Here is a 54,927-nt window from a genome sequence, read left to right on the forward strand (position 1 = left end):
TTCCGCACCTCGGGCAACAGCGGCTGTATCCGCGACCACAGTGCTGCGCTGACTTCCTTCTTGACTGCCATCTTCCTCAGCGGTTCTTGAACTGAGGCAGATGATAAGTTTCGTTAGCGGCTCTTAGGGTAGTGGGCCCTATGACCCCACAAAGCTGACGCGCAGCCGGCCGTCGACGACCTTGACGTCGTGCACGGCCTGCTTGGTCAGCGCGCCCTTGGCGGTGCTGGTGTTCACCGTGTAGACGGGATGCGACTGCAGGGCCTGGCGGGCGGCGGCGGCGCCGCGCGTCTTCACGAGTTCGGCGTACTCGTCGGGCAGGCCGGCGAGCGTGAGGGTCGTGATCTGCAGGTCATCGAGGAACAGCTGCCCGGCGTCGGGCGCATAGCGTGGCCGGCCGGTGAAGCCGATGCGGCCCGTGCGCTCGCGGGTGCCCAGCGCGACGGTCACGTCGGTCGTGAAGCCGATGCGGTCGTCCCCCTCATGCAGGGCCACCACCGGGTTGCTCAGGTCCAGGCAGGCGATGACGACCTTGCAGTGGTGCACGGGAAAGCGTGACGCGATGCGGGACTGCAGCTCGGCCTGCTCGATGTCGAGGTGGCCGCTGGCAAGGCGGCTGGCCAGGCCGCAGCCGGCCAGCAGGGCCGAGGCGATGAGGGCGGTGGCGAAGGCGATCGGGGCGCGGGTCATGGCCCATTGTGGCGCCGTGCCGCAGCCCTCAGCTGCCGGCAGGCTGGCCGACGATGTGCCGCAGCACGCGCTCCTCCAGCTCGGCGAAGCCCGGCGCGGCCCGCGAGCGCGGGCGGGGCAGCGTGACGGTGGCGTCCAGCGCAATGCCGCTGCGGTCGATGAGCAGCACCCGGTCGGCCAGGGCCACGGCTTCGGCAACGTCGTGGGTCACCAGCAGCGCCGTGAAGCCGTGGCGCTGCCACAGCTGCTCGATGAGGCGGTGCATCTCCAGCCGGGTCAGTGCGTCCAGTGCACCCAGGGGTTCGTCCAGCAGCAGCAGGCGCGGCCGGTGCACCAGCGCGCGCGCCAGGGCCACCCGCTGGCGCTGGCCGCCGGACAGCGTGGCCGGCCAGTCCTGTCCGCGGCCGGCGAGCCCCACCTGCTCCAGCGCTTGCATCGCGCGCGCCTTCGCATCCGGCCCGCTGAGGCCCAGCGCCACGTTGTCGACGACGCGCTTCCAGGGCAGCAGCCGGGCGTCCTGGAACATGAGCCGCCGCTCCTCGCCCCCGCCGGCTTCGACGACGCCGGTCGACGGCTGCTCCAGCCCGGCGATGAGCCGCAGCAGCGTGCTCTTGCCGCAGCCGCTGCGGCCGACGAGCGCGACGAACTCGCCCGGCTCGACGTTCAGGTCCAGCTGCTGCAGCACATGGCGCGTGCCGAAGGATTTGTCGACGCCGCGCAGCCTCAGCGCGAGGCCGTGGGACGTGTCGCGGGCGGGGGGCGCGTCGTGCACGACCGGCTCACGCGGCGTCACGGGGCGGTCGATGTCGGTGAGCCACATGTCATTTCCCCTCGGCGTAGCCGCGATGCCAGGGCAGCCAGGCTTTCTCCAGGCCGCGAGCGACGACGTCGGCCAGCTTGCCCAGCACGGCGTAGAGCAGGATGCCGACCAGCACGACGTCGGTCTGCAGGAACTCGCGGGCGTTCATCGTCAGGTAGCCGATGCCGGCCTGCGCCGACAGCGTCTCGGCCACGATGAGCAGCACCCACATCAGGCCCAGCGAGAAGCGCAGGCCCACGAGGATGGACGGCAGCGCACCGGGCAGGATCACCTGGCGGTACAGCGCCCAGCCGCGCAGCCCGTAGCTGCGCGCCATCTCGATGAGGTCGCGGTCCACGCTGCGGATGCCGTGGAAGGTGTTCAGGTAGACCGGGAAGAACACCCCCACCGAGACGAGCACCAGCTTGGCCGCCTCGTCGATGCCGAACCACAGGATGACCAGCGGAATCAGCGCGAGCGCCGGGATGTTGCGCAGCATCTGCAGCGTGGTGTCGAGCAGGGCCTCGGCGTGCCGCCAGGTGCCCGTCAGCAGGCCCAGCGCCAGCCCGAGCCCGCCGCCGAGGGCCAGCGCGGAGAACGCGCGGATGGTGCTGACGGCGACGTGATGCGCCAGCTCGCCCGAGCGCAGCAGCTGCCAGAACGCGGCCAGCACGGCGGCGGGCTCGGGCAGGATGCGCGCGGATAGCACACCGCTGCGCGATGCGATCTCCCAGGCGACGAGGATGGCCGCGGGCAGCAGCCAGGGGGTGAGGCGGCGAGCAATGGTCATGCTAGGTTTTCGTCGTGAATTTCTTCGGGCCGAGCGACGGGCCGCTCCCTAGCCGGCCCGACCTGGCGATGTGCTCGCGGCTCGATGCCGCGAGCATCGGCGTCCCCTCGGGGGACCGGCCAAGGTACTCCTTGGGCGAGGGGCTCATGTCAGCTCGCCGACACGGCCTTGGGCGCGTAGCTGTTCGCCACCACTTCGCCGAACGGGCCGGTCAGTGCCGGCGCCGTCAGCTGCTCGCGCACGCCCAGCGGCAGCAGCGGGAACACCAGCTCGGCGAAGCGGTGGGCCTCGTCGAGGTGCGGGTAGCCGCTGAGGATGAAGTGGCTCAGGCCGAGGTCGGCGTATTCCTTGATGCGGTCTGCCACCTGCTGCGGGTTGCCGACGAGGGCCGTGCCCGCGCCGCCGCGCACCAGGCCCACGCCGGCCCACAGGTTGGGTGAGATCTCCAGCCCTGCGCGCACGTCGGCCTTGTCGAAGCGGCCGCCGTGCAGCTCGGCCATGCGGCGCTGGCCGACGGAGTCCATCGTTTTGAAGCGGGCCTGCGCGGCGGCGACCGTGGCTTCGTCCAGCTCCGACACCAGCTCGGCGGCGGCGCGCCAGGCCTCGTCTTCGGTCTCGCGCACGATGACGTGCAGCCGGATGCCGTACTGCAGCTGCCGGCCCCTGGCGGCGGCGCGCTCGCGCACGTCGGCCAGCTTCTTGGCCACCTCGGCGGGCGGCTCGCCCCAGGTCAGGTAGGTGTCCACCTGTTCTGCGGCCAGGTCGTGCGCGGGGCCCGACGAGCCGCCGAAGAACACCGGCGGGTAGGGCGCGTTGATGGGCGGGTAGAGCACCTTGCCGCCCTTCACGCTGAGGTGGGCGCCGTCGAAGTCCAGCGCCTCGCCGGCATGCGAGCGGGCCAGCAGCTCGCGCCAGATGCGGATGAACTCGGCCGACTGCTCGTAGCGCTCCGCGTGGTTCAGGAACTGGCCGTCGCCGGCCAGTTCGTCGGGGTCGCCGCCGGTGACGAGGTTGACGAGCAGGCGGCCGCCCGAGAGCCGGTCCAGCGTGGCGGCCATGCGCGCGCTCTGGGCCGGCGCGACCAGGCCCGGCCGCAGCGCGACGAGGAACTTGAGCCGGCGCGTCGCGTCGATGAGGCTGGCCGCGACGATCCACGAGTCCTCGCAGCTGCGGCCCGTGGGCAGCAGCACGCCCTCGTAGCCGAGGCTGTCGGCGGCGATGGCGATCTGCTTGAAGTAGGCGTGGTCGGCCACGCGCGCGCCGCGCGAGCTGCCGAGGTAGCGGCTGTCGCCGTGGGTGGGGATGAACCAGAAGATTTTCATGTAGCTATCCATCGCAGCGCGCGCCACGCGCGGCGCATTAAAGTGTTTTCGGGCCGAGCGCCGGGCCGCCCCAAGTCGGCCCGTTGGGCGATGCTTGCGGCTCAATGCCGCAAGCATCACCGTCCCCCCGGGGGACCGACTGGGCTTGCCGGCGTTCAGCCGGGGCGAGACCGGGCGAGGGGTTCATTTCAGACCTTGCGGATCGGCGTGGCCACCGCGTCGGCGACGCGGATCGATCGGGGGATGAGCCCCAGCTCGGTGAAGGAATCGGCGACGAGCTGCTGCTCCTTGACGAGTTCGGCCGTCAGCGGCCCCACCGGCGCGGCGCCGCGCCGCTCGGCCATGCGCTGCACGATGGCGGGCGGCAGGCCGGCGAATTCGGCGTAGCGCTGCACAGCGTCGCCGCGGTCCGCGCGCACGCGGGCGTCGGTGTCGGTCAGCGCCTGGAACAGCGTCTGCAGCAGCGCCGCGTCACGGCTCAGCGCCTGCGAGGCGAGGTAGAAGGTGTTGTTGTTCGTCAGGCCCCGGCTGGTGGCGAGCACGCGCAGTTCGCCTGACACCTCGGCGGCGGCGTGGGGCCTGCCAACGCTCCGGCAATGGGCCGCGTTGTGACCAGAAAGGCCGCGAGCAAGGCGCGAACCGCAGCCGGGTTGGGTACCCGGCGAGGATTTGCAACGCCGCGCGCGGCCTTTTTGGTCACAACCCTTCGGGAAGGCCCGTCGCCAGGCGCCACTCTGCGTTGCATCGCTTGCCCGCACGCGAGTGCGGGCGGTGCGCTGCGCCTTGATTGGCGCCTGGCGACGAGCCTTCGCGGCCCATTGCCGGGGCGTTGGCAGGCCCTCCGGGTCCCACACGGCCCAGACGTCCACGGCGCCGCGCTCGAAGGCGGCGCGCGCCTCTGCTGGTGCCAGGTAGACCGGCTGGATGTCGGCCCAGCTCAGCCCCGCCTTCTTCACGGCCTGCACGGTCAGGAAGTGCGCGCTGCTGCCTTTTTGCAGCGCGATGCGGCGGCCCTTCAGGCCGGCCAGCGTCGTCAGCGCCGAGTCGGGCCTGACGAGCAGCGCCGAGCTGTCGGGCTTGGGCGGCTCGGCGCCGACGTAGACAACGTCCTTGCCCGCCGCCTGCGCGAACACGGGCGGCGCGTCGCCGGTGGCGCCGAAGGCCACGCTGCCCAGCGCCAAGGCCTCCAGCAGGTGCGGCCCGGCCGGGAATTCGATCCACTGCACGCGCGTGCCCGCCAGGCGCTGCTCCAGCAGCCCGTAGCTCTTCAGCAGCGCGAGGTTGAACGACCCCTTCTGGAAGCCGATGCGCAGCGGCGCGTTGCCCTGCGCGTGTCCCCAGAACGACGCCGTGGTGGCGAGGATGGCGACGGCCGCGCGCCGTGTGGTGCCAGAGCCCGCGCCCCCGCTCATCGCACACCTCCAGCGGTGGTGGCCGTGGCGCCGGCAGGGGCGCCGGTGCCCGGGGCCTGCAGCGCGTCCGCCACGCGGATGGGCGCCGGGATCAGGCCCAGTGCGTGGAAGGTGTCGGCCAGCTGTTGCTGCTCGGCGGCGACGGCGGGCGTCAGCGGCCGCACGCCGAACTGGTAGCGCGACAGGCTCTGCTCGACGATGTCGGGCGCCAGGCCCTGCAGCGGCGCGATGACGGCGGCAGCGGCGCGGCGATCGGCCTTCAGCACGGCGGCCTGGGCCTGGGTGTCGTCGAACAAGGCCTGGATGACGCGGGGCTGCGACTGCGCGTAGGCGCGGTCGGCCAGGTAGTAGGCGTAGTTGTTGACGATGCCCTGGCCGTCCTGCAGCTGCCGGGCGCCGCTCTGCTTCTCGACGGCGGAAAGGAAGGGGTCCCAGATCACCCACGCATCCACGGCGCCGCGCTCGAAGGCGGCGCGCGCATCGGCGGGCGGCAGGTAGACCGGCTGGATGTCGGCCCAGCGCAGGCCGGCCTTTTCCAGCGCCTTCACGAGCAGGTAGTGCACGTTGCTGCCTTTGTTGAGCGCCACCTTGCGGCCCTTCAGCGCCGCCACGGAGGTCAGCGCCGACCCCTTGGGCACGACGATGGCCTCGGCCTGCGGCGCGGCGGGGTCGAAGCCGATGTAGACGAACCGCGCCCCGGCGGCCTGCGCAAAGACGGGCGGCGCCTCGCCGACGTAGCCCACGTCGATGGCGCCGACGTTCAGGCCCTCCAGCAGCTGCGGGCCGGCCGGGAATTCAACCCATTTGACCGACACGCCCAGCGGTGCGAGCCGCTTCTCGAGCGAGCCGTTGGACTTCTGCAGCGTCAGCAGGCTGGCGGATTTCTGGAAGCCGATGCGCAGCGTGGTGGCGGCCGCGGCCGTCTGGGCAGGTGCCTGCAGACTGGCGGCCAGCATGAAAAGCGGCGCGAGCAGGCGAATGAACGAAGGCAGTCGCATGAGAGGGAGTCCCTTGAAAAAGATCCCGGCACTCGGTCGCACCCGATCCGTGACCGAGCGCCGGGATGAAGTCGCCGATCCCGTCCGGGGGGCGAGGAGACAAAAACGGTGGTGTGAGCGTCGTGGCGCGCGGGCTCAGCGTCGACAGCTGAGCTCGGCGCCGCTGCGCGGCCGCGAGGCGGGCAGCAAGGGCTCCAGGGCGCGGTCCAGTCGCACCAGCAGGTCGGGCTCGGGCACGTAGCCACCGGCCTCGTGACGCAGCAACTGGGCGTCGGTGGCGAACACGCCGTCCAGCACATGGCGAGCGCCCAGTGCCGACAGCACGGGCTTCAACGCGTAGTCCAGCGCCAGCAGGTGGGCGGGGCTGCCGCCGGTGGCCAGCGGCAGCACGGTCTTGCCGCGCAGCGCGTCCGGCGGCAGCAGGTCCAGGAACACCTTCAGCAGCCCCGCATACGCGGCCTTGTAGATGGGCGTGCCGACGATGACCAACTGCGCCGCCGAGACGGCGCCCACGGCCTGCGCGATGGCCGGGTCTTGCGCATCGGCCTGCAGCAGCGCGGCCGCCGGCAGTTCGCGCACGGCGATGTGCTCGGTGTGCCGCGCCACGCCTTCGAGCCGCGTCAGCGCGAACTGCGTCAGCCACGCAGAGCGTGAGCGTTCGCTGGGGCTGCCGGAGATGCTGGTGATGTGCATGGTGACCTGCGTGTGTTCAGGCCCTGCACGATAGGGATCAGCGCTTGCTCGCGGAACGAAGGAAAGCGGGGATGCTTATGCAGCCGGTGCGCTTGGCCGGGCGACGCGGTCGGCGGGTCGGCTGAAGTGGGCTGCAGGGCGGTGATGCTGGGGGGCGCTGTGCAGCCAGCAGTGGCGGTTATTCGCCTCGCCAACCGCGAGGCCTGGACACCACCGTCTTCAGGCTCATTGCCCGTGACGTGGACGGCTGCCCCAGGGCGACCGTATTGACGGTGCGACAAGACCGCCCAGAGCCAAGCCGGAGATCAAAAGGCAGGGCCACCACAGCAACATTCCCCACCAGGCGAGCGCATCAAGGGTCGGTCCGATATTGACTTCGCCAAGCATGCAGGGGTGTGGGGCCTTGCTCGCCACGCTGCAGCCCAATTGGCGAGCCATCAATAGGCTCAATTTCCACCCGCCGAATGAAATGCAAAACGGCACCTGATAAGTAAGTTGCCTCAGGTCGCTCATCTGGCGAGCTACCTGGCAGATAGCCTGAGCGGTATCCACTCTGGGAGCCGAGGCCATGACCTTCAACACGATCCAGTTCCAGCGCGGCATGTCGCTGCCGGAATTCATCGAGCGCTTCGGCGCCGAAGAGCAGTGCGCGCAGGCCGTCAAGGCCGCGCGCTGGCCCGACGGCTTTCGCTGCCTGCGCTGCAACGCGGCTGAACATTGGGTGGTCGGCCACGGTGCGCGCAAGCTCTTCGAGTGCCGGGCCTGCCGCTACCAAACCTCGCTCACCGTGGGTAGCTTGTTCGAGCACACCAAGTTGCCGCTGCGCACGTGGTTCCTGGCGATCTACCTGCTCAGCCAGGCCAAGACCGGGCTGTCCTCGCTGGCGCTGAAGCGGCAACTGGGCGTGAGCTATCCCACCGCCTGGGCCCTGCAGCACAAGATCAACCACGCCATGGCGCTGCGCGAGGGGCAACACCAACTCGCCGGCACGGTGCAACTCGATGACGCCTACCTGGGCGGCGAGCACCCGGGCGGCAAGCCCGGGCGCGGCTCGGATAACAAAACGCCGTTTGTGGCGGCCGTGTCGATCAACGACAAGGGACGTCCGCAGTTCCTCAAGCTCAACCGCGTCAGCGGCTTCACGGCCGAGGCGATCAAGGGCTGGGCAAAAGCCAACCTGGCACCCGGTGCGTTGGTCATCAGCGACGGCCTGGGCTGCTTCGCGGCTGTAACGGCGGTGGGCTGCACGCACACACCCGTCGTCGTGGGCGGCCGCAAGCCGCGCGACTTGCCGCAGTTCCAGTGGGTCAACACGATCCTGGGCAATCTCAAGACGACGTTGCACGGTGCCTTCCACTCGCTGGGCTGGGCCAAGCACGCCGACAGCCACCTCGCCGCGTTCGCCTATCGCTTCAATCGCCGCTTCGATCTGCGTGACTTGCTCGCCCGGTTGATCGTCGATGTCGCTCGATGTCCGGCCCGCCAAATCCAGACGATTAGGGGCGGGTCTGAGGCACATTACTAATCAGGATGGGGATTGGATTGACGTCAGGCGGCACATACGCGCCATTGTGGTCGGCCCCGGCGCAGCTGGGATGCGAGCAAGCCCTTGTGCGAGACGCTGCGCGGCGCCCGCCGGCTGCCCGTGCGGGCCTAGCGGACTGGTTGAGTGGCGGCCGGTGCGGTGCTGCCGGCCCAGCGCCAGGCACCGCAGCGTTTGGCTTCGCTTCGTTCAAGGCTTGCGTGCTGGCTGCGGACTGCGTTGGCGACGGTTGGTATCCGCGTGAGTCCCACCCGGGATTTGCCTTCGGCGAAATCTGCGGTTTTCGTCCCGGCGGCCGACCTACTTTCTTGCGTGCGACCAAAAAGAAGGCAAAAAGTCGCCCCTGCTCCGTCGCCCCTCGCTGCGCGAGGGGTGCCCTGCGATGCTCGAACGGCGAGGCCCGCGCGGAACTCCCTCCGCTACGCTCCGGTCAGACAGCCGCGCGGAGTCAGTTCACGAAGCGTGCTGCGCACGCGCCTCGCCGTCCTGCGCTTCTCGGCTCCTCCAAAGGGGGGTGATAGAGCAGCCGAACAGCCAACAGCCAAACCCCGAAGCCGGCTGGCGCCGGCTGTTCGGTATGCCCCCTTTAGCACCGCCGAGCAGCGCAAGGGCTTGAGGGCGCGAGCGCAGCTCGCTTCGACTTCTGACTCCGCGCAACTGTTTGAGCAGAGCGTAGCGGCGCGAGTTTTGCGCGGGCCCTCAAGGCCTGAGCAGCGCAGGGAACCCGCAGCTTTGCTGCGGGCGGTGCGGTCGGGGGCGCTTTCTTTGCCTACTTTCTTGTGCGCACAAGAAAGTAGGTCGCCCGCCGGGGCGAACTCCCGGCGCGATGCAACGGGTCACACCGATCGTCGCCAAGCGTCATGCGCAAGTCAGCTTAGGGGCGCACGCGGTCGATCTGCAGCGTCACGTCGCGGGCGCCGGTGGCGACGATGACGCCTTCGGCCACCAGGTCGCCCGGGGACGGCATGGCATTGCCGCTGCGCGAGATGCGGGCATCCACGCGCACGCGGGTGGCCCCCGACAGCTTGGCCGCGGGGCTCATGGCGAGGCTGTCGTCGAGCGTGAAGTTCAGCGGCAGCGCGCTGGCCTGGGTGCGCAGCACGGCCAGCGGCATGCGGCCGTCCACCGGGCGGGCGTAGACGAACAGCGTGTCTCCGGGCTGCACCTGCGCGGCCAGTGCCGGCGCCAGGCTCACGCGGCCCGTCACGGCCGTGGCGGCCAGTGCGGTGGTAGGGGGCGCCGCAGAGGCGGGGGCCGAGGCGGCGCTGGCGGCGGTGGCGCTGGCGACGGGCGCGGCGGATGCGGGTGCAGCCGGTGTGGCCGGCAGGCCGGCGCTGCGGGCTTCGGCCAGCACCTGGGCCAGCCATTTGGCGTCTTCGGAGCCGGCCGGCGCCAGGGCGAGCGCGCGTTCCCAGGTGCCGATGGCCATCTGCAACTCGTGGCGGCGGTAGGCGGCGGTGGCCTGCAGCGACAGCGCCGGCACGTCGTTGGGGGCGATCTCCAGCGCGCGCTTCACGAGTTGCAGCGGCCGGCCTTCGAGGTTGCCGTCGGCGAGGGCGGCGAGCACGTCGGCGTATTCCACCAGCAGGGCGGGCGAGGCCTCGATGGCCGCACCCATGCGCTCGAAGGCGTGGGCCGATTCAGGCAGCCGGCCGAGCAGGCGGTAGGAGCGCGCCAGCATGGCCCAGTTGCGCGTGTTGGCCGGGTCTTTCTCGGCGCGGGCTGCCAGGTCGGCCAGCATCTGTTCCACCTGGGCCGGGCTGACGTCGGCACTGGCGCCGGGCTGAGGGCGGGCGTCCTGCGGGTTGATGGCGCCGGGGTTGCCGCGCGCGGCATAGAGCGCACCGGCCAGCAGTGGCAAGGCGATGGCGAGCGCCCAGGCGGTGCGGCCCTTGGCGGGCGGTGCGGGGGCACGTTCGGCGGCAGTTGCGGGAACCACGGCGGGCGCGGCGGCGGGCCCGGCGGCAGCAACAACGGCGGGCGGCGTGTCTTCGATCAGCCGGCGCTGCAGCTCGGCACCGGCCTGTGCGTGGTCTTCGGCGCGCAACGTGCCGGCGGCCAGGTCGCGGTCGAGCTCGGCCAGTTGCTCACGGCAGATACGGGCGGCCAGGGCCTGGGCGTTGAGGGCGGTGTCATCGAACACGGTGCGCCGCCGGGGGCGCAGCAGCAACAGCAGGGTCAGCGCGACGAGCAGCGCTGCCGCGAACAGGAAAATCATCATCAATCGGTTCCGTCAAGCAGGGCCGCTGCCCTGCGTTGCTCGTCTTCGGTCAAGGGGACTGGGGCGGCCGACTGGCGGCGCCGCAAGAAGCGCAGCAGCCCGGCCAGGCCCAGCGCCAGCGCGACGAAGGGGCCGGCCCACAGCAGCAGCGTGGTGGCGTTGAAGGGCGGGCGATAACGCACGAAATCACCGTAGCGGCCGACGAGGAAGTCCATGATCTGGGCGTCGGTCTTGCCTTGGCGGATCTGCGCGCGGATCTCGCGGCGCAGGTCGTTGGCGAGGTCGGCCTGTGAGGCCGCCAGCGATTCGTTCTGGCACACCAGGCAGCGCACCTCTTCGGCGATGCGCAGCAGGCGTGCCTCCACCGCCGGGTCTTCCGCCAGCGGGCGGGCCTCGTCGGCGGTGGCGGGAAACCATGGGACGAGTGCCAGCAGCGCGGCCAGCAGCAGCAGGGTCAGCCGGCTCATCGTTGCAACTCCTGGATGAGCGGCAGCAGCCGGGTCTTGAGCACCTCGGGTGTGACGGCGCCGACCTGCTTGAAGCGGATGACGCCGGCCTTGTCGATGACGTAGGTCTCGGGCACGCCGTAGACGCCGTAGTCGATGCCGACACGGCCGTCGGCGTCCAGCGCGGACAGCACATACGGGTTGCCGAGGCGGCCCAACCAGGCCTGGGCCTGCGCGGGCTGGTCTTTGTAGTCCAGCCCGACGATGGGCACGGCGCCGCTCCTGGCCAGCGCCAGCAGCACCGGGTGCTCCTCGCGGCAGCTGGCGCACCAGGACGCCCAGACGTTGAGCAGCCACACGCGGCCGCGCATGGCCTCGGGCCCGAAGGCCGGGCCGTCGCCCTTGCCCGAGCTGCCCAGCGTGGGCAGCGAGAACGCCGGAGCGGGCTTGCCGATCAAGGGCGACGGCAGCTCGCGCGGATCGCGGCTCAGCCCGATGCCCAGGAACACGGCCAGCACCAGGAACAGGCCCAGCGGAATCAGGAAGCGCTTCATGCGGTCACGCCTTGCTCGACAGGGGCGCTGCGCCGCGCCTTGAGCCGGTAGCGCCGGTCGGCCGCCGCAACGCCGCCGCCCAGGGCCATCAGCAGGCACCCGAACCAGATCCAGGTGACAAAGGGCTTGTAGTAGACGCGCACGCTCCAGTCGGGCGTGGGGCTGCGGCCGGCCAGCGGCTCGCCCAGCGACACGTAGAGGTCGCGCGTGAAGCCGGTGTCGATGGCGGCCTCGGTCATCACGGCCTGCGAGGCGGCGTAGTTGCGCTTCTCCGGGCGCAGCTCGCGCAGCCGCTGGCCGTCCTTCCACAGCGCGAAGGCGCCCTGGCGGGCGGTGTAGTTGGGGCCGCCCACCTCGCGCATGCCGAGGAACTCGACCTGGTAGCCGCCGATCTGCACGCTGTCGCCCACGGCCATGCGCACGTCTTTCTCGACCTCGTGGCCCTTGACCATGCCCACGCCGACGACGAAGACGGCCACGCCCAGGTGCGCGAGATGCATGCCCCAGAAGCTGCGCGGCGGCCAGCCGGACCGTAGCCGCTCGCGCACCTGGCAGACGGTGCCGGCCGCAATCCAGACGGCCAGCGCCAGCGCCAGCGCGACACCGGGTGTCCAGCGGCCGGCCAGTAGCGGCAGGCCAATGCCGGCCATCACGGCCAGCACCGCCGCTACACGCAGGCGCCGCGCCATGTCGCGCGCATCGGCCTGCTTCCAGCGGGCCAGCGGCCCCACGGCCAGCAGCACCAGCAGCGGCACCATGACCGGCACGAACACGGCGTTGAAGTAGGGCGGGCCCACCGACAGCTTGCCCAGCTGCAGCGCGTCGATGATCAGCGGGTACAGCGTGCCGAGCAGCACGGTGCCGCAGGCCACGGCCAGCAGCACGTTGTTGACGAGCAGCAGCGTCTCGCGCGAGAGCAGCGCGAACGTGCCGCCCAGCCCCACCTTGGGCGCGCGCCAGGCGAACAGCGCCAGCGAACTGCCCACGACGAGGGTCAGCAGCAGCAGGATGAAGATGCCGCGCCGCGGGTCGCTCGCGAACGCGTGCACCGACGTCAGCACGCCGGAGCGCACGAGGAAGGTGCCCATCAGCGACAGCGAGAACGCGACGATGGCCAGCAGCACGGTCCAGTTCCTGAAGCTGCCGCGCTTCTCGGTGACGGCCAGCGAATGGATCAGCGCGGTGCCGGCCAGCCAGGGCATGAAGGAGGCGTTCTCCACCGGGTCCCAGAACCACCAGCCGCCCCAGCCCAGCTCGTAATAGGCCCAGTACGAGCCCAGCGCGATGCCCAGCGTGAGGAACACCCAGGCGGCGTTGGTCCAGGGGCGCGACCAGCGCGCCCAGGCGGCGTCCAGCCGGCCGGCCAGCAACGCGGCCATCGCGAACGCGAACGCGACCGAGAAGCCGACGTAGCCCATGTAGAGCATGGGCGGGTGGATGACGAGGCCGGGGTCCTGCAGCAGCGGGTTCAGGTCTTGCCCCTGCGGCGCGGCCGGCAGCAGCCGGTCGAAGGGGTTGGACGTGAACAGCAGGAACAGCAGCAGGCCCAGGGCCACGAGGCCCAGCACGCCGAGCACGCGGGCGACCATGGGCTCGGACAACTGGCGCGACAGCAGGCTGACGGCGAAGGCCCAGCCGCTGAGCATCAGCACCCACAGCAGCAGCGAGCCCTCGTGCCCGCCCCACACGGCCGCGGCGCGGTAGACCGCCGGCAACTGCGAGTTCGAGTGCTGGGCGACGTAGAGCACCGAGAAGTCGTTCACCAGGAAGGACTGCATGAGGCAGCCGAAGGCGAACGCGATGAGCGCGAACTGCGTCTGCGCGGCCGGGCGCGCGAGCGCCGTCCAGACCGGCTGGCCGCGGTGGGCGCCGATCAGCGGCAGCGTGCCCTGCACGAGTGCCACCAGACCGGCGAGGATGAGGGCCAGGTGCCCGAGCTCGGGGATCATCGCGCGGCTCCCGTCGGTTGGCCGGCGCGGTCCAGCGCGTGCTGCGCTTCGGGAGGCATGTAGTTCTCGTCGTGCTTGGCCAGCACGCTGGTGGCGACGAAGCGGCCCTGGGCGTCGAAGCGGCCTTGCGCGACGGCGCCTTTGCCCTCCTGGAAGAGGTCCGGCAGGATGCCGGTGTAGGCCACGGGCACCTCGCGCACGGTGTCGGTGATGACGAAGCGCACCGTCAGCTGGTCGCGCTGCAGCGAGCCCTGGCGCACCAGCCCGCCGACGCGGAAGGCGCGGTCCTTCGGAGCCTCGCCGCCGGCGACCTGCGTGGGCGTGTAGAAGAAGGCCGCGTTGCTGTTCAGCGCGTTCAGCACCAGTGCCGTGGCCACGCCCAGCGCCGCCAGGCCGCCGATGACGATCGCGAGCCGCTTCTGATAGGCCTTCATGGGCGCGGCACCTCGTCGGCGGCGGCGTCCAGCGAGGCGCGCAGCGCCCGCTCGATGGCCTGGCGTTGCCGGCGGATCAGCCAGGGCTCGGCCAGCATCGCCAGCGCACACGCGCCGACGCTGCCCCACACGTAGAAGGCATAGCCACCCATCAGGAAGAACTCACGAGCGCTGTTCCACTGCATCGCGCACCCAGTCTGTATGCCGTTCACGTTCAAGGATGATGTTGCGCACCCGCGCCAGCGCCACGGCGATGGCGTAGGCCCAGAAGGCCAGCGCCATCAGCAGCATGCCGCACAGCATGGTGGTCGCCATCGACGGCGAGCGCGTCATCGACACCGACGCGCCCTGGTGCAGCGTGTTCCACCATGTCACCGAGAAATAGATGATGGGCACGTTCACCACGCCCACCAGCGCCAGCACCGCGCCGGCCTTGTCGGCGCGCCGCGGGTCGTCGATGGCGGCCTGCAGCGCGATGAAGCCCAGGTACAGGAAGAACAGGATGAGCTCGGACGTGAGCCGCGCATCCCACACCCACCAGGTGCCCCACATGGGCTTGCCCCACAGCGCGCCGGTCACGAGCGATAGCAGCGCGAACAGCGCGCCCGTGGGCGCCAGCGCCGTGGCCATCATGGCCGACAGCCGGGTGTTGAACACCAGGCCCACGCCGGCCCAGAAGGCCATGGCGCAGTAGACGACCATGGACATCCAGCTCGCCGGCACGTGCACGAAGATGATGCGGTAGCCCTCGCCCTGCTGCGCGTCGGTGGGCGCCACGAAGAAGCCCACCCACAACCCGGCCAGCGCCAGCAGCGCCGCCGCGATGGCGAACACCCGCTGCAGCCGGCCGGCGAGCGGGTAGAACGCGGCTGGCGAGGCAAAGCGCATCCAGCGTGACGAGGCGTTGAAGTCCATGGCGGGGTCGTCAGTCCAGGGCGATGCGCAGCGCGGCCGTGGCCGCCCAGGGCGCGAACAGCAGCGTGACGATGAGCAGCGCCCCCAGCAGCGACAGCTGCGGGCCGGCGCCCAGCCCGGCGGCGCTGGCCTCGACGGCGCCGCTGCCGAACACCAGCGTGGGCACGAAGAGCGGCAGCATCAGCAGCGCCAGCAGCGCGCCGCCGCCGCGCACGCCCAGCGTCAGCGCGGCGCCGATGGCGCCCACCAGGCTGAGCACCGGCGTGCCCAGCAGCAGCGCGAGCACCAGCACGAGCAGCACCTCGCCCGACAGGTTGAACTGCAGGCCCAGCAGCGGCGCCAGCAGCACCAGCGGCAGGCCGCATAGCAGCCAGTGCGCCAGCACCTTGCCCGCCACCAGCAGCAGCTGCGACTGCGGCGACAGCATCAGCTGCTCCAGCGTGCCGTCGGCGTGGTCGGCGGCGAACAGGCGCGGCAGGCCCAGCAGCGTGGCCAGCAGTGCGGCCACCCAGATCACGCCCGGCGCGACGCGCTGCAGCAGCGCCATCTCCGGCCCGATGCCCAGCGGGAACAGGCTCACGACGACCACGAAGAAGACCAGCGACGTGGCCACCTCCGCCGGCCGGCGGGCGGCCAGGCGCAGGTCGCGTCGCAGAGAAACGGCCAGCGCGTTCATAGTGCCACCGTGCCGCCGGGCGGCAGCGGAACGGGTTGGTGGCTGGTGAGCAGTGCCATGCCGCCGTCGGCCAGGTGTTGCGTCAGCCGCTGGCCCAGCCATTCGGCGGCGGGCGCATCGAGGGCGGCGAAGGGCTCGTCCAGCACCCACAGCGTGGCCGGGCGCAGTAGCAGGCGCGACAGCAGCACGCGGCGCTTCTGGCCGGCTGACAGCTGGCGCGTGGGCTGGTGGCCGCAGCGGGCGATGCCCAGCGCCTTGAGCGCGCCCCAGGCCTGCGCGTCGGCCACGGCGTGGCCATCGAGCGCGGCGCTCGTCAGCAGGTTCTCGATGGGCGTGAGTTCGTCCTTCACGGCGGTGTGGTGGCCCAGGTAGCAGAGGGCGCGGCGGTAGTCGTCGTGGCGGCCGCGCACGGGCTGGCCCTGCCAGGTGATGCGGCCTTCGTCGGGCGTGGACAGGCCCACCAGCGTGCGCAGCAGCGTCGTCTTGCCCGCGCCGTTGTCGCCGGTCACGTGCAGCCACTGGCCAGCGGCGAGGCTGAAGCTGAGGCGGCGGAACAACGGGCGTTCACCGCGCGAGCAGGCAAGGTCGGTGACGCAAAGCATGGAGGGCCGGACGGTGCGCCAGTTCGATCGCCAACAAAGGGCGGGCGAGGGGCCGCACACACGCGCAAAGCAGCGAAGTATCGGCGTACGCGCGCCCGCAGGCCACGACCGTAGCAACTGCTCGCCGGTGGCAATCAATCGTTACGGAATCAACTGCGACCGAATGTAAGGTGTTCGCGGTTTGCTCACCATCGATGCCCGTTTTGACCCATTGCCATCGATGATTCCGCCCATTCCTGAGTTTTTGGCGTGGCGGAGACCGCAGATCTCGCAGCGCGTCGGAACCCACCAACGAGTTCCACCGAGCCACTTCGAGACCGCCATGAGCCTCGCTCAAAAGACCGCCAGCAGCCGGCCGGGCTTCATGCCTCGGCCGTGCGACCCCGCGCGTGCGCAGGCCGGGTGGTTCCAGCGCCACGAGGCCATCATGGGCACCGCGATCCAGGTGGAGCTGTGGTGCGAGGACGCCGGGCTGGCCGAGTCGGCCATGGCGGCGGTGATCGCCGAGATGCACCGCATCGACCGCACGATGAGCCCTCACAAGGCGGGCTCGGAGCTGTCGCGCATCAACCGCGAGGCGGCCGACCAGGCCGTGGCCGTCAGCGACGAGATGTTCGAGCTGCTGACGCGCGCCAAGCAGTTCTCGGCGCTGTCGGACGGCGCTTTCGACATCACCTACGCCAGCGCCGGCCATTTGTACGACTACCGCGCCGGCTACCGCCCGAGCGACGCCACGCTGGACGCCGCCTGCGCGCTGATCGGCTGGCGCGGCCTCGAGCTGGAGCCCGTGCGGCGCAGCGTGCGCTTCGCACGCCAGGGCATGCGCATCGACCTGGGCGGCTTCGCCAAGGGCCATGCGGTGGACAACGGGGTGGCCATCCTGCGCCGCCACGGCATTGCGCACGGCATGGTCAGCGCGGGCGGCGACAGCCATGTGCTGGGTGACCGGCGCGGCCGGCCGTGGACGATCGGCGTGCGCGACCCGCGCCGCGCGGGCGAGGTGGTGGCCGTGCTGCCGCTGGAGGACGTGGCGATCTCCACGTCGGGCGACTACGAGCGTTTCTTCGAGCGCGATGGCGTGCGGCATCACCACCTCATCGACCCCAAGACGGGCCGGTCGGCGCGCGGCGTGCGCAGCGTGACCATCCTGGCCGACGACGGGCTGACGAGCGAGGCGCTGTCCAAGTGCGTGTTCGTCATGGGCTGCGAGCAGGGCTTGCGTTTCATCGAGTCGCTGCCCGGCGTGGATGCCGTCGTCGTGGACGCTGAAGGCTGCCTGCACTACTCGTCCGGGTTGCTCAACCACACCAGCGGGGCGGCGCAGTGACGCCCGCGCCGTGCCCGCTGATTTGCATGAAGGAAGCCCGCATGAGGGACGTGACAGGAATGCGACTGCTGGCCGGCGCCGCCGCTTTGCTGAGCCTGGTGCTGACCGGCTGCGACGGTGGTGACAAGAGCGAGGCCAGTGGCGACAAGGACACGCTGACCGTGCAGGGCGACGTGCCCATCGCCTACGTCAAGCGCGCGGTCTCGATCAGCCTCAACCCCACCGACGGCGCCAGCTTCCAGCCCGGGGGCGACCTCATCATTCGCCAGAAGTCGTCGGCGAGCGCGGCGGAGATCAACGTCACGCAGGCCTACACCAAGGGCACGGGCGACGTGTCCGATCCCGAGGCGTCGTACGACGGCAAGAAGATCGTCTTCTCGATGAACTGTCCGGTGGCCAACGACCCGCTGTGCACGGGGCACTGGAACATCTGGGAATACGACATGACCACCGGCGGGCTGTCGGGCGGCACGTTGAAGCGGCTGACCAGCTCGACCACCGGGGACGACGACGTCGACCCGGCCTATCTGCCGGCCGGTGCGGGCTTCGTCTTCGCGTCCAACCGCCAGCGCACGACGGTGGACATGCCCAGCGGCACCGACAGCTACCCCGCGCTCGACGAATACGAGCGCGAGCGCGTGCTCAACCTCTACACGATGGATGCCAAGGGCGGCGCCATCACGCAGATCTCGGTCAATCAGAGCCACGACCGCAACCCGGTGGTGCAGATGGACGGGGACATCATGTTCTCGCGCTGGGATCACGTCGGCAACCGCAATCACTTCAAGATCTTCACGGTGCGCCCCGACGGCACGAACATGTTCGTGCGCTACGGCGCCCACAGCGATGGCAACAGCTTCCTGCATCCGCGCGAGATGGACCCGGCGGGTGCGTACAAGGGCTTCCTGTCGTCGGACCTGATGCCGCTGTCCCGCACGCATGAGGGCGGGGCGCTGGTGTTCGTGGACGCCGCGAACTTCTCCGAGCAGTACACGCCGGCCAATGCCGCCGTGAAGGCCACGTCGGGCCAGAGCTACCCGACCGAGCAGGCGCTGAACTTCGAGCGCGGCGTGTCGCGCTACGGCCGCATCACGACGCCCTACCCGTTGTGGGACGGCAGCAACCGCGTGCTGCTGTCGTTCGCGCCGTGCCAGGTCAACAAGCGCGCCTCGGCAACGGCGGCCTTCGTCGTCACGCCCTGCGCGAACCTGACCGAGGCGGAGCTGGCCACCGTCGGTGACGAGATGAGCCAGACCGCCGAGCAGACGGCGGCGGCGAACATCCGCAACAACGTGCCGCCGGTTTATGCCGTCTACATGTTCGACCCGGCCAAGAAGACGATGCTGATCGTGGCCGCGCCGCCGACGGGCTTCATCTACACCGACCCGATCGCGCTGCAGGCCCGCAAGGAGCCCAACCCCGCCAGCACGGCGAACTCGACGATGCGCGGCGCGCTGGCGACCTCCGGCGCGGGCATCCCGGCGGGCATGGGCTTGCTGTCGGTGCGCAGCGTGTATGACACCGACGGCCTGGGCCGCATGGGCGCTCCGGTGCTGGCCGACGCCGACAAGGCCGACGGCTGCACGACGCCCATCCCGACCATCGCCCCGACCGACCCGGACGACACCCGCGCGCAGGTGGCTGACCTGCAGTCGCTGAAAGACCCGGCCAAGGCGGCCTACTACTGCGGCCCGGCGCGCTTCGTGCGGGTCGTGCGCGCCGTGGCGCCCAAGCAGGCCATGGCCTTGCGCAAGGCCATCGGCGAGACCGACTTCGAGCCGCAGCAGATCCTCGGCTACGCGCCCATCGAGCCCGATGGCTCCTTCCAGGTCTACGTGCCGGCCGACGTGCCGCTGGCCGTGGCCGTGGTGGACGGCGCGGGCCGGGCGTTCCAGACGCACACCAACTGGATCCAGGTCCGCCCCGGCGAGACCCGCACCTGCGACGGCTGCCACAGCCCGCGCCGCGGCGCCGCGTTGAACTCGTCGATCATCAAGGACACGGTGCCGGCCGCGCTGACCACGACGTTCGCACGCAACGCCGGCGAGACCATGGCGCAGACGCGCACCAACAATGTCGCGTCGCTGCTGGTCCCGGCCATGGACATCAGCTACACCGACGTGTGGGCTGACACTGCCAAGACCGGCGGCAAGAAGCGCGCCGACATCTCGCTGAAGTACACCGGCAACACCTTGGCCGACGGCACGGCCGACACGGCCAACGACCTTGGCACGCCGGTGCCGACCAAGGGCGTCATCAACTACCCGGATCACATCCAGCCGCTGTGGTCGCGTGATCGTGGTGCCAACACCTGCACGAAGTGCCACGACGCGTCCGCGAAGCTGGACCTGAGCGGCACGCTCGCCGGCACGGGCCGCATGGTGTCGTACGAAAAGCTGATGCTGGGCGCCCCGAAGATCGATGCGAAGACCGGCCTGCCGGTGACGCGCATCGAAGAGGGCGAGGTGGAGATCGTTCGCCTGGCCGCGCTGGTGGACAACATGGCCAGCGAAGGCGATGCACTGGGCCTGGCGCGCAAGAGCCGGCTGATGGAAATCCTGTCGGGCCAGACGCTGATGGCGGGCGGCGAGGCGCGCACGGTGTACCCGACGCCCACGACGCTGGACCACAGCAAGCTCTTGAACAAGGCCGAGCTGCGCCTGCTGGCGGAGTTCATGGACCTGGGCGGCAAGTACTACAACGACCTCAACGCCGGTGGCGTGAAGGACGTGGCCAAGCTGACGCAGGCCTCGTTCGAGAAGACGGTCTATCCGATCCTGCAGTCCACCTGCGGCGCCAGCTGCCACCAGGCCATCGGCAGCAAGAGCACGCCGGCCGGCACCGCCTTCCGCCAGAACCGCTTCGTGCTGACGGGGTCGCCCGAAGGCGACTTCAACGTCACGCTGTCGATGATCTCCGACGTCTGCACGCCGGGGTCCAGCTATCTGCTGACCCGCCCGTCGACGGTGCCGCACCCGGCCTCGGCGTCGGCCTCCGCGCCGGCCGTGCTGCCGGTGGGCAGCGCCAACTACAACACCATCGCCACCTGGATTTCTGGAGGCTGCTGAAGGTCATGTCGATCGCGCTTCGCATCAGCCCCCGCCGCTTTCGCAGCCTCGCCGGTGTCGGCCTGCTGAGCCTGGCCCTGGCCGGCTGCGGCGGTGGCTCCAACCCGCTGGGCAACCCGTCGGACATCAGCAATCCCGCCGCCGAAGCGGGGCAAAAGCTCTCGTTTGCCTTCTATCAGAAGTGCATCAACCCGATCTTCCTGGAGCAGCTGCCCATCGAAGGCACGTCGGTGACGAACACCTGCGCGGCGGGCGGCTGCCATGACGTGAACACCGGCAGCGGCGGTGCGTTCCGCATCAACCAGTCGGCGACCGGGCTGACGCTGGGCACCTCGCCCGACGCGGCCGCCATCCGCCTGAGCGACATGTACAAGAACTTCAAGTCGACGCAGGGCCAGGTCGTGTTTGCCGACCCGTCGGCCAGCCGGCTCATCAACAAGCCGCTGGTGCGCGGCGTGTTGCATGGCGGCGGCCGCATCTTCCTCGACGAGAACGACCCCAACGCCAAGTTGCTGCTGTACTGGATGTCGCACCCGGCGGCCCAGGGGCAGGACGAGTTCACCGCGCCGGAGCCCGCGTCATGCGCCGTCTGAGCACGTCCCCGGCGGCCCTGGCGAGCGGCATCCGATGAACGCGCCGATGCCTGGGCAGCCGCTGTGCGGCGGTGCGATGGTGTCGCGCCTGCTGCGCGTGGGCCTGACGGCCAGTCTGGCCGGGCTGGCGCTGGTCGTGATGGCGCCCGCCCGCGCGGCCGACGAGCCGGCGGAGCAGGTGCAGGTGGCCGACCCCTACCTGGAGCTGCACACGGCCCCGGGGCGCGGCTACCCGGTCTTCCACGTGGCGGGCCGCGGCGAGGCGGTGGAGATCCTGTTGCGCCACACCGACTGGTTCAAGGTGCGGCTGGCCAACGGGAAAGAGGGCTGGGTCGAGCGCGTGCAGCTCGAGACGACGCTCACGCAGTCGGGCAGCCGCAAGACCTTCCGCGACGTGCTGCTCGACGACTACCTGCACCGTCGCGTCGAGATGGGCATGGCCTGGGGGCGCTTCAAGAACGAACCCATGCTCAAGCTCTGGACGGGCTACCGGCTCAGCGACACCTTGTCGGCCGAGGCGACCGTGGGGCAGGTGCAGGGCGTGTTCGCCGGCACGGACTTCTGGCATGTGGGCATCAACGCCGAGCCCTGGTCCGACAAGCGGCTGTCGCCCTTCTTCGGCGTCGGGCTGGGCAAGTTCAAGAACATCCCGAACACCAGCCTCGTGAGCGCGTTCACGACGAACGCCAACCTGGCCCATGCCATGGCCGGCCTGCGCTGGCACCTGAGCGACCGCTTCGTGCTGCGGGCCGACTACAGCATCTACACCGCCTACGTGGCCGACACGCGCTCCAGCGAGTACCGCGCGCTCACGGCCGGCATCCTGTTCTTCTTCTGAGGCATCACGGCACCATGCAGATCCGTTCTTCCCTTCAAGCCCTGCTGGTGGCCGCGCTGGCGGGAGCCAGCTTCGCGGCCCAGGCCGCCGATGCCGCGCAGGACGCGAAGACCGAGCCGAAGACGGCCGGCGAGCAGGTCATCGTGCCGGAGGTGGAGCGCCGCGACGTGAAGGTGCCGCGCATCCCGTCCAACGACTTCATCGTGGGCGTGTTCGCCGGCACCTATGCCACGCAGAACTTCGGCTCCAGCGCGGTGGGTGGCATCCGCCTGGGCTATCACATCACCGAGGACTTCTTCGTCGAGGGGAACTACGCGCAGACCAAGGTCAGCGACGAGACCTTCCGCCAGATCCTGCCGGGCGGCATCTTCGTCAGCGAGCGCCAGAAGCTGACCTACTACAACGTGCTGGCGGGCTGGAACCTGCTGCCGGGCGAGGTCTTCTTCGGCCGCAACACGGCCAAGGCCTCGGCGCTGTACCTGGTGGCGGGCGTGGGCAGCACGCGCTTCGTCGACCAGAAGCGCCAGACCATCAGCTTCGGGCTGGGTACGCGCGTGTTCCTGGCCGACTGGGCGTCGGTGCAGGTCGACTTGCGTGACCACCGCTATTCGCTGGATCTGCTGGGCAAGCGCCAGAGCACCAACAACCTCGAGTTCACGCTGGGCGGCACCTTCTTCTTCTGAACCCGGCGCCCGGCGCCTGCTCACCTCGCAGACCTGTTCATGACCCCGACCTTTCCTCACTCCGTGCGCCGCCTGCTGACCGGCGTGCTGCTGGCCACGCTGGCCGGCGTGTGCGCCGCCGCGCCCGCCGCCACGGCCCCCGACTTCACGCTGCGCACCACCGACGGCAAGAACCTTCGCCTGGCCGAACAGCGCGGTCGCGTGGTGCTGGTGAACTTCTGGGCCACCTGGTGCGCACCGTGCCGCCAGGAGATGCCGCTGCTGAACCAGCTCTACCAGAAGTACCAGGGCTCGGGCTTCACGCTGCTGGGCGTCAACGTCGACGAAGACAGCCGCAACGCGATCAACGTCGCGACCAAGCTGGGCGTGAGCTTCCCGGTGCTGCTGGACGCCGACAAGGCGGTCAGCAAGCGCTACGACCTGAGCAGCATGCCGTCGACGCTGCTGATCGACCGCGACGGCAAGGTGCGCTACGTGCATCGCGGCTACCAGGCCGGCTTTGAAGCGCTGTACGAACAGCAGATCCGCGAACTGCTGAAGGAGTGAGGACCACCATGCCTACCCGCCCAATCGCTCGCACCGGCGTCCTGCTGGGCATGGCCCTGCTGCTTGGAGGCTGTGCGTCCATCCATTCGCTGGAACCCTGGGTCAAGCCTTACGAGCGTGAGCGGCTGGCCGATCCCATCATGCTGGCCTCGCGCAACCCGCTGTCGGCCAAGCATTTCGAGCATGTGTACGAGGTGCGCGAGGGCGCCCGCAGTGCCAACGGCGTGCAAGGAGGCGGCTGTGGCTGCAACTGAGGTCTGGCGTTCCGCCACCGCGCACGCGCGCCGCGTGCTGGCCCTGCTGCGCCGCCGCCGCCTGGCGCCGCCGGCCCATGTCGTGGCGCTGCTCGGCACGGCGCTCGCGGGCACCGAGGCGCATGCCGTCACGCTGCCCGAGGACCAGGCCGAGGCCATGGTCCACATCTACGACGCCGACGGCCTGCGCGCCACCGGCCCGGCGGTGCTGGTGCGCAAGAAGCTCGGCTCGGCCGTGTCGCTGCACGGCACCTACTACGTCGACCAGGTCAGCAGCGCGTCCATCGACGTCGTCACGACGGCCAGCCCGTTCAAGGAGACGCGCAAGGAGTACACCGTCGGCGGCGACTACCTGGTGCGCGACAGCATCGTCTCGGTGTCGGCGACGCAAAGCAGCGAGTCCGACTACAAGGCCCGGACCGTCAACGCGGACGTGTCGCAGGACATGTTCGGCGGCATGACGACGGTGTCGCTGGGCTACTCGCGCGGCACCGACGACGTGGGCCGCAAGGATGTCGGCTTCTTCGACCATGCCCGCCACTGGCGCTACCGCCTCGGTGTCACGCAGATCCTCTCGCCGACCTGGCTGATGACGCTGAACGGCGAGGTGGTGTCCGACGACGGCTACCTCGGCAACCCCTACCGTTCGGCGCGCGTGGGCGGCGCCTTCGTGCCGGAGAACGACCCGCGCACGCGCTCCAGCCGCGCGCTGCGTGTGGGCACCACCGCAACGCTCGCCCCGGGCAGCGCGGTGCACGGCGCCTACCGCTATTTCTGGGACAACTGGGCCATCCGCGCGCACACGCTGGAGGGCGGCTACAGCCGCTACTTCGGCGACAAGATCCTGGCCGACTGGACGGTGCGGCTGCATTCGCAGAGCAAGGCGCTGTTCTACAGCGACAACGCGCTCGTCGACACGGTCTATCTGTCGCGCAACCGCCAGCTCAGCACGTTCAAGAACCTGGGCCTGGGCGCCAAGCTGACGTACGCGACCGGCAAGGTCGGCGACTACGACGTGAAGCTCAGCGCTGCCTATGAGCTGCTGCATTTCAAGTACAGCGACTTCACCGACATCCGCACGGGCAGGGCGTACGCGCTGAACGCCCACATCCTGCAGCTGTTCGCATCGGCCACATTCTGAGGAGAAGGCGATTGAACGCCCACGCCCTGTTCGCTCCCTGCCTGCGGTTCCTGACCGCCTGCGTCGTCGTGTGCTCGGCCCTGGCGCCGGCCCGGGCGGCTGAAGCCGTGGCGGCGTCTGCCGCCGCCGAGCCGGCCGTCGCGGCTTCCGCCCCCGACACAGCGGCCTCTGCGCCCGCCGAATCCCAGCGGCTCGACGAGCGCATCCAGGCGGTCAAGGGCGATGTGATCCGCCTGAACCGTGACCTGCTGGTGCTGGAGGAGGAGCTGCTGTTCCCGGCCAACACGCAGGTGGCCGTGTTCGTGTCCATGGACGTGGGCAAGCTGTTCGAGCTCGACTCGCTGCAGGTGAAGCTGGATGACAAGCTCGTCGCCAGCTACCTCTACTCGCCACTGGAAGTGCAGGCGCTGCACCGGGGTGGCATGCAGCGCGTGTATCTCGGCAACCTGAAGTCGGGCACGCACGAGGTGGTGGCGTTCTTCACCGGCAAGGGGCCGCATTTCCGCGACTACAAGCGCGGCGCGACGGTGAAGTTCGACAAGGGCACCGAGCCCAAGTACATCGAGCTGCGCATCAAGGACTCCACGGGCAAGTTGCAGCCGGAGTTCGACGTCAAGGTCTGGCAGTAACGGCCCGCGTGCGCATGCTCCCGAGCCGTTCTTCCGATCGCACCGCGCGCCGCTGGCGGCGGGCGGCTGCCGTGGCGATGCTGGCCTGCGCACTGGGCGTGGCGCAGGCGGCCGATGCGCCAGTGTCTGCGGCTTCAGCGGCCAGGCCGGTGCAGGACCCGCACTACGGCGACACGCTGTTCCAGTTCTATCAGGACCACTACTTCACGGCCCTCACCGGCCTGATGGCGTCGCAGCAATTCGAGCGCGTCGGCCACCATGCCGACGACGCCGAGCTGCTGCGCGGCGGGCTGCTGCTGTCCTACGGCCTGCATCGCGAGGCCGGCGGGGTGTTCGAGCGCCTGCTCGACAAGAGCGCCGCGCCGGCCGTGCGTGACCGGGCCTGGTTTTTCCTGGCCAAGATCCGCTATCAGCGCGGCGTGATGCCCGGGGCGCTGGAGGCGCTGGGCCACATCGGCGGCCAGCTGCCGCCGGAGCTGGACGAAGAGCGGCTGCTGCTGCAGGCCAACGTGATGATGGCGAGCCAGGACTACGCCGGGGCGGCGCGGCTGCTCGGCGGCGCGGCCCAGCGCCCCGGCGCGGGGCTGTACGCCCGCTATAACCTGGGCGTGGCGCTGGTCAAGGGCGGTGACGCCACCACCGGCCTCGGCTGGCTCGACGGCGTGGGGCAGGCCGTGTCGCCGCCCATGCCGCCCACCGAGGAGTTCCGCAGCCTGCGTGACCAGGCCAACCTGGCGCTGGGCTTTGCCGCATTGCAGGGCGACAAGCCGGAGGCTGCGGCCACCTATCTGCAGCGCGTGCGGCTCGACGGTCTGCAGGCCGGCAAGGCATTGCTGGGTTATGGCTGGGCGCTGGCCGCCGCCAACAAGCACAGCGAGGCGCTGGTGCCGTGGAACGAGCTGCTGCGCCGCGACGCCCACGACGCAGCCACGCTGGAGGCGCGTCTGGCCGTGCCGTTCTCGTACGCCGAGCTGGGTGCCTTCGGCCAGGCGCTGGCGCGCTACAACGAGGCCATCACGGTCTTCGACCAGGAAGACGCGGCGCTGGACGATTCCATCCGCGCCATCCGCGCGGGCAAGCTCATCGACGGCCTGCTCGCCGCCAACCCCGGCGTCGAGATGGGCTGGTTCTCGGGCATCCGGCAGCTGCCCGACATGCCGCATGCCGGCCACCTGACCGACGTACTGGCCCAGCACGAGTTCCAGGAGGCCTTCAAGAACCTGCGCGACCTGCGCTTCCTGGCCGACAACCTGCAGGGTTGGCAGGACAAGCTCTCGGTCTTCGACGACATGCTGGCCAACCGCCGGCAAGCCTATGCCGCGCGGCTGCCCCAGGTGCTCGCGCAGGCCGGCACCAGCGGGCTGGGCGCGCTGGCGCAGCGGCGTGACGGCGTTGCAGCGGCGCTGCAGCGTGTCGAAGAAGAGGTGGATACCGCCGCGCTCGCCACCAGCGCGCAGCAGGCATTGATCGAGCGCGTGAAACGCGTCAACGACGGCCTCGCGGCGGCGGGCGCCGATCCCGCGCTGGACGGTGCGCGCGAGCGCGCCCGCATGGCCTCGGGTCGCCTGACCTGGGAGCTGGCGCAGGACCACGTGGCACGCCTGTGGGCCGCACAGAAGGACTTGCGTGTCATCGACCGCGAGCTGGGCGAAGCCCGCCAGCACGACGTCGCGTTGACGCGTGCGCAGGTCGAGGAGCCGGCGCGGTTCGACGCCTTCGCCCTGCGCACCGCCGAGCTGGCGGCCCGCATCGCGGCGCTGATGCCGCGCGTGACCGAGCTGGCCCGCCAGCAGCAGCAGGCCGCGCAAGACATCGCGGTGGCGCAACTCGTTCGCCAGAAGGAGCGCCTGGCTCTCTACAGCACGCAGGCGCGCTTTGCCGTGGCGCAACTGCATGACCGGGCCAGCGTGTCCAGGGAGGCCGACCGTGCGCCCAAGCCCTAGTCTCATCCTGATGCTGCTGTGCGGCCTGGCCGGTTGCGCCAGCCGCCGCCCGGCCGTGCCGGAGACGCCCACGCTCAAGACGCTCGCCGGCCGCAGCGTGACGGTCGAGCAGGACCGGGGCGTGCCGCCCAGCGAGGACCAGACCATTGCGGCCTACCGCAAGTTCCTGGAAGTCGCGCCGCGCGCACCGCAGCGCGCGGAGGCCATGCGCCGCCTGGGCGACCTGGAGATGGACAGCGCCGACAACCGCTCGGCGGCCGGCGCGGCCGCCGCCAACCCCGATTACGCAGCCGCCCTGGTGCGCTACCAGGACTACCTGAAGGCCTACCCCAAGGACCCGGGCAACGACCGCGTGCTCTACCAGATGGCCCGCGCCTACGAGCAGGCCGGTCAGCTGGAAGTGGCGATGGCGACGCTGGACCGGCTGGTGGCCGAATTCCCGAAGACGGCCTACCGCGACGAAGCGCAGTTCCGTCGCGGCGAGATGCTGTTCGCGATGCGCGACTACGCCCGCGCCGAGCAGGCCTACGGTACGCTGCTGGCCGGCCGCGGCGCCAACCCCTTCCAGGAGCGCGCCACCTACATGCAGGGCTGGTCGCGCTTCAAGCAGGCCAAGCTGGAGGAGTCGCTGCAATCCTTCTTCGGCGTGCTGGACCTGAAGGCCGACGTGCTCAGCCAGCCCGGTGAGCTGCAAAGCCTGCCCGGCCTGACCCGTGCCGACCGCGAGCTGCTGGAGGACACCTTCCGCGTCACCAGCCTCAGCCTGGCCAACCTGCAGGGCGCTGACGCCATCCAGGGCTACGTCAATTCGCCGCAGCGGCGCAGCTACGAGTTCCGCGTCTACGAGCAGCTCGGCGAGCTCTACCTGAAGCAGGAGCGGCTGAAGGACGCGGCCGACACCTTCGGCGCGTTCGCGCGGCACGACCCGCTGAACGCGCAGGCGCCGCTGCTGCAGGCGCGGGTCATCGACATCTACCAGGGCAACGGCTTCGTCAACCAGGCGCTGGCGGCGAAGAAGGACTATGTCTCGCGCTACGGCGTGGGCAGCGAGTTCCGCCAGGCCAACCCCGAGGGCTGGGAAAAGGCGCAGCCGCTGGTCAAGACCCACCTGACCGAGCTGGCGCGCCATCACCATGCACTGGCGCAGAAGAGCAAGGCCTCGGCCGACTACCAGGAAGCGGTGCGCTGGTATCGCCAGTACCTGACGTCATTCCCGAACGCACCCGAGGCGGCGCAGAACAACTTCTTGCTGGCCGAGCTGCTGTACGAAGACAAGCGCTACGCCGAGGCGCTGCCCGAGTATGAGAAGACGGCCTACCAATACCCGGCGCACGCCAAGAGCGCCGACGCCGGCTACACGGCGCTGCTGAGTTACGCGGCGCTGGAGAAGGGCGCGGCGGCCGCCGATCAGCCGGCGCTGCAGAAGGCCGCGGCCGCCAGTGCGGCACGCTTTGCCGACGCCTTCCCGGGCGACCCGCGCACCGGCGCCGTGCTGACACGTGCGGCCGAGCAGTGGTATGCACTGGGCGACGGCGAGCAGGCCGCAAAGACGGCCGGCCGCGTGCTGGCGCTGCAGCCGCCTGCCGCCGCAGCCCAACGCCGCGTTGCGTGGACCGTGGTCGCGCACACCGCGTTCGAGCGGGGCGAGTTCGCGCAGGCCGAGAAAGCCTATGGCGAGGTGCTGGCGCTGACGCCTGCCAACGAGGCCGGCCGCCGCGAGCTGGCCGAGCGCCTGGCCGCGTCGGTCTACCGCCAGGGCGAGCAGGCGCGTGCGGGTGGCCAGGCGCGTGAAGCCGTGGCGCACTTCATGCGCATCGGCGCCTTGTCGCCAGACTCCGCCGTTCGCGCCACGGCGCAGTACGACGCCGCCGCCGCGCTGATCGGCCTCCAGGACTGGGACGCCGCCGCCAGCACGCTGGAAGATTTCCGCAGCCGCTATCCGCGCCATAACCTTCAGGCTGACGTGACGAGCAAGCTCGCCTTCGTCTACACGGAGAAGGGCAGCTGGGCCCAGGCGGCCGGCGAGTACGAGCGCCTGGCGGCCGCGCAGCCCGACGCCAAGCAGGCACGCGCCGCGCTGTGGCAGGCCGTGCAGCTGCGCGAGAAGGCCGCTGGCAAGACGCCGGACGCCATGGCGCCCGCCGCCCGCACGGCGCTGGCCCAGGCCTACGAGCGCTACGTGAATCAGTTCCCGCAGCCGCTGGAGACGGCGGTGGAGGCACGCTACCGGCTGGCGATGCTGGCCCGCGCCGACGGCAGCGCGGCCCGCGAGCTGGCCCTCATGCGCGACATCTACCAGGCCGACCAGGCCGGTGGCGCCGCACGCACGCCGCGCACACAGTTCCTCGGGGCGACCGCCGCGCTGGCGCTGGCGCAGCCTACCGTCGACGCCTACCGCAAGATCGCGCTCGTCGAGCCGCTGGCCAAGCAGCTCAAGGCCAAGAAGGCCAAGATGGAAGAGGCGCTGAAGGCCTACGCGGTGGCGGCCGACTACGGTGTGGCCGACGTCGTGACGGCCGCGTCCTACCAGACGGCCGCGCTCTACCAGGACTTCGGCAAGGCGCTGCTGGACTCGCAGCGGCCCAAGAAGCTGTCGAGGCTGGAGCTGGAGCAATACAACGTGATGCTGGAGGAGCAGGCCTACCCCTTCGAGGAGCAGGCGACGGAGCTGCACGAGGCCAACGCCCGCCGCACGACGCAGGGCATCTACGACGAGTGGGTCAAGAAGAGCTTTGCCGCGCTGCGCGAACTGCGCCCGGTGCGCTACGGCAAGGTGGAACGCAGCCAAGGAGGGGTCGATGCGATCCGCTGAGCATCGGGCCGGCGCCCATCGTGTGCACCTGCGTGTGGCGGCGCTGTTGGCCGCCCTCGCGCTGGGCGGCTGCGCCAGCCTGCCGAGTTTCTTGAGCGACACCCGCGTTGCCGCTGCACCGGCCGCCGCGGCGGCTGCATCGGCGCCGCAGGCGGCGGGTGCCGGTGAGGCCGAGCCGCAGGTCGTCGTCACGCCGGCAGCGCAGCGCGCCTTCGACGAGGCGCGTCGCCTGATGCGCGCCGGCCGCCTGGACGACGCCGAGCGCGTGCTGCTGGCGTTGACCAAGTCCGACCCCGACCTCGGCGGGCCGCATGCCAATCTCGGCGTCATCTACCGCGATCGCGGCAACCGCCTGGCGCCGGCGATCGCCGAGCTGGAGACGGCGGTCCGGCTCAGCCGCCGCCAACCCCTGTTTCACAACGAGCTGGGCGTGGCCTACCGCCAGGCCGGCCAGTTTGACAAGGCGCGCCAGGCCTACGAGCAAGCCCTGGCACTCGACCCGAACTGCGCGCCGGCCGTGCTGAACCTCGGCATCTTGCAGGACATGTACCTCGGCGACGGCGCGCGCGCGCTGGCGCTGTACGAGCGCTACCTGGCGCTGACGCCGCAAGGTGACGCCGCCGTCACCAAGTGGGTCGCCGACCTGAAGAACCGCAAGCCGGCAGCCGCTGCCGCCGCGAAGAAGGAGACCCCATGAGGTGTTGGCCCCCGCTCGTCATGACGGCCCTGGTGCTGCTCGCCGCCAGCGCCCGTGCGCAAGACCGCGCCGAGATCGACCAGACCAAGATCATCGGCAACCGCGAACTGCCCAAGGTGCTCTACATCGTGCCGTGGAAGAAGCCGCTGCCTGGCCAGCTGTCCGGCCGGCCGGCCGCCAGCGTGCTCGATGAAACGCTGGCACCGGTGGACCGCGACGTTTTCCGCCGCCAGGTGCAGTACCACGCACAGGCCGGCACCGCGCCGGCCGCACCGGCTGCTGCCGCCCCCGCCATCCCGCCAGCCCGCCCCTAACTTTCGTATCCGTCTTTTTCAGGAGAAGCCCATGAGCGTCGTCGATTTCGCCGTCAAATTCTTTCAGGACAGCGGCGTCGCTATCTATTTCAGCATCGCCATCATGGCGGTGGGCCTGGCGATCGCGATCGAGCGCTTCATCTTCCTGCGCCAGGCGCGGGCCGACAACCGCAAGCTGTGGGCCAAGATGCTGCCGGTGCTGCAGAGTGGGCGGTTCAAGGAGGTGCACAACATCGCCACCAGCTCCGAGGCGGCCATCGGCAAGATCGTCGTCAACGGCCTGGAGCGCATGCAGAGCCCGGGCCGCCGCGAAGACTTCGATGCGGCGATGGAGGAGGGCATGATGGAGATCGTGCCGCGCCTGGAGAAGCGCACGCACTACATCGCCACGCTCGCCAACGTGATCACGCTGGTCGGCCTGCTGGGCACCATCATCGGCCTGATCAAGGGCTTCACCGCCGTGGCCGCCGTCAATCCGGCCGAGAAGGCCGAGCTGCTGTCGGCGTCGATCTCCATCGCGATGAACAACACCGCCTTCGCGCTGTCGGTGGCCATTCCGTTCCTGCTCATCCACGCCTTCCTGCAGGCGCGCACCAGCGAGATCGTCGACGGCCTGGAAGCCGCCAAGATCAGCTTCCTGAACGTGACGGGCCGCATCCGCGCCGAGCAGCAAGCCGCGTCGGGCCGCTGAAGTGGCCATGCCGAACCACCCAGTTCAGGAGGCTTGATCATGCCGGTTCGCCGTCCGCGCAAGCACGTGGTCCATCTGGAAGTCACGGCGTTCATCAACGTCATTGTGGTGCTGGTGCCCTTCCTGCTGTCCACGGCGGTGTTCTCGCACCTGGCGGTGCTGGACCTGTCGTTGCCGGCCAAGAGTTCGGGGCCCGAGCAGATCGATGCCGACAACCTGCTCAAGCTCGAGATCGTCATGCGCCCCGACGCGCTGGAGGTGGGCGACCGCATCGGCGGCCTCATCCAGCGCATCCCGTCCACGCCGCAGGGCTATGACCTCGCCACGTTGTCCACGCTGATGCAGACCATCAAGGCCAAGCACCCGGCCACACGGTCGGCCAGCGTGCTGGCCCAGCCCGACACCGCCTACGACAACCTCGTGCAGGTCATGGACGCGGTGCGCCAGGCCCGGCCGCCCGGTGCCACCGGCAAGACGCCCGACATCGAGCTGTTCCCGGACATCTCGATCGGGGACGCGCCCACCAGCGCACGCAAGAACTAGCAAAGGCCGCGCATGAAACTGACGCCTGTCCAGAAGCGTGCCGCCCGCCTCGCGCGCAACAACTCGGGGCTCGACATGAATCTGGTCGCCCTGATCGACATCTTCACCATCCTGATCTTCTTCCTGATGTCCAGCACGGGCATCGAGACGCTGACCAATGCGCGTGCCGTGAAGCTGCCGATGTCGGTGGCCGAGAAGACGCCGCGCCAGACCATCGTCGTCTCGGTCAGCGACACGGAGATCGTCGTCGAGGGCCGCAAGGTCGCCGACGTGGCCGACGCGCTGAAGCTGCAGGACGACCTGATCCCGGCACTGAAGGCCGAGCTGGACCTGTTGGCCGCACGCCCCGTGCTGGGTGCCGACAAGGACGGGACCAGCAAGGCGGTGACCATCCTGGGTGACAAGCACATCCCCTACAGCCTGCTGCGCAAGGTGATGTACACCGGCGCTCGCGCCGGCTTCGTCGAGATCGCCTTCGCCGTGCAAAGGAAGACCTGACCATGTCCGCGCTCGCGATTACGTTCCGCCCGGACGTGCTGGCCTGGGCCGACGTGCCGGAAGACGATGCCCGCTATCGTCGCATCCTGCACACGGTGCTGGCAGCGGTGGCGGTCGTGTGCCTGGTGCTGCTGTTCATGCCCAAGCCCGTCGTCGACCGCGCCAAGCCGCCCGAGCTGCCGGCGCGCCTGGCCAAGCTTATGGTGGAGAAGGTGGAGAAGGAGCAACTGCCGCCGCCCGTCAAGCCCAAGCCGGAGGCGCCGACCCGCGACGAGCCCGAGAAGGCGCAGGAGCCGGCAGCCCGGCCACTGCCCAAGGCGCCGCCGCTGCAGGGCGCACCCGTGCCGGAGGCTCGCAATCCGTTGCCCGACCGCGCGCCGGGCGAGGTCGCGGCCGCGCGCCGCAAGGCGGCCGGCGTGGGTCTGCTGGCGATGAAGGACGAGATCGGTGCGCTGCATGCGGCGCCGGCCGCCGTGCAGCTCCGGCAGGACATCAAGCAGGGGCCTGGCGTGGGCGCCGGTGTCGGCCCCGGCGTGGGTGCCGGCAACGAGGCCGGTCTGCCCGACCGCAACATGATCACCTCCAACGCGGCCGGCGGCAGCGGCGGCATCAACACGGCGGCCTACAGCCGCAACACCGGCGGTGGCGGCCTGGCCGGCCGCTCCACGACGCTGGTGGAAGGCGTGGTGGGCGGTGGCGGCGGCGGGGGTGTCGGCGGCGGCGGCCAGGGTGGCAAGGGCAACACCTTGGGCGGCGGCAATGGTGGGGCCGGCGGCTCGCTGCAGCGCGGCGGCAGCGGCAAGGCCTCGCGGTCGCTGGAGGACGTGCGCCTGGTGTTCGAGCGCAACAAGGGTTCGATCTACGCCATCTACAACCGTGCACTGCGGGAGGACCCCGCGCTGCAGGGCAAGGTCGTCGTGGAACTGAAGATCGCGCCGTCGGGCGAGGTGGTGGATTGCCGCATCGTCTCCAGCGAGCTGAAGACGCCCGAGCTGGAGCGCAAGCTGCTTGCACGCATCAAGCAGTTCGACTTCGGCGCCAAGCAGGTGGACCAGATGGTGGTGACCTACCCGCTGGACTTCCTGCCGTCCTGACGCCTCCTGGCGCGCCCGCGTGGCGTTCTCCAGGTGAGCGCCCAAGGCTGCGGTTAACATCCGCCGCGCCTTGGGTGCGCGCCGTTCTCACGAGCGGCGCGTTAAACGGGAAACCGGTGAAGCGGGCAGGTCCATCGATCTGACCGCCATTCCGGTGCAGCCCCCGCTGCTGTAAGCCTGACGATCCTGCAACCAGCCACTGTGCATCGCACGGGAAGGCGCAGGAGAGGAAGACGGCCAGCCAGAATACCGGCCCGATGGCAGATGTCAGCACCATTCCCCGGGGTGAGGGACGTCGCTGTCGGACCCGCACTGCCTGCACGCAGCACCCGGGCTGCCGATGTCGCCGCCATGTCTCCCCTCGATTGGTGTTCAGTTTGAACCATTCGACGGGAGGTATCGAATGCACATCATGGAGGGCTTTCTGCCTTTCAAGCATGCGCTGGCGTGGACGGTGGCGTCCGCGCCGTTTCTGGCTTGGGGCCTGGCTGCGGCCGGCCGTCGGCTGCGTGAGCAGCCCGATCAGCGCATGCTGCTGGGGGTCAGTGCCGCGTTCGCCTTTTTGCTGTCGGCGCTGAAGCTGCCTTCCGTCACCGGCAGCTGCTCGCACCCGACCGGGGTGGGGCTGGGCGCCTTGCTGTTCGGCCCGGCGGCGATGGTGCCGGTGGGCTTCGTGGTGCTGCTGTTCCAGGCGCTGCTGCTGGCCCATGGCGGCCTCACCACGCTGGGCGCCAATGTGTTTTCGATGGCCATCGTCGGGCCGTTCGTGGCCTACGGGGTGTTCCGGCTCGCCTGCGTGCTGGGCCTGGCGCGCAGCCCGGCGGTGTTTTTGGCCGCCTGTCTGGGCGATCTGGCCACCTATGTCACCACCTCGCTGCAACTGGCGCTGGCCTTTCCTGATCCCGTGGGCGGCGTGCTGCTGTCCTTCGAGAAGTTCGCGGGCATCTTCGCGCTGACGCAGTTGCCGCTGGCCATCACGGAAGGCCTGCTGACGGTGTTGGTGGTCAACGCGATGGCGCAATTCAACGCCCGCGAGCTGCAGCACCTGCCGGTGCTCGCGCTGCCACGCAGGGCCATGCCATGAGCAGACGCAAGGCCTGGTTGATGTGGGCCGCCGTGGTGGCGCTGACCACCGTGCCGCTGCTGTGGGTAGGCCAGGGGCCGCTCGATGAGCAGGGCGCCGCCGGCGAACTCTTCGAAGGGGCAGACGCTCGCGCGCAGCAGGCCATCACCCGCATCGCGCCCGACTACAAGCCCTGGTTCAGGCCGGTGCTCGAGCCGTCCAGCGGCGAAATCGCGTCGCTGCTGTTCGCGTTGCAGGCCGCGCTGGGGGCCGGCGTGATCGGCTATTGGTTGGGGGTCTCCAAGACCCGCGCAGCCGCCGCGCGCGGTGATGGCGAGGCGTCGGCGGCCAACACACCGCCCCCGGCCACGCCGCCGCAGCCCTGATCGCCTGCCGTGACCATTGAACGCCTGGCCTATGCCAGCCCGTGGCGCCACATGGCGCCCTCCGCCAAGGCGCTGTTTTGTGCAGCGGCCATGGCGGCAGCCTGGCTGGCCGCTTCACCGGCGGCGGCGCTGCTGCTCGCGCTGCTGCTGGCGGCCGTGACCGTGGCCGGGGCGCGCACGCCTTGGCGCGCCTACGTGCGCGTGCTGCGGGCGCCGCTGGGCTTTCTGGCGCTGTCCTGCCTCAGCATGCTGGTGACCCTGGCGCCCGGCCGTGACGGCCTGGCCTGGCGCTTTGCGCCGGAGCTGCTGCCGCAGGTGCTCATGACGGCCAGCCGCGCCGCAGCGCTGTGCACCGCCTTGCTGCTGCTGGTGCTCACGACGCCGCTCGGCGACCTGCTGGGCCTGCTGCGCCGGCTGCGTGTGCCGCCGCTGCTGCTGGACCTGATGCTGCTGGCCTACCGCATGCAGGCGGTGCTGGGCGAAGCCTGGGCCGACGGCCTCACCGCGCAACGTGCCCGCCTGGGCCACGGCACGCCGGGCCAGGCCTTGCGCTCGACGGCGCGGCTGATCAGCTGCCTGGCGGTGCAGGTCTGGGCCCGGGCCAGCGCGCTGCAGGCGGCGGCCCAGGCGCGCAACGACACCGGCGAGCTGCGCTTTCTGACGCCGCAGTGGGCCCGCAGCGGGCGCCATCATGCCGTGGCGCTGCTGGGCGGCCTGGCGCTGGTGCTGGCCGTGCTGGCCACGCGGGTTGGAGGTGGGGCATGAGCCCGCTGATCGAGCTGCGCGGCGCCACCTATCGTTACCCGGATGGCAGCCACGGCCTGCGCGACTGCAGCCTGGCGCTGCGCCCCGGCAGCCGCAATGCCTTGCTGGGCGCCAACGGCGCGGGCAAGACCACGCTGATGCTGCATCTCAACGGCTTGCTGCAGCCCGAGTCGGGCACGCTGCAGTGGCAGGGGCAGCCGGTGAGCTACGGCCGCGACGGCTTGCGCGCGTTGCGCCAGCAGGTGGGGCTGGTGTTTCAGAACCCCGACCGGCAGCTGTTCTCGGCCCATGTGGAGGAGGACGTGTCCTTCGGCCCGCTGAACCTGGGCCTGCCGGACGCCGAGGTGCGGCAGCGGGTGGCCGAGTCGCTCGCAGCCGTGGGCATGCAGGCCCATGCGCGCAGCCCGGTGCACCACCTGAGCTTCGGGCAGAAGAAGCGCGTCTGCCTGGCCGGGGTGCTGGCCATGCGGCCGCGCTTGCTGGTGCTGGACGAACCCATGGCGGGCCTGGACTTGCCGATGCAGATCGACCTGCAGCACCTGCTGGATGCGCTGGCGATGCAGGGCGTGACGGTGCTGGTGTCGACCCACGACGCGGCCTTTGCGGCCGCCTGGGCCGACGACATCCATGTGATGGCGAACGGACGTTGCCAGCTCTCGCGCGCGGCCCAGGCGCTGCTGGCGCAACCGCAGGCCTGGGCCGACGTGGGGCAGCGCCCGCCCGAGGTGATGGCCCTGCACGCCGAGCTGGCGCGCCAGGGCCTGCTGCCGGCGGCGCCGGTGCCTCGTTCCATCGAAGGCTTGTTGGCGGCGCTGCGCGCTCGCCCGCAGCCTGTTGCTACAGAAAGTTTGATCCATGAAGGCTGAACTCCCCGGCACGGTCTGGTTCGTCGGCGCGGGCCCGGGCGACCCGGAGCTCATCACCGTCAAAGGCCAGAAGCTGCTGGCCCAGGCGGGTGCGGTGCTGTTTGCCGGCTCGCTGGTGGACCGCGCCGCCACCGCCTATGCACCGCCCGGTTGCGATGTTCGCGACTCCAAGGACATGACGCTGGAGGACATGACCGAATGGCTGGTGAGCCGTGCGAGCCAGCACCAGACGGTGGTGCGCCTGCAGACCGGCGACCCGTCGCTCTACGGCGCGCTGATCGAGATGGCACGCCCGCTGGACGCGGCCGGCGTGCCGTGGCGCGTGGTGCCCGGCGTCTCGTCGGCCATGGCCGCCATGGCGGCAGCGGGTGAGTCGATGACGCTGCCCGAGGTCACGCAGAGCGTGATCCTCACCCGCGTGGCGGGCCGCACGCCCATGCCCGAGGGCGAAGACCTCGCGGCGCTGGCGGCGCACCGCACGACGCTGTGCATCTTTTTGTCCATCACGCTGCTGCACAAGGTGGAGGCCGCGCTGCGCGCAGCCGGCTGGCCCGAAGACGCGCCCATGCTGGTGGTGCACAAGGCCAGCTGGCCTGGCGAAGAACTCATCCTGCGCGGCACGCTGGCCGACATCAAGCAGCGCTGCCGCGAGGCCGGCGTGGTCAGCCAGGCCATGATCGTTGCGAGCCCCACGCTGGGCTCGCGTCATTGGGAGACGCTGGTGCGCTCCAAGCTTTACGACCCTCATTTCACCCATCGATTCCGAAAGGCCACTGCATGATCAGCCCCACCGACACCGTCCTGATCGTGGGGCACGGCTCCCGCGAGGATTCCGGCAACCAGGAGATCCTGGCCTTTGCCGACCAGTGGCGGCAGCGCCAGCCGGCGTGGCGCATCGAGGTCTGCTTCATCGAGTTCGCCGCGCCGTCGCTGAACCAGGGACTGCTCGCTGCTGCCCGCAGCGCCCGGCGCGTGCTGGTGGTGCCGCTCATCCTCAATGCCGCCGGCCACGTGAAGATGGAAGTGCCCGAAGCCATCGAGCAGGCGCGGCTGAGCTGCCCGCAGACCGAGATCCTGCTGGCGCCGCACCTGACCGCCTGCGACCCGGTGCTGGCCGTGCTGCGCCGCCGCCTGCGCAAGGCCATGCAGGCGCTGGACATGCCCGACCCCACCACCACCGGCGTGGTGCTGCTGGGGCGGGGCTCGTCTGACCGCGGCGCCAATGGCGACATGGCCAAGATGGCGCGCTGGCTGCTGGAGTCGGGCGACCACGAACTGGTGGACCTGGCCTTCACCGGCATCACCTGGCCCCGGCTGGAGCGCGTGGTGCAACGGCAGGCGCTGCTGGGCATGACGCAGATCGTCGTGCTGCCTTACTACCTCTACACCGGCACGCTGATGCAGCGCATCCACCGGCAGGTGGCGCACCTGCGCCTGCAATACCCGCAGCTGCGCTTCCACTGCACGGAGCATTTCGGTTTCGAGCCGGAGATCTTCGAGCTGATGACGCAGCGCGTGCTGGACCTGGACGCGCAGGTGCCCGACAGCCGCCTGCCTTGCGACGGCTGTAGCTACCGCGAGCTGGCGCACGACGCGGGCCACGGCCATTCGCATGAGCACACGCACGAGCACGCGCACGAACACGTCGTCCACGTGCATCCGGCGGGCATCGCGGCGGGTGCGCATGACCATGCGCACGGCCATGACCACGACCATGCTCATGCACATGGCCACGACCATGCTCATGCCCATCCGCACGAAAGCCAGCCGGCATGAGCACGGTCAACACCGTTACCGAGCAGCTCACACGCGCCGGCCAGGTGATCGAGCACGACAGCTTTTCCATCATCGATGCCGAGGCCGGGCCGCATGCGTACACGCCGTCGCAATGGGCCATCGTGCGCCGCATGATCCATGCGAATGCCGACTTCGACTTCAACGGCCTGACCGAGTTCCATCCGGCGGCGGTGGAGGCCGGCGTGGCCGCGATGCTGCGCGGCGGCGCGCCCATCGTGGCCGACGTGGAGATGATCTGCTCCGGGCTGTCGCGCCCGCGGCTGCATCACTTCGGCATGAAGCCCTGGCAGTTCATCAGCGACGATGACGTGATCCAGGCCGCGCAGGCCGAAGACACCACGCGTGCGGTGCAGGCCATGCGCAAGGCCCACCGGCAAGGGCTGCTGGACGGCGCCATCGTTGGCATCGGCAACGCGCCCACGGCGCTGATCGAGCTGGTGCGGCTGATCCGCGATGACGGCGCGCGCCCGGCCCTGGTGGTGGGAATGCCGGTGGGGTTCGTCTCGGCGGCCGAATCCAAGGCGCTGATGAGCGAGGTGTCGCAGGTGCCCTGGATCGTCATTCGCGGGCGCAAGGGCGGCTCCACGCTGGTGGTGGCCGCGCTGCACGCGCTGCTGGCCCTGGCCGAGGCCCAGCAGCGCCAGGCCGCTGCGGCGCTGCCGGAGCCGCGTGCATGAAGGCCAAGGAGCCGGCACCCCCGCGCGGCACCCGCACCGGCTTCACGACGGGCGCCTGTGCGGCCGCGGCGGCGCGTGCGGCGGTGCTGGGGCTGGCCGGCGGCGCGGTGCCCGATCGCATCGAGAGCCTGCTGCCCAATGGCGACCGTGTCTGGTTCGACGTGCATGACGGCCGCAGCGCGGGCGAGATGGCTCACGCCATGGTCGTGAAGTTCGCAGGCGACGACCCGGACTGCACCGATGGTGCCCACCTCACCGTCGATCTGCAATTGCTGCCCGGCCGCGCCCAGGAGGTGAGCTTCCATGCCGGCGACGGCGTGGGCCACGTCACCATGCCCGGCCTGGGCCTGGACGTCGGCGGGCCGGCCATCAACCCCGTGCCACGCCGCAACATCGCCGACAACCTGCGCGAAGCCGCACCGCAACTGCTGGCCCAGCATGGCGTGGCCGTGACCATCAGCGTGCCGGGCGGCCAGGAGATGGCCCGCAAGACGACCAATGCGCGATTGGGCATCCTCGGCGGCATCAGCATCCTCGGCACCACCGGCATCGTGCGCCCGTACTCCACGGCGGCCTGGCGGGCCAGCGTGGTGCAGGGCGTGCAGGTGGCGGCCACCGTGGGTCATGGGCTGGTGGCGCTGACCACCGGCGGCCGCACCGAGAGCTTTGCGATTGCTGCGCTGCGCGCGGAACGCCCCGAGCTGCCGCAGGCCTGCTTCGTGCAGATGGGCGACTTCCTGCGCTACGCGCTGGACGAAGTGGTGGCCCAGGGCATTGAGCTGGTGGTGCTAGCGGTGATGGTGGGCAAGCTCACCAAGATCGCGCAGGGCGAAACCATCACGCATGCCAACCGCAACGTCGTGGACACCGATCTGGTGGCCGACATCGCCCGGCGCATCGGTGCGGCCGAGGCCGACTGCCAGGCCATCGCGGCGGCCGAGACGGCCCGCTTCGGCGCGGAGCTGATGGTGGAGCGCGGCCTGGGCGACGCCTTCCACCGCGCGTTGGCGCAAGCCGCCATCGACACCTTGCTGGCGCCAGACCGCTACGACCGCGCGTTTGCGCTGCGGGTGCTGGTGTGCGACTTCAACGGGCAGTGCGTGGCCGATGTCGCTTCGGGCCCGGCCCGCGTGCGCGAGCGCCCCGCCACCGCCGGCCGCACCGGCACCGACCACCTGCCGGACGCTGACGCGCCCGCCGACACCGACCTTTGAGCGCCTCACGACATGTCTGAAAGAGATCCCAACCCCTGCCATGTGATCGGCGTGCTCGACGACGGCATGGCCAGCCTGGGCGCCACGGCCGGCGCGCTGATCCGCTCGGCCGATGTGGTCATCGGCGGCAGCCGCACGCTGGCGCTGTTCGATGACTGGCTCAAGCCCGGCGCCGTGCGCCACGACCTCACCGGCGCGCTCGGCCGTGTGCCCGACTGGGTGCGGGCCGCGCGCGAGCAGTTGCAGTGCTGCGTGGTGCTGGCCACGGGCGACCCGCTGTGCCACGGCATCGCGCCGTATCTGGCCCAGCATCTGTGCATCGATGCGCTGCAGATCCACCCCCATCTCTCGACGCTGCAGCTGGCTTGTGCGCGCATCGGCCTGGCCTGGCACGACGCGCGCATCGTGTCGGCGCACGGCAAGGACGCCGGCGAGTGGGCCCGCGGCAGCACGCCCGCGCACGGCTTGTACCCGTTGGCGCAGGCGCTGCGCGCCCACGACCGGCTGCTGGTGCTGACCAGCCCCGACAACAGCCCCGACCGCATCGCGCGCCTGCTGCTGGCCGAGGGCCTGGGCGATGACTTCCAGATGGCGGTGGCCGAGCGGCTGCAGCAGCCGCAGGAGCGCGTGCTGCCGCAGCTGGCACCCGCCGAGGCCGCCCAGATGCAGTTCGCCGACCTGAACGTCGTGCTGTTGTGGCGCCAGCGGCCGGCGCCGCGGCCGGTGAGCTTCGGGCTGCCCGATGCGGCCTACCACCAGCGGCAGCCGGACAAGGGACTGATCACCAAGCAGGAGGTGCGCGCGGTCAGCCTGGCGCGCCTGCAGCTGCGCGCCGACAGCGTGGTGTGGGACATCGGTGCGGGCTCGGGTTCGGTGGGCCTGGAAGCGGCGCGGCTGTGCCCGCGGGGCCATGTGTATGCCATCGAGAAGAACGAGGCGGATGTGGCGATCGCGCGCCGCAACCACGAGGCCTTCGGCGTCAGCAACTACAGCCTGCAGCACGGCAAGGCGCCGCTCGGGCTGGAGGCCTGGCCGGCGCCCGATGCGGTGTTCGTCGGCGGCTCGGGCGGCGAGCTGGGCGCGTTGATCGGGCTGGTCCTGGAGCGGCTGCGCCCCGAGGGCCGGCTGGTGATGAACTTTGTGACGCTGGAGAACCTCGCTGCGGCCACCGCCGCTCTGCAAGCGCTGCAGGCCCAGATCGATGGGCTGCGCTGGGACGTGGTGCAGCTGCAGGCAGCGCGCAGCAAACCCATTCTTCACATGCACCGCATGGTGGCGGAGAACCCGGTGTGGATCGTGTCGGCCTGGCGCGGCGCGGCCGAGGCGCCGCAGGAGGCCGCTGATGAATGAACCCGTGTCGCCGGTGCGCCCCGGCACCTTGTGGGGCGTGTCCCTGGGCCCGGGCGATCCGGGGCTGATCACGCGCGCCGCGTGGGCGGCCCTGTCGCGCACCGACACCGTCTGGGTCTACCCGGCCCGCAGCGGCAAGACGCCGAGCTACGCCTTCGACATCGTGCAGCGCGCGGGCCTGGCGCCGCCGGCCACGCACACCCAGCTGCTGTTCCCCATGACGCATGACGGCGAGAAGCTCGCGCGCGCCTGGCTCAAGGCGGCCGACACCGTGCTGCCCTGGCTGCAGGCCGGCCAGGACGTGCTGTTCCTGGTGGAGGGCGATGCCAGCACCTACGCCACCTTCGGCCACCTGGCCCGCACCGTGCGGCAGCTGGTGCCCGAGGTGCCGGTGGAGGTCATCGCCGGGGTGAACGCCTTCACCGCGGCCTGCGCCCGCGTCGACACGCCGTTTGCCGAGCAGGACGACACCGTGGCCATCGTGCCGGCGGCTTACGGCGTCAGCGCGGTGGAGCGGCTGCTGCCGGACTTCGACACGCTGGTGCTGATGAAGATCAAGCCGCTGATGACCGAACTCATCGACTGGCTGGAGCGCCGCGAGCTGCTCGCCGGCGCGCATTTCATCGAACGCGTGGGCGCGCCGGACGAGCGACGTGTCTCGGGCGCCGAGCTGCTGGCCCTGCGTGGCGAGAAGGTCAGCTACCTCTCGCTGCTCATCGTCAAGAACCCGCACCGCATCCGCGGTGAACGCATCAAGGGCTGCCTCAAGAAGAGCAGCCCCTCACCTGACCCCGTCTCCGACCCAGTGTCCGCACCATGACCACTGCCTTGCCTTCCTCGACCGGTGCCGATGCATCGGGCCACCCCGCTGCCGTACCGGCTGCCGAACCCCGCATCTGCCTGGTGGCCATCACCAAGCATGGCGCCGCGCAGGCCGCACGCCTGGCCGAGGCGCTGCCGCAGGCGCAGGTCTGCACCTCGGCCAAGTTCGCGCAGGCTTTTGCCGGCTTGCCCAACACCGTGCATGCCTACGACGGCGCGTTGCGCGACCAGATCGCGCCGCTGTTCGCCGAGCAGGATCAGCTGATCTTCTTCGTCTCGCTCGGTGCCGTGGTCCGCCTGATTGCGCCGCATCTGCGCGACAAGGACGTGGACCCTGGTGTCATCGTGGTGGACGACGCGGGCCAGTACGTCATCCCCGTGCTGTCCGGTCACGTGGGTGGCGCCAACGAATGGAGCGAGCGCGTGGCCGACCTGATGGGCGGCACGCCGGTGCTCACCACCGCCTCGGACGTGGGCAAGACCATTCCGGTGGACATCCTGGGCCGGCATCTGGGCTGGCGGGTGGAGGCGCCCAAGATCAACATCACCCGGGTTTCGGCCCATGTGGTGAACGGCGAACCCATCGCCTTCGTGCAGGAAGCCGGCAGCCCGAACTGGTGGACCCGCCCCACGCCTGTGCCGGCCAATGTGCAGCGCTTCGATCGCCTGGACGCGGTGGACCTGTCGCGTTTTGCCGCCGTGTTGTGGGTCACGCAGGCGCCGGTGCCGGCCGCGCTGTGGGAGCAGCTGAACGAGCGCCTGGTGGTGTACCGCCCGCCGCTGGAGGCCGGCGCATGACGCGACCCCGGCTGACGCTGGGCATCGGCTGCGACCGCGGCACCAGCCTGGCCACGCTGACGGAGGCCGTGGATGCGGCGCTGCAGCTGGCGGGGGCGGAGCCCGGTCAGGTGGACGGTGTGGCCAGCATCACGCTCAAGGCCGATGAGCAGGGGCTGCTCGCGCTGGCTGCCGCGCGGCACTGGCCGCTGCAGTTCTTCGCGCCGCAGGCGCTGGCGGCGGTGCCGGTGCCCAACCCCTCTGAGACGGTGCGGCGCCACACGGGCACGCCGTCGGTCAGCGAAGCCGCCGCGTTGCTGGCCGCCGGCCCCGACACCCCGATGACCGCCCTGGTGGTGGAAAAACTGCGTCACCGTGGCCGCGACGAGCGCCACGCGACGGTATCGATAGCAAGGAAGACGCCATGACCGATCTCATTGACACCCCCCCGCCGGCGACCGGCAAGATCATGCTGGTGGGCATAGGCCCCGGCAGCGTCGAGCACATGACGCAGCGCGCCCGCGACGCCATTGCCGAGGCCGATGTGGTGATCGGTTATGTCACCTACATCAAGCTGGTGGCCGATCTGATCGAGGGCAAGGAGATCATCCGCAAGTCCATGACCGAGGAGCTGGACCGCGCGGTGAGTGCGCTGGAGGCGGCCCGGCAGGGCAAGAAGGTGGCGCTGATCTCGTCGGGCGATGCCGGTGTCTACGGCATGGCGGGCCCGACCTACGAGGTGCTGTTCCAGGCAGGCTGGACGCCGGACGACGCGGTGCAGGTGGAGATCATCCCCGGCGCCTCGGCGCTGAACAGCTGCGCTGCGCTGGTGGGCGCGCCGCTGACGCACGACTTCTGCGCCATCTCGCTGTCGGACCTTCTGACGCCGTGGCCCACGATCGCGCGGCGGCTGGATGCGGTGGCCATGGCTGATTTCGTGGTGGCGCTCTACAACCCCAAGAGCGGGCGCCGCACGCGGCAGATCGTGGAGGCGCAGCGGCTCTTCCTGCGCCATCGCCGCGCCGACACGCCGGTGGCCATCGTCAAGAGCGGCTATCGGCGCCGCCAGAACATCGTGTTCACCACGCTGGACCAGATGGCCGAGGCCGACATCGGCATGCTCAGCACGGTGCTGATTGGCAACAGCAACACCTTCATTCGCCATGGCCTGATGGTGACGCCGCGCGGCTACGCCAACAAATACGACATGGCCGACGGCGGCAGCACCCGCGATGGCGAGAAGGCCGGCCGGTCGCTGTCCACCGGCCTGCTGGGCTGGTTGCAGCAGCTGAAGCTGGAGCATTCGCAAGGGGCCGACGTGGCCACGTTGGCGCAGCGCCACCGCCTGCCGCCCGACTACATCCAGGCCGTGCTGGCCGAGCCTGACGAACTGCCGCAAGAGGCCGTGGCAACCGAGGAGGACGTGGCATGACCGAGGCCGTCGTCACCAAGCCCAAGATCGGCGAATACCGCCGCCACATCCTCGTGTGCACCGGCGAACGCTGCACCAGCGACGGCAGCTCGCAGGCGCTGTTCGACAGCCTGGGCGACAAGTTCAAGGCAGCCGGCCTGACGTCGGGCCCCTTGCGCGTCAAGCGCACGCGGGCGAGCTGCTTCGCGGCCTGCAAGGGCGGGCCCATCGTGTGCGTGCAGCCGGACGGCACCTGGTACTACAACGTCACGCCCGACAACATGGACCGCATCATCGAGCAGCACCTGTGCGGCGGCCGGCCGGTGGACGAGTTGGTGTTCCATCAGGCGCAGGCGCCAGGCGATTCCGGGCGCGAGGGTGGCGCCTGACGTCCGGCAGGCCTGCCGGCGGCATGTGTTGATGACCTGTGGTCACCCGCCGCACCTGGCACAGATCACGCACCGCGGCGGATGCTTCCCTGTGGGCGGTGGTCCCTCCGACAGGAATCGAACCTGTATTTGCCGCTTAGGAGGCGGCCGTTCTATCCATTGAACTACGGAGAGCAGGGATCGCACGCCCTGGGGTGGGCGAGGGCGCGCATTCTCGCATGGCTGCGGGCGCGGTGCCGGCGGCTCAGGCGATGCTCAGCGCCCGGGCACTCAGGCGCTGCAGGGTCAGGTCGCAGTGCTCCAGCGTCGAGATGCATTCGATGCCGGAACTCTCCACTTCGCCCATCACGTCCAGCCAGGCGCTAAGCGCCTCCAGCGTGACCTTGGCCCGGGACGTCGTCACCCAGCCACGGCCGCTCAGCTGGCCGAGGTAGATCCAGGTCTGGCGGCGTGACAGCCCCGAGAGTTGCCCGATGCTGGCTTGCGAGATGGGCAGCGACAGCCGGTTGGCCTGCCAGCCGCCGTGGAGCCTGGCCTCGGGCGCCAGCGCGGTGGCGAGCGTCGCCATCACGCTGACCAGCCTTTGCAGCCCGTTGCCGGCCAGTCGCATGGAGATCTGGCCCTGCAGCCGCCGCGCGGTGGCGGTGTAGAGCTCGTCATGGGTGCCGGGCGGCAGTGGCGGTGCGGCGTCGGCCTGGGCCTGCGCGAGCGGGATGTTGATGGTGGTCACGTCCACCAGTGCCGTCACGTCGTAGCGCGCGGCCAGCTTGCCCAGCGGCGATTCCCCGCCGATCACATCGCCCAGCCACAGCGCCGCCACCGCCACCTGCGTACCGGGGGCGACCTGCGACACCAGGCAGGCCGCGCCGCGGCTGATGGCGACCCATTCGTTCTGCGATGTACCGGCCTCGATGATGCGCTGACCGCGCCGGTAGGTCTTGAGCTTGCCTTTGGCCAGCCAGGGGTCCGTGGCGGCTTTCGATCCGGGATTGCGTCGGTTCTTCATCGGTACTGCTGTTGTTCTTGTTCGCGCGCGGTGGCGGACGGCGCGGCCTGCTTTGTAGGCGCCACAGCCGGCTCGCGATCGGTGGAATAGAGGCTAGGGGCGGCGTGTAAAGGGCTTGAATGCATGCTGTTAAGCCCTGACACCTGGCGCTTACCAAATAGACAAGGTCCGGGCCAGCACCCGCTGCAGCCAGCTGCGCGAGCTCGCGTCGGACACATCGCCGCGGGCCACGTTCTCCAGGTTGGCGTTCACCACGTCGCGCGAGGCGACCACGTTGCCGGCGCCGATGTCGCGCGGGTTGACGATGCCGGAGAAGCGCAATGTGGTCACGCCGCCGGCCAGGCCCATGCTGCGTTCGCCGGCCACCAGCAGATGGCCGTTGGGCAGCACGTTGATGACGGTGACCGCCAGCTGGGCGTTGAAGGTGTTGGCCGTCTCGGTGACGCCCGAGCCCTTGAAGGAGTCGCTGCCCGACGCGGTCGCGTCGACGTTGATCAGGGATGCGAGGGCGGTGCCGGCCTTGGCGCCGCCGGGCCCCTTGCTGGCGAGCTTGCTCTCGCGGCTGGTCTCGCCGGTCTGCTTCTGCGTGGCGCGGATGTTCTCGGCGATGTCGACCTTCATCGTGTCGCCGATGGCGCGCGGCCGCCGCTCGCCCGAGAACAGTGTGGAGTTGGCCATGTGGGCCTGGAAGATGGCGCCGTTGGCGGGTTGCTCCAGGAACATCGGCGTGGGCGCCGGGGCCGCCATCACCGGCACGTTGACGAGGCTGGGCGGCGTGGAGGAGCAGGCGGCCAGCGTGGCGCACGTGGCGGCGAGCAAGGCAGTGGCTGGGGCGATGGGACTGGGGCGGTGGGCGTGCATGGCGTGGCCGAAGGGGTGGAGGGGCTCGCGCAGACGTGACGCGCGGCGGGTCAGGTCTCGAAACCAGTGATCAGCGCCTTGACGACGGGCGCGATCTTGTTGCGGGTGCTGGCCCAGCGGGCGCCGCTGGCTTCGCTGACGTAGGCGCTGCTGGACAGCAGTCGGCCGTCGGCGTTGTGCAGGCTCAGGGCGGCAGCGCTGAGGTAGGGGCGCGGGTCCTGGCTGAGCGGCGGCGTGCCCCACTCGATGCTGCCGACATAGCGCAGCCAGTAGGTGCAGGCGCGCGGGCCGGTGCCGGCGTCGTAGACGCGGCTTTCAACGCCCTGGCTCTTGAGCGCGGCCTGCAGCGCCGGCACCAGTTCGTCCAGCGGCATCTCGCGGTTGTATTCGACGCAGACGTCCTTGATGGGCGCGTCGCCGTGGTGCACGGTGTTGACCGGCTTGGCGCTCTGGTGTGCCAGCGCGGTGGAGCCGCTCCACTTGAGCGCCTCCCAGGTGGCCATGGGGCCCAATGCCGTGCAGCCGGTGAGGCCGCATGTGAAGGTCAGTGCGGCGAGCAGCGTGGGGCTGGCGGAGGTTTTCATCGTGCTCCCCTCAAACCAGCGCACCCACCAGCGCGGCGCCCACGACGCCGGCGATGACGCCGTGGTCCAGCACCTCGCCGACGGTCTCGGCCGTGGCCTTGGCAGCGTCCTCGACCATTTGCACGCCTTCGCTGCCGAGCTTGACGGCGGAGTGCGCCAGATCCGTCACCGCCGCCAGTGACTTGGCACTCAGGCTGACCGTCACGCCGACGCTGTTGCCCTTGCCGCCGAGCGTTGCGTGCGCGGTGCACTGGCCGGCGCGGCGGTGGGCCAGGGCGGCCTGGCTCGTGCCGGCGGTGCGGCTGCGCGCGTCGTCAGCCCGGCTGCTGCAGCGCATGCCCACGGCGCTCATGGCATCAGCCCTTCGCGGGCGCGGTGGGCGCGTCGGCCTGCGCGGTCTTGAGCATCTGCGCGAAGTCGCCCCCTTTGTTGGCGGCAGCGGCTGTCCTGGCAGGCTGCGGTGCGGGCGCGGTGTGGGAGGTGGCGGGGGGCTTGATCTGCATGGCTGAATCTCCTGAAGAAGTGGGGAAATTCTTGGCCTGGGGCCTCGCCTGCGTTCGGGCGATGACGGCGCCGAACGCCGCATTGACGGGCTGCTGGGTGAACTGCATCACCCGGCGCTCATTTGTCGCTATCACCGTGATTGGCAGGATTGCTTTGCCGCGCCGAGACCCGACTCCTAGACTGCCCTGGCACCCCGGACAACCCATGGAGACCGCGATGTCCACCGAACCCAAGTGCCCTTTCTCGGGCCATGCCTCAGCCACCAACCCACCCGCGCCGCGAGCGCGCGGCAACCGCGACTGGTGGCCGAATCAGCTCGATCTGAGCGTCCTGCACCAGCAACCGGCGAGTGCCAACCCGATGGGCGCGGACTTCGATTACGCGCGTGCCTTCCAGCAGCTCGACCTGGACGCCGTCGTTCGAGACCTGCGCGCGCTGATGACCGACTCGCAGCCCTGGTGGCCAGCCGACTACGGCCACTACGGCCCGTTCTTCATCCGCATGGCCTGGCACGCCGCGGGCACTTACCGGGTGTTCGATGGCCGCGGCGGTGGCGGCACGGGCAACCAGCGCTTCGCGCCGCTGAACAGCTGGCCCGACAACGGCAACCTCGACAAGGCCCGCCGCCTGCTGTGGCCCATCAAGCAGAAGTACGGCGAGAAGCTGTCCTGGGCCGATCTCTTCATCCTGACCGGCAACGTCGCGCTGGAGTCCATGGGCTTCAAGACCTTCGGCTTCGGCGGCGGCCGGGCCGACATCTACGAGCCCGAGGCCGACATCGACTGGGGCGCCGAGACCGAGTGGCTGGCCCCCAGCACCGCAGCGCACAGCCGCTACAGCGGCGAGCGCGATCTTGCGAACCCGCTGGCCGCCGTGCAGATGGGCCTGATCTACGTGAACCCGGAAGGCCCGGACGGCAACCCCGACCCGGTCGCTTCGGCGCGTGACATCCGCGAGACCTTCGCCCGCATGGCCATGGACGACGAGGAGACCGTGGCCCTCGTCGCCGGTGGCCACACCTTCGGCAAGGCGCATGGCGCCGGCCCGGCCAGCCACGTCGGCAAGGAGCCGGAAGGTGCTGATCTCCTCGACCAGGGCCTGGGCTGGAAGAGCAGCTACGCCAGCGGCATGGCGGGCCACACCATCACCAGCGGCATCGAGGGCGCCTGGAAGCCCAACCCGACGACGTGGGACATGGGCTACTTCGACACGCTGTTCAAGTACGACTGGGAGCTCACGCGCAGCCCGGCGGGCGCGCACCAGTGGCGCCCCAAGGGTGGCGCTGGCGCCGGCACCGTCGTCGATGCGCACGACCCGGGCAAGTTCCACGCGCCCATGATGACCACGGCCGACCTGGCGCTGCGCATGGACCCGGTCTACGAGAAGATCTCGCGCCGCTTCCATGCCGACCCGGCGGCGTTCGCCGACGCCTTTGCCCGTGCCTGGTTCAAGCTGACCCACCGCGACATGGGCCCGGTGTCACGCTACCTCGGCAAGCTGGTGCCGAAGGAAGAGCTGATCTGGCAAGACCCGGTGCCGGCGGTGGCGCACCCGCTCATCGACGACGCCGGTGTGGCAGCGCTCAAGGCCCAGGTGCTGGCGTCGGGCCTGACCACGGCGCAGCTCGTGGCCACGGCCTGGGCCTCGGCCAGCAGCTTCCGCAGCAGCGACAAGCGTGGCGGTGCCAACGGCGCGCGCATCCGCCTCGCGCCGCAGAAGGACTGGGCCGTCAACCAGCCGGCCGAACTGGCGCAGGTGCTGGCGCGGCTGGAGGAGATTCGGCAGGCGAGCGCCCAGCGGATCTCGCTGGCCGACCTCATCGTGCTGGCCGGTGGCGCCGCGATCGAGGCGGCGGCCCGGCAGGCTGGCGTGGCCATCACGGTGCCCTTTAGCGCCGGCCGCACGGATGCCGCGCAGGCGCAGACGGACGTGGCGTCGTTCGCGGTGCTGGAGCCTCGGGCCGACGGCTTTCGCAACTACCTCGCGCCGGGGCTGCCCGAGGCGTCGGCCGCCGAGCGGCTGGTGGACAAGGCCCGGCAGCTGGGCCTGTCGGCCCCGCAGATGGCGGTGCTGGTGGGCGGCCTGCGCGTGCTCGGCGCCAATGCCGGCGGCAGCCAGCACGGCGTGTTCACCACGCGGCCGGGCACCTTGTCCAACGACTTCTTCGTGAACCTGCTGGACATGGGCACGAAGTGGCAACAGGGCGCCAACGGCGTGCTGGAAGGCGTGGACCGCCAGACCGGCCAGCCCAAGTGGACGGCCACCGTCGCCGACCTCGTCTTCGGCTCCAACGCGCAACTGCGCGCGGTGGCTGAGGTCTACGGTGGCAGCGATGCCGGCCCGAAGTTCGTGCAGGACTTCGTCGCTGCGTGGGTCAAGGTGATGGAGGCCGACCGCTTCGACCTGCACGCCTGAGCGTGGTCGTGACGGGCGATCTGCGGCGCATGGCGACGCCCGTCACTTGCCATCTCCGCGCGGCGTCGCCGGGGCATCGAGGGCTTGGTGTCGGTCGCGGACCGGCGCCGGGCCGCGCGATGCAGCCGCCGCAGGCCGGCTGCTCCTCCAGCGGCCGCCGTGGAACCGGCTTTGCCGGGCCACTGGCGGCGCCCCCTTGAGGGGGAGCGCGCCAGCGCTTCGGGGGTGGGCCCTCAATTCCATTTCCACTGCCAGATCACGTCCAGCGCGTTGTCTTCGCCGCTCTGTGCGCGCAGCGTGAAGCGCTGGGCGATGCGGTAGATCAGCTGCCAGCTGCCGGTCGTCGCGTTCAGGCTGCGCTCATAGCCCACATACCAGCGCCGCGAGATCTGCTTGCCCAAGCGCACGATGGTGGCCTTGGTGTCGTCGTCGCTCTGTGACAGCGACAGTTCGTCCAGCCCCAGTTGGCGCAGCGCCTTGCCGGTGGCGCCTTCACCCTCGCCGCTGAGCAGGGCCACGGCGGCGCGCTGCAGCAGCGCAGTGTCGGTGCGGCCCAGCGTGTCCGGCGCGCGGCCCAGCAGCAGCCAGGACAGCTTGTCGGTGTCGCTCATGTCGGGCTCGGAATAGAGGCTCACGCGCGGCGACTGCGCCGTGCCGGTGACGCGCACGCCCACCCGCACGTCGAGGTTGGGCCGCACGGCCAGCAAGTCCAGCGAGGGGTTGTCCAGCGTGCCGGTGAAGTTGATGTCGCCCCGCTCGATCTCCAGCTTCTGGCCGTAGGCCGCGTACTGGCCGCCATCGGCGTCGAGCCGGCCGGTCACGCGCAGCGGGTTGCCGTCCTTCTGCGCGACCTGCAACTGGCCGCGCAGCATGGTGGTCAGGCCGCGGCCACGCACCTTGAAGTTGTCGCCAAAGTCCAGTGCCAGGTCCACGCGGGTGTCGCGGGCCGCGCGCGGTGCGGTGGGCACGGCCGTGTCGATGTTGCGCGAGCCGCGCAGCACGGTGACGTCATCGGCCAGCGTCGGGGCGTCGGCATGCGTGAAGTCGAACAGGCCTTCGTCGGCGCGCAGCTTGCCGGTCAGCTGCAGGCCTTTGGCGTCGATGTCCAGCGTCGCGTTGCCGCTGGCGACGATGCGCCGGTCCACGCGCGACAGCACGCGCAGCTTGTCGGCCTTGAGCTCCACATGGGCCGCCGGCCGCGCGCCCAGCTCGGCGCGGCCGGTGGCGTGCAGCCAGCCGTCGCCCGCGCGGGCTTCCAGCTGGGTGAGCTCGGCATGCTGGCCTTGCAGCGCGAGCTGGAAGCGGCCTTCGGTCACGTCCACGCCGTACAGCAGGTGTCGCAGCGCGAGGTTCTCGCCCTGCGCGTGGCCGGTCAGGTCCGGCCCGCCCAGCTGGCCGCCGATCTGCACGGTGGCGGCGGCATGGCCGCCCAGGCGCCAGCCGGTCGGCACCCAGCGCCCCCAGGTGGCGAGGTCGGCCACGTTGGCCTGCAGCACGCCCTGGATCGGTGTGTTCGCCTCCGGCCAGCGCTTGGCCGGCCGCATCGTCACCGCACCGCTGAGCGAGCCCAACTCCTTGCCGGCCACGCCTTCGGCCAGTTGCCACACGCCGTCGCGCACGGTCAGCGCGAGCCGCAGGTCGGTCAGGCCCAGCGGGCGCGAGCCGAACTCGTCGGTGACGTGCAAGTCGCCGCCCTGGCGATCCAGCAGCAGCTCGGCGGTCAGCGTGTCGTTGAGCAGCAGCGACGCGTGGCCGGTAATGCGCAGGTCGCCGCCCCAGCCGAAGTCGGGCTGCCAGCGCGAGAGCAGCGGCGCCACGGCCAGGTCTTCGAGTTGCAGGTCGGCGCGGGTCTCGGGTTGGTCGCCGCCGCGCCAGGCCAGCGCCTGCCAGCGGACGAAGGCACCGCCCACCTCCGCGCGGCCCGGCTCCACGCTGATCTGCGGGCCGGGGCCGATCTTCAGCGCAACGCCGCTCGCCGCCAGCAGCGGCGGGGTGTTGGGCCGCAACGGCGCGATGTCCAGCTTGGCGATCTGGCCGGCCCAGGCCTGACCGTCCCAGCGCCCCTGGGCCTGCAGGGTGGCGCCGAGGTTGTAGTCCTGCTCGCCGCCCGGCTGGCGGCCGGCGATCTGCAGCTTCAGGTCGTGGGCACTGCGGCGCCCCTGCAGATCGACCTTGATCAGCTTGAGCTGCGTCTGGCCGTTGCGCACGCCGCCTGCCTCCACCTGCAAGGCCAGCGGCGCGTCACCGTCGGTGCCGGGTGCGGGCAGCGCCCAGCGCGCCTTGGCGCTTTCCACCGCCACGCCGTTGGCGACGAGCGCCTTCAGCGCAGCTTGGCCGTTGCCGCCGAACTGCCAGACGGCGGCGGGCATGGTCTTGGGCGTGGCCTTGCCCAGCGCCATCGGTTTCACCCGTTGCAGCTGCAGGTCGCCGTCGGCGTCGACCTCACCGGCGATGGCGCCCTGGTCGAACAAGGCCAGCAAGGGGTTCAGCTCGGCCAGCCGGGCGGCCTGCAGCTTGACCTTGGCGTTGACGGCGTCGGCGCGCGCGTCACCCGTGGCCTGGGTGCGGTTCTGGCCCAGTTGCACGTCGACGTCGAACCTGGCCGCATCGGTCGCGCGGGCGCGGCGGGTGCTGAGGCGTCCTTGCAGCGGGAGCCCGGCGAACTGGCTGGGCAGCAACGTGGCGTCGGCATTGCCGGTGACGCGGGCGAGGGCATTGCCCGACACATCGACCTGCGCGTTGGCGTTGAGCTTGGTGGTGCCCGGCAGGCGCGCCCAGGCCGAGCCGGGCTCGCCGCGCCACAGCAGGTGAGGGTCGAACTGGCGCAGCTGGGCCTGGAGCTTGGCGGCGGGCGGCGCGGTGTGCGGGGCCTCCAGGCTGCCGGACAACTGCAACTCCGCGTCGCCGCTGGTCAGGCGCGCTTGTTCGACTTGCCAGGTGCTGCCCTGATCCTGCAGGCGGCCCTGCACGCGCGCCTGCACGCGCAGCGGCCGCTGCTCCAGCGTGCCGCGCAGGTCCAGCGTCGCGGCGAGCGGGTCCGGGCCGCCGCCCGACAGCGTCAGCGGCCCGTCCAGCCGCGCCGGCGTCGCCCGCGCGTCCAGCAGTTCGGGGCGCAGGCCTTGCACGCGGGCGTCGAGCTGCCAGCGGCCGTCGGCGCTGCGCCGGCCCTTGCCCTGCACGCGGGCGTCACCGTTGAGTTCGGCATCCAGCGTGGTCAGGCGCAGGCTGGTGAGCTGGTCGGGCCGGCCGGCGATGGCCAGGCTCAGGAGCCGCACGGGTAGCGCCTGCTGGTCCCAGCGGCCGGGAATGTCGTTGCGCAACTGCGCCTGCAGCGTGGCTTCGGCGTTGCGGGCCGGGGCGTTGAGCTTGGCGGTGCCCGTCAGCGCCGTGTGCGGCAGGCTGGGCATCAGCGCAGCCAGGTCAAATTTGCTGGCTTGCAGTTGCAGCGTATGGACCGGCCACGGCGCGAACGGCTGCACCTGTCCTTCGATCTTCAGCGCCTGATGCGCGGCTTCGAGCTCCGCCTTGGCGCTCAGCGTGGCCAGCGGCCCGCGCGCGGCGGCCACGGCCAGCCAGGGCAGGTCGGTGGCTTCGTTCTGTTGCACCGTCAGCGTCGCCTCGGTCTGCAGCGGCGCGGCGGACTCGATCCTGGCGTCACCGGCCAGCAGCAGGTGCTGCCAGCGCGCGCCGTTCAGTTTGAGGTGGTGGGTGCCATTGCGTGGCAGGTGCACCTCGGCCGCGAGGTTTTCGATCGGGGCCTGATCGGCAGACCAGCTCAGTCGCCCCACCAGCAGCTTGGCGATGTGCACGCCCAGGGGTAGCGTCAGGTCGGTGGGCGCGGCTGTCGGGCTGGTGCTGGGCTGGGTGCGGATGAGCACCTCGTCCACGGTCAGCTCGCGCGCCGCGAGCACGCCTTGCGACGCGCTCATGCCCAGGCCCGACCAGTGCAGCCCGCGCAGCTCGGCCTCGCCGCCGGCCCAGGTCAGCAGCAGTCGCCGGGCGCGGAAGTCGCCCATCAGCGACCCTTCGGCGGCCTCGACCTTGACGCCGGGCAGGTTGGCGAGCACCCACGCGCCGCCGGACTCGCTGCGCAGCAGCCAGGCCACGAAGGCCGCCAGCATGACGACGAGGGCCGCGAGGCCGATCAGGCCGTTGCGCAGCACGCGCAGCGAACGCCTCATCGCCGGATCCCCACGCTGATCGACGAAGTCGCAGCGTCTAGCTTCATAGCGTGATCCCTACGCTGAAATGCAGCCGCCACTTCCCCGTTTCCTGCGCGCGCGCCACGTCGGCCCGCAGCGGCCCTACGGGGCTGCGCCAGCGCA

Annotated in this window: 56 protein-coding genes, 1 tRNA gene and 1 riboswitch (1 of these 58 only partly in view); of the genes, 33 read left to right on the forward strand and 24 right to left on the reverse strand. The window is 70.5% G+C overall.

All coding sequences use genetic code 11. The features are described 5' to 3' along the window. Positions 1–138: 138 nt before the first annotated feature. From ACG00X_RS21420 to ssuE, 7 genes are all read right to left on the reverse strand, one after another. The gene (locus ACG00X_RS21420) at positions 139–690 is read right to left on the reverse strand and encodes a DUF1439 domain-containing protein (RefSeq protein WP_394491358.1); all 552 of its coding nucleotides are present in this window, start codon (positions 688–690) and stop codon (positions 139–141) included. A 28-nt stretch (positions 691–718) separates the two neighbouring features. Next, positions 719–1,510: an ATP-binding cassette domain-containing protein gene (locus tag ACG00X_RS21425; RefSeq protein ID WP_394491361.1), complete on the reverse strand. Its 792-nt coding sequence runs from the start codon at positions 1,508–1,510 to the stop codon at positions 719–721. Between the two features lies 1 nt (position 1,511). Continuing rightward, complete coding sequence (gene ssuC, locus ACG00X_RS21430; RefSeq protein WP_394491363.1) at positions 1,512–2,279, reverse strand: aliphatic sulfonate ABC transporter permease SsuC; 768 nt, start codon at positions 2,277–2,279, stop codon at positions 1,512–1,514. 149 nt (positions 2,280–2,428) lie between these two features. Continuing rightward, positions 2,429–3,601, reverse strand: coding sequence for an FMNH2-dependent alkanesulfonate monooxygenase (gene ssuD / locus ACG00X_RS21435; RefSeq protein WP_394491365.1), 1,173 nt, complete (start codon positions 3,599–3,601; stop codon positions 2,429–2,431). Positions 3,602–3,789: 188 nt separating this feature from the next. Then, complete coding sequence (locus ACG00X_RS21440) at positions 3,790–5,013, reverse strand: ABC transporter substrate-binding protein (protein WP_394491367.1); 1,224 nt, start codon at positions 5,011–5,013, stop codon at positions 3,790–3,792. Continuing rightward, on the reverse strand, positions 5,010–6,011 hold the full coding sequence (locus ACG00X_RS21445; protein ID WP_394491370.1) for a sulfonate ABC transporter substrate-binding protein: 1,002 nt from the start codon (positions 6,009–6,011) through the stop codon (positions 5,010–5,012). The genes ACG00X_RS21440 and ACG00X_RS21445 overlap by 4 nt, the downstream gene beginning before the upstream one ends. A 135-nt stretch (positions 6,012–6,146) precedes the next feature. After that, positions 6,147–6,704 (reverse strand): NADPH-dependent FMN reductase, encoded by a 558-nt coding sequence (gene ssuE / locus ACG00X_RS21450; protein WP_394491372.1) that lies wholly within the window; start codon positions 6,702–6,704, stop codon positions 6,147–6,149. Between the two features lie 568 nt (positions 6,705–7,272). Between ssuE and ACG00X_RS21455 the strand changes: the two genes are divergently transcribed. Further along, positions 7,273–8,229, forward strand: coding sequence for an IS1595 family transposase (locus ACG00X_RS21455; protein ID WP_394491374.1), 957 nt, complete (start codon positions 7,273–7,275; stop codon positions 8,227–8,229). An 892-nt stretch (positions 8,230–9,121) separates the two neighbouring features. On the opposite strand, the gene ccmI is transcribed toward ACG00X_RS21455, so the two are convergent. The 9 genes from ccmI to ccmA are packed head-to-tail and all read right to left on the reverse strand — an operon-like array spanning position 9,122 to position 15,999. Next, positions 9,122–10,468 carry a c-type cytochrome biogenesis protein CcmI gene (gene ccmI / locus ACG00X_RS21460; protein WP_394491376.1) on the reverse strand — a complete coding sequence of 449 codons (1,347 nt, stop codon included), beginning with the start codon at positions 10,466–10,468 and terminating at the stop codon, positions 9,122–9,124. Further along, positions 10,468–10,935, reverse strand: coding sequence for a cytochrome c-type biogenesis protein (locus ACG00X_RS21465; protein ID WP_394491378.1), 468 nt, complete (start codon positions 10,933–10,935; stop codon positions 10,468–10,470). Before ACG00X_RS21465 ends, ccmI begins: the two co-directional genes overlap by 1 nt. Then, on the reverse strand, positions 10,932–11,468 hold the full coding sequence (locus ACG00X_RS21470) for a DsbE family thiol:disulfide interchange protein (RefSeq protein WP_394491380.1): 537 nt from the start codon (positions 11,466–11,468) through the stop codon (positions 10,932–10,934). The genes ACG00X_RS21465 and ACG00X_RS21470 overlap by 4 nt, the downstream gene beginning before the upstream one ends. Next, a complete protein-coding gene (locus ACG00X_RS21475) occupies positions 11,465–13,417 on the reverse strand; it encodes a heme lyase CcmF/NrfE family subunit (protein ID WP_394491382.1) in 1,953 nt (650 codons plus the stop codon). Before ACG00X_RS21475 ends, ACG00X_RS21470 begins: the two co-directional genes overlap by 4 nt. Continuing rightward, a complete protein-coding gene (ccmE, locus tag ACG00X_RS21480) occupies positions 13,414–13,851 on the reverse strand; it encodes a cytochrome c maturation protein CcmE (protein ID WP_394491384.1) in 438 nt (145 codons plus the stop codon). Before ccmE ends, ACG00X_RS21475 begins: the two co-directional genes overlap by 4 nt. After that, positions 13,848–14,036 (reverse strand): heme exporter protein CcmD, encoded by a 189-nt coding sequence (ccmD, locus tag ACG00X_RS21485; protein ID WP_394491386.1) that lies wholly within the window; start codon positions 14,034–14,036, stop codon positions 13,848–13,850. Before ccmD ends, ccmE begins: the two co-directional genes overlap by 4 nt. Beyond that, the gene (locus tag ACG00X_RS21490) at positions 14,014–14,766 is read right to left on the reverse strand and encodes a heme ABC transporter permease (protein WP_394491388.1); all 753 of its coding nucleotides are present in this window, start codon (positions 14,764–14,766) and stop codon (positions 14,014–14,016) included. Before ACG00X_RS21490 ends, ccmD begins: the two co-directional genes overlap by 23 nt. A 10-nt stretch (positions 14,767–14,776) precedes the next feature. Continuing rightward, entirely contained in the window at positions 14,777–15,442 is a 666-nt protein-coding gene (gene ccmB, locus ACG00X_RS21495) for a heme exporter protein CcmB (RefSeq protein WP_394491390.1), read from the reverse strand. Beyond that, positions 15,439–15,999, reverse strand: a complete 561-nt coding sequence (gene ccmA / locus ACG00X_RS21500) for a cytochrome c biogenesis heme-transporting ATPase CcmA (protein WP_394491392.1) — start codon at positions 15,997–15,999, stop codon at positions 15,439–15,441. Before ccmA ends, ccmB begins: the two co-directional genes overlap by 4 nt. A 367-nt stretch (positions 16,000–16,366) precedes the next feature. Between ccmA and ACG00X_RS21505 the strand changes: the two genes are divergently transcribed. From ACG00X_RS21505 to ACG00X_RS21655, 31 genes are all read left to right on the forward strand, one after another. Continuing rightward, a complete protein-coding gene (locus ACG00X_RS21505) occupies positions 16,367–17,371 on the forward strand; it encodes an FAD:protein FMN transferase (protein WP_394491394.1) in 1,005 nt (334 codons plus the stop codon). 41 nt (positions 17,372–17,412) lie between these two features. Then, on the forward strand, positions 17,413–20,439 hold the full coding sequence (locus ACG00X_RS21510) for an HzsA-related protein (RefSeq protein ID WP_394491396.1): 3,027 nt from the start codon (positions 17,413–17,415) through the stop codon (positions 20,437–20,439). Between the two features lie 5 nt (positions 20,440–20,444). Then, positions 20,445–21,032: a hypothetical protein gene (locus ACG00X_RS21515; protein ID WP_394491398.1), complete on the forward strand. Its 588-nt coding sequence runs from the start codon at positions 20,445–20,447 to the stop codon at positions 21,030–21,032. Positions 21,033–21,066: 34 nt separating this feature from the next. Further along, positions 21,067–21,870 (forward strand): SH3 domain-containing protein, encoded by an 804-nt coding sequence (locus tag ACG00X_RS21520; protein WP_394491400.1) that lies wholly within the window; start codon positions 21,067–21,069, stop codon positions 21,868–21,870. A gap of 14 nt (positions 21,871–21,884) precedes the next feature. Beyond that, positions 21,885–22,553 carry an outer membrane beta-barrel domain-containing protein gene (locus ACG00X_RS21525; protein ID WP_394491402.1) on the forward strand — a complete coding sequence of 223 codons (669 nt, stop codon included), beginning with the start codon at positions 21,885–21,887 and terminating at the stop codon, positions 22,551–22,553. 39 nt (positions 22,554–22,592) lie between these two features. Beyond that, the gene (locus ACG00X_RS21530; protein WP_394491404.1) at positions 22,593–23,099 is read left to right on the forward strand and encodes a TlpA disulfide reductase family protein; all 507 of its coding nucleotides are present in this window, start codon (positions 22,593–22,595) and stop codon (positions 23,097–23,099) included. 8 nt (positions 23,100–23,107) lie between these two features. Next, positions 23,108–23,353, forward strand: coding sequence for a DUF4266 domain-containing protein (locus ACG00X_RS21535; protein ID WP_394491406.1), 246 nt, complete (start codon positions 23,108–23,110; stop codon positions 23,351–23,353). Beyond that, complete coding sequence (locus ACG00X_RS21540; RefSeq protein ID WP_394491408.1) at positions 23,340–24,494, forward strand: DUF3570 domain-containing protein; 1,155 nt, start codon at positions 23,340–23,342, stop codon at positions 24,492–24,494. The genes ACG00X_RS21535 and ACG00X_RS21540 overlap by 14 nt, the downstream gene beginning before the upstream one ends. 11 nt (positions 24,495–24,505) lie before the next feature. Beyond that, a complete protein-coding gene (locus ACG00X_RS21545) occupies positions 24,506–25,123 on the forward strand; it encodes an AraC family transcriptional regulator (protein WP_394491410.1) in 618 nt (205 codons plus the stop codon). A gap of 14 nt (positions 25,124–25,137) precedes the next feature. Beyond that, positions 25,138–27,066 carry a tetratricopeptide repeat protein gene (locus ACG00X_RS21550; protein ID WP_394491412.1) on the forward strand — a complete coding sequence of 643 codons (1,929 nt, stop codon included), beginning with the start codon at positions 25,138–25,140 and terminating at the stop codon, positions 27,064–27,066. After that, the gene (locus ACG00X_RS21555) at positions 27,050–29,878 is read left to right on the forward strand and encodes a tetratricopeptide repeat protein (protein ID WP_394491414.1); all 2,829 of its coding nucleotides are present in this window, start codon (positions 27,050–27,052) and stop codon (positions 29,876–29,878) included. The genes ACG00X_RS21550 and ACG00X_RS21555 overlap by 17 nt, the downstream gene beginning before the upstream one ends. Further along, positions 29,865–30,575 carry a tetratricopeptide repeat protein gene (locus tag ACG00X_RS21560; protein WP_394491416.1) on the forward strand — a complete coding sequence of 237 codons (711 nt, stop codon included), beginning with the start codon at positions 29,865–29,867 and terminating at the stop codon, positions 30,573–30,575. The genes ACG00X_RS21555 and ACG00X_RS21560 overlap by 14 nt, the downstream gene beginning before the upstream one ends. After that, positions 30,572–30,889: a hypothetical protein gene (locus ACG00X_RS21565; protein WP_394491418.1), complete on the forward strand. Its 318-nt coding sequence runs from the start codon at positions 30,572–30,574 to the stop codon at positions 30,887–30,889. The genes ACG00X_RS21560 and ACG00X_RS21565 overlap by 4 nt, the downstream gene beginning before the upstream one ends. 31 nt (positions 30,890–30,920) lie before the next feature. After that, the gene (locus ACG00X_RS21570) at positions 30,921–31,580 is read left to right on the forward strand and encodes a MotA/TolQ/ExbB proton channel family protein (protein ID WP_394491420.1); all 660 of its coding nucleotides are present in this window, start codon (positions 30,921–30,923) and stop codon (positions 31,578–31,580) included. A 39-nt stretch (positions 31,581–31,619) separates the two neighbouring features. Continuing rightward, a complete protein-coding gene (locus ACG00X_RS21575; protein WP_394491422.1) occupies positions 31,620–32,123 on the forward strand; it encodes an ExbD/TolR family protein in 504 nt (167 codons plus the stop codon). Positions 32,124–32,135: 12 nt separating this feature from the next. Beyond that, the gene (locus tag ACG00X_RS21580; RefSeq protein WP_394491424.1) at positions 32,136–32,621 is read left to right on the forward strand and encodes an ExbD/TolR family protein; all 486 of its coding nucleotides are present in this window, start codon (positions 32,136–32,138) and stop codon (positions 32,619–32,621) included. Between the two features lie 2 nt (positions 32,622–32,623). Continuing rightward, the gene (locus ACG00X_RS21585) at positions 32,624–33,715 is read left to right on the forward strand and encodes a TonB family protein (protein ID WP_394491426.1); all 1,092 of its coding nucleotides are present in this window, start codon (positions 32,624–32,626) and stop codon (positions 33,713–33,715) included. A 55-nt stretch (positions 33,716–33,770) separates the two neighbouring features. Then, a riboswitch (cobalamin riboswitch) is annotated at positions 33,771–33,987 on the forward strand. 131 nt (positions 33,988–34,118) lie between these two features. Continuing rightward, entirely contained in the window at positions 34,119–34,799 is a 681-nt protein-coding gene (locus tag ACG00X_RS21590; RefSeq protein ID WP_394491428.1) for an energy-coupling factor ABC transporter permease, read from the forward strand. Continuing rightward, positions 34,796–35,164, forward strand: coding sequence for an energy-coupling factor ABC transporter substrate-binding protein (locus tag ACG00X_RS21595; protein ID WP_394491430.1), 369 nt, complete (start codon positions 34,796–34,798; stop codon positions 35,162–35,164). Before ACG00X_RS21590 ends, ACG00X_RS21595 begins: the two co-directional genes overlap by 4 nt. 9 nt (positions 35,165–35,173) lie before the next feature. Continuing rightward, positions 35,174–35,929, forward strand: coding sequence for a CbiQ family ECF transporter T component (locus ACG00X_RS21600; protein ID WP_394491432.1), 756 nt, complete (start codon positions 35,174–35,176; stop codon positions 35,927–35,929). Beyond that, a complete protein-coding gene (locus tag ACG00X_RS21605; protein ID WP_394491434.1) occupies positions 35,926–36,795 on the forward strand; it encodes an energy-coupling factor ABC transporter ATP-binding protein in 870 nt (289 codons plus the stop codon). Before ACG00X_RS21600 ends, ACG00X_RS21605 begins: the two co-directional genes overlap by 4 nt. Further along, on the forward strand, positions 36,785–37,576 hold the full coding sequence (gene cobM, locus ACG00X_RS21610; protein ID WP_394491436.1) for a precorrin-4 C(11)-methyltransferase: 792 nt from the start codon (positions 36,785–36,787) through the stop codon (positions 37,574–37,576). Before ACG00X_RS21605 ends, cobM begins: the two co-directional genes overlap by 11 nt. Continuing rightward, entirely contained in the window at positions 37,573–38,571 is a 999-nt protein-coding gene (locus ACG00X_RS21615) for a sirohydrochlorin chelatase (protein WP_394491438.1), read from the forward strand. Before cobM ends, ACG00X_RS21615 begins: the two co-directional genes overlap by 4 nt. After that, entirely contained in the window at positions 38,568–39,269 is a 702-nt protein-coding gene (locus tag ACG00X_RS21620) for a precorrin-8X methylmutase (protein ID WP_394491440.1), read from the forward strand. Before ACG00X_RS21615 ends, ACG00X_RS21620 begins: the two co-directional genes overlap by 4 nt. Next, on the forward strand, positions 39,266–40,483 hold the full coding sequence (locus tag ACG00X_RS21625) for a cobalt-precorrin-5B (C(1))-methyltransferase (protein ID WP_394491442.1): 1,218 nt from the start codon (positions 39,266–39,268) through the stop codon (positions 40,481–40,483). Before ACG00X_RS21620 ends, ACG00X_RS21625 begins: the two co-directional genes overlap by 4 nt. Before the next feature lie 12 nt (positions 40,484–40,495). Further along, complete coding sequence (gene cbiE, locus ACG00X_RS21630) at positions 40,496–41,833, forward strand: precorrin-6y C5,15-methyltransferase (decarboxylating) subunit CbiE (protein WP_394491444.1); 1,338 nt, start codon at positions 40,496–40,498, stop codon at positions 41,831–41,833. Continuing rightward, a complete protein-coding gene (gene cobI / locus ACG00X_RS21635; RefSeq protein ID WP_394491446.1) occupies positions 41,826–42,653 on the forward strand; it encodes a precorrin-2 C(20)-methyltransferase in 828 nt (275 codons plus the stop codon). Before cbiE ends, cobI begins: the two co-directional genes overlap by 8 nt. After that, positions 42,650–43,453, forward strand: coding sequence for a cobalamin biosynthesis central domain-containing protein (locus ACG00X_RS21640; protein WP_394491449.1), 804 nt, complete (start codon positions 42,650–42,652; stop codon positions 43,451–43,453). The genes cobI and ACG00X_RS21640 overlap by 4 nt, the downstream gene beginning before the upstream one ends. Continuing rightward, positions 43,450–43,860: a cobalamin biosynthesis protein gene (locus tag ACG00X_RS21645; protein WP_394491451.1), complete on the forward strand. Its 411-nt coding sequence runs from the start codon at positions 43,450–43,452 to the stop codon at positions 43,858–43,860. Before ACG00X_RS21640 ends, ACG00X_RS21645 begins: the two co-directional genes overlap by 4 nt. Continuing rightward, on the forward strand, positions 43,857–44,864 hold the full coding sequence (gene cobJ / locus ACG00X_RS21650; RefSeq protein WP_394491453.1) for a precorrin-3B C(17)-methyltransferase: 1,008 nt from the start codon (positions 43,857–43,859) through the stop codon (positions 44,862–44,864). The genes ACG00X_RS21645 and cobJ overlap by 4 nt, the downstream gene beginning before the upstream one ends. Continuing rightward, entirely contained in the window at positions 44,861–45,232 is a 372-nt protein-coding gene (locus ACG00X_RS21655; protein ID WP_394491455.1) for a (2Fe-2S) ferredoxin domain-containing protein, read from the forward strand. Before cobJ ends, ACG00X_RS21655 begins: the two co-directional genes overlap by 4 nt. A 99-nt stretch (positions 45,233–45,331) precedes the next feature. On the opposite strand, the gene ACG00X_RS21660 is transcribed toward ACG00X_RS21655, so the two are convergent. From ACG00X_RS21660 to ACG00X_RS21685, 6 genes are all read right to left on the reverse strand, one after another. Beyond that, positions 45,332–45,406 (reverse strand) — tRNA-Arg (locus tag ACG00X_RS21660). Positions 45,407–45,476: 70 nt separating this feature from the next. Continuing rightward, a complete protein-coding gene (locus ACG00X_RS21665; protein ID WP_394491457.1) occupies positions 45,477–46,238 on the reverse strand; it encodes a Crp/Fnr family transcriptional regulator in 762 nt (253 codons plus the stop codon). Positions 46,239–46,388: 150 nt separating this feature from the next. Then, positions 46,389–47,057: a flagellar basal body L-ring protein FlgH gene (locus ACG00X_RS21670; RefSeq protein ID WP_394491459.1), complete on the reverse strand. Its 669-nt coding sequence runs from the start codon at positions 47,055–47,057 to the stop codon at positions 46,389–46,391. 92 nt (positions 47,058–47,149) lie between these two features. Next, positions 47,150–47,683: a hypothetical protein gene (locus ACG00X_RS21675; protein ID WP_394491461.1), complete on the reverse strand. Its 534-nt coding sequence runs from the start codon at positions 47,681–47,683 to the stop codon at positions 47,150–47,152. 10 nt (positions 47,684–47,693) lie between these two features. Next, on the reverse strand, positions 47,694–48,035 hold the full coding sequence (locus ACG00X_RS21680; RefSeq protein ID WP_394491463.1) for a hypothetical protein: 342 nt from the start codon (positions 48,033–48,035) through the stop codon (positions 47,694–47,696). A gap of 4 nt (positions 48,036–48,039) precedes the next feature. Next, entirely contained in the window at positions 48,040–48,186 is a 147-nt protein-coding gene (locus ACG00X_RS21685) for a hypothetical protein (RefSeq protein WP_394491465.1), read from the reverse strand. A gap of 217 nt (positions 48,187–48,403) precedes the next feature. On the opposite strand from ACG00X_RS21685, the gene katG reads away from it, so the two are divergent. Next, the gene (gene katG, locus ACG00X_RS21690; protein ID WP_394491467.1) at positions 48,404–50,602 is read left to right on the forward strand and encodes a catalase/peroxidase HPI; all 2,199 of its coding nucleotides are present in this window, start codon (positions 48,404–48,406) and stop codon (positions 50,600–50,602) included. A 233-nt stretch (positions 50,603–50,835) separates the two neighbouring features. Here katG and ACG00X_RS21695 read toward each other — a convergent pair whose 3' ends face one another. Both ACG00X_RS21695 and ACG00X_RS21700 read right to left on the reverse strand, forming a co-directional pair. Further along, complete coding sequence (locus tag ACG00X_RS21695) at positions 50,836–54,783, reverse strand: translocation/assembly module TamB domain-containing protein (protein ID WP_394491470.1); 3,948 nt, start codon at positions 54,781–54,783, stop codon at positions 50,836–50,838. Between the two features lie 43 nt (positions 54,784–54,826). Then, positions 54,827–54,927, reverse strand: the 3' end of a protein-coding gene (locus tag ACG00X_RS21700) for an autotransporter assembly complex protein TamA (protein ID WP_394491472.1). Its footprint extends 1,780 nt past the window's final position; only the last 101 of its 1,881 coding nucleotides appear in the window; its start codon lies beyond the right edge, outside the window; the stop codon is at positions 54,827–54,829.

This window comes from Pelomonas nitida (assembly GCF_043555975.1).
GTDB lineage: Bacteria > Pseudomonadota > Gammaproteobacteria > Burkholderiales > Burkholderiaceae_C > Pelomonas > Pelomonas nitida.

Excerpts from the sequence above, each read along its gene's own strand:
- ACG00X_RS21420 (WP_394491358.1), bottom strand. The coding sequence starts at position 690 with ATGACCCGCGCCCCGATCGCCTTCGCCACCGCCCTCATCGCCTCGGCC.
- ACG00X_RS21425 (WP_394491361.1), bottom strand. The coding sequence starts at position 1,510 with ATGTGGCTCACCGACATCGACCGCCCCGTGACGCCGCGTGAGCCGGTC.
- ssuC (WP_394491363.1), bottom strand. The coding sequence starts at position 2,279 with ATGACCATTGCTCGCCGCCTCACCCCCTGGCTGCTGCCCGCGGCCATC.
- ssuD (WP_394491365.1), bottom strand. The coding sequence starts at position 3,601 with ATGAAAATCTTCTGGTTCATCCCCACCCACGGCGACAGCCGCTACCTC.
- ACG00X_RS21440 (WP_394491367.1), bottom strand. The coding sequence starts at position 5,013 with ATGAGCGGGGGCGCGGGCTCTGGCACCACACGGCGCGCGGCCGTCGCC.
- ACG00X_RS21445 (WP_394491370.1), bottom strand. The coding sequence starts at position 6,011 with ATGCGACTGCCTTCGTTCATTCGCCTGCTCGCGCCGCTTTTCATGCTG.
- ssuE (WP_394491372.1), bottom strand. The coding sequence starts at position 6,704 with ATGCACATCACCAGCATCTCCGGCAGCCCCAGCGAACGCTCACGCTCT.
- ACG00X_RS21455 (WP_394491374.1), top strand. The coding sequence starts at position 7,273 with ATGACCTTCAACACGATCCAGTTCCAGCGCGGCATGTCGCTGCCGGAA.
- ccmI (WP_394491376.1), bottom strand. The coding sequence starts at position 10,468 with ATGATGATTTTCCTGTTCGCGGCAGCGCTGCTCGTCGCGCTGACCCTG.
- ACG00X_RS21465 (WP_394491378.1), bottom strand. The coding sequence starts at position 10,935 with ATGAGCCGGCTGACCCTGCTGCTGCTGGCCGCGCTGCTGGCACTCGTC.
- ACG00X_RS21470 (WP_394491380.1), bottom strand. The coding sequence starts at position 11,468 with ATGAAGCGCTTCCTGATTCCGCTGGGCCTGTTCCTGGTGCTGGCCGTG.
- ACG00X_RS21475 (WP_394491382.1), bottom strand. The coding sequence starts at position 13,417 with ATGATCCCCGAGCTCGGGCACCTGGCCCTCATCCTCGCCGGTCTGGTG.
- ccmE (WP_394491384.1), bottom strand. The coding sequence starts at position 13,851 with ATGAAGGCCTATCAGAAGCGGCTCGCGATCGTCATCGGCGGCCTGGCG.
- ccmD (WP_394491386.1), bottom strand. The coding sequence starts at position 14,036 with ATGCAGTGGAACAGCGCTCGTGAGTTCTTCCTGATGGGTGGCTATGCC.
- ACG00X_RS21490 (WP_394491388.1), bottom strand. The coding sequence starts at position 14,766 with ATGGACTTCAACGCCTCGTCACGCTGGATGCGCTTTGCCTCGCCAGCC.
- ccmB (WP_394491390.1), bottom strand. The coding sequence starts at position 15,442 with ATGAACGCGCTGGCCGTTTCTCTGCGACGCGACCTGCGCCTGGCCGCC.
- ACG00X_RS21505 (WP_394491394.1), top strand. The coding sequence starts at position 16,367 with ATGAGCCTCGCTCAAAAGACCGCCAGCAGCCGGCCGGGCTTCATGCCT.
- ACG00X_RS21510 (WP_394491396.1), top strand. The coding sequence starts at position 17,413 with ATGAGGGACGTGACAGGAATGCGACTGCTGGCCGGCGCCGCCGCTTTG.
- ACG00X_RS21515 (WP_394491398.1), top strand. The coding sequence starts at position 20,445 with ATGTCGATCGCGCTTCGCATCAGCCCCCGCCGCTTTCGCAGCCTCGCC.
- ACG00X_RS21520 (WP_394491400.1), top strand. The coding sequence starts at position 21,067 with ATGAACGCGCCGATGCCTGGGCAGCCGCTGTGCGGCGGTGCGATGGTG.
- ACG00X_RS21525 (WP_394491402.1), top strand. The coding sequence starts at position 21,885 with ATGCAGATCCGTTCTTCCCTTCAAGCCCTGCTGGTGGCCGCGCTGGCG.
- ACG00X_RS21530 (WP_394491404.1), top strand. The coding sequence starts at position 22,593 with ATGACCCCGACCTTTCCTCACTCCGTGCGCCGCCTGCTGACCGGCGTG.
- ACG00X_RS21535 (WP_394491406.1), top strand. The coding sequence starts at position 23,108 with ATGCCTACCCGCCCAATCGCTCGCACCGGCGTCCTGCTGGGCATGGCC.
- ACG00X_RS21550 (WP_394491412.1), top strand. The coding sequence starts at position 25,138 with ATGCTCCCGAGCCGTTCTTCCGATCGCACCGCGCGCCGCTGGCGGCGG.
- ACG00X_RS21560 (WP_394491416.1), top strand. The coding sequence starts at position 29,865 with ATGCGATCCGCTGAGCATCGGGCCGGCGCCCATCGTGTGCACCTGCGT.
- ACG00X_RS21565 (WP_394491418.1), top strand. The coding sequence starts at position 30,572 with ATGAGGTGTTGGCCCCCGCTCGTCATGACGGCCCTGGTGCTGCTCGCC.
- ACG00X_RS21570 (WP_394491420.1), top strand. The coding sequence starts at position 30,921 with ATGAGCGTCGTCGATTTCGCCGTCAAATTCTTTCAGGACAGCGGCGTC.
- ACG00X_RS21575 (WP_394491422.1), top strand. The coding sequence starts at position 31,620 with ATGCCGGTTCGCCGTCCGCGCAAGCACGTGGTCCATCTGGAAGTCACG.
- ACG00X_RS21580 (WP_394491424.1), top strand. The coding sequence starts at position 32,136 with ATGAAACTGACGCCTGTCCAGAAGCGTGCCGCCCGCCTCGCGCGCAAC.
- ACG00X_RS21585 (WP_394491426.1), top strand. The coding sequence starts at position 32,624 with ATGTCCGCGCTCGCGATTACGTTCCGCCCGGACGTGCTGGCCTGGGCC.
- ACG00X_RS21590 (WP_394491428.1), top strand. The coding sequence starts at position 34,119 with ATGCACATCATGGAGGGCTTTCTGCCTTTCAAGCATGCGCTGGCGTGG.
- ACG00X_RS21595 (WP_394491430.1), top strand. The coding sequence starts at position 34,796 with ATGAGCAGACGCAAGGCCTGGTTGATGTGGGCCGCCGTGGTGGCGCTG.
- ACG00X_RS21605 (WP_394491434.1), top strand. The coding sequence starts at position 35,926 with ATGAGCCCGCTGATCGAGCTGCGCGGCGCCACCTATCGTTACCCGGAT.
- cobM (WP_394491436.1), top strand. The coding sequence starts at position 36,785 with ATGAAGGCTGAACTCCCCGGCACGGTCTGGTTCGTCGGCGCGGGCCCG.
- ACG00X_RS21615 (WP_394491438.1), top strand. The coding sequence starts at position 37,573 with ATGATCAGCCCCACCGACACCGTCCTGATCGTGGGGCACGGCTCCCGC.
- ACG00X_RS21620 (WP_394491440.1), top strand. The coding sequence starts at position 38,568 with ATGAGCACGGTCAACACCGTTACCGAGCAGCTCACACGCGCCGGCCAG.
- ACG00X_RS21625 (WP_394491442.1), top strand. The coding sequence starts at position 39,266 with ATGAAGGCCAAGGAGCCGGCACCCCCGCGCGGCACCCGCACCGGCTTC.
- cbiE (WP_394491444.1), top strand. The coding sequence starts at position 40,496 with ATGTCTGAAAGAGATCCCAACCCCTGCCATGTGATCGGCGTGCTCGAC.
- cobI (WP_394491446.1), top strand. The coding sequence starts at position 41,826 with ATGAATGAACCCGTGTCGCCGGTGCGCCCCGGCACCTTGTGGGGCGTG.
- ACG00X_RS21640 (WP_394491449.1), top strand. The coding sequence starts at position 42,650 with ATGACCACTGCCTTGCCTTCCTCGACCGGTGCCGATGCATCGGGCCAC.
- ACG00X_RS21645 (WP_394491451.1), top strand. The coding sequence starts at position 43,450 with ATGACGCGACCCCGGCTGACGCTGGGCATCGGCTGCGACCGCGGCACC.
- cobJ (WP_394491453.1), top strand. The coding sequence starts at position 43,857 with ATGACCGATCTCATTGACACCCCCCCGCCGGCGACCGGCAAGATCATG.
- ACG00X_RS21655 (WP_394491455.1), top strand. The coding sequence starts at position 44,861 with ATGACCGAGGCCGTCGTCACCAAGCCCAAGATCGGCGAATACCGCCGC.
- ACG00X_RS21665 (WP_394491457.1), bottom strand. The coding sequence starts at position 46,238 with ATGAAGAACCGACGCAATCCCGGATCGAAAGCCGCCACGGACCCCTGG.
- ACG00X_RS21675 (WP_394491461.1), bottom strand. The coding sequence starts at position 47,683 with ATGAAAACCTCCGCCAGCCCCACGCTGCTCGCCGCACTGACCTTCACA.
- ACG00X_RS21680 (WP_394491463.1), bottom strand. The coding sequence starts at position 48,035 with ATGAGCGCCGTGGGCATGCGCTGCAGCAGCCGGGCTGACGACGCGCGC.
- ACG00X_RS21685 (WP_394491465.1), bottom strand. The coding sequence starts at position 48,186 with ATGCAGATCAAGCCCCCCGCCACCTCCCACACCGCGCCCGCACCGCAG.
- katG (WP_394491467.1), top strand. The coding sequence starts at position 48,404 with ATGTCCACCGAACCCAAGTGCCCTTTCTCGGGCCATGCCTCAGCCACC.
- ACG00X_RS21695 (WP_394491470.1), bottom strand. The coding sequence starts at position 54,783 with ATGAGGCGTTCGCTGCGCGTGCTGCGCAACGGCCTGATCGGCCTCGCG.